General features: G+C 65.0%; 57 protein-coding genes and 1 pseudogene (2 of these 58 only partly in view). 37 read left to right on the top strand and 21 right to left on the bottom strand.

Annotated features, from left to right (window positions below):
- Positions 1–827: the 3' portion of an acyl-CoA dehydrogenase family protein gene (locus G6N43_RS22675; RefSeq protein ID WP_083150282.1), read on the top strand. The gene continues 424 nt to the left of window position 1, outside the view; 827 of the gene's 1,251 nt are visible here — the last part of the coding sequence; the start codon falls outside the window, past its left edge; it ends in the stop codon at positions 825–827.
- Here the strand turns inward: G6N43_RS22675 and G6N43_RS22670 are convergent.
- Complete coding sequence (locus tag G6N43_RS22670; protein WP_110810329.1) at positions 824–1,858, bottom strand: LLM class F420-dependent oxidoreductase; 1,035 nt, start codon at positions 1,856–1,858, stop codon at positions 824–826. The two genes, G6N43_RS22675 and G6N43_RS22670, sit on opposite strands and share 4 nt — an antisense overlap.
- A gap of 261 nt (positions 1,859–2,119) precedes the next feature.
- Here G6N43_RS22670 and G6N43_RS22665 point away from each other — a divergent pair, with 261 nt between their 5' ends.
- Positions 2,120–2,980 carry an SPRY domain-containing protein gene (locus tag G6N43_RS22665; RefSeq protein WP_083150283.1) on the top strand — a complete coding sequence of 287 codons (861 nt, stop codon included), beginning with the start codon at positions 2,120–2,122 and terminating at the stop codon, positions 2,978–2,980.
- A 53-nt stretch (positions 2,981–3,033) separates the two neighbouring features.
- On the opposite strand, the gene G6N43_RS22660 is transcribed toward G6N43_RS22665, so the two are convergent.
- Entirely contained in the window at positions 3,034–3,441 is a 408-nt protein-coding gene (locus G6N43_RS22660; RefSeq protein ID WP_234810045.1) for a TetR-type transcription factor C-terminal domain-containing protein, read from the bottom strand.
- Between the two features lie 792 nt (positions 3,442–4,233).
- Here G6N43_RS22660 and G6N43_RS22655 point away from each other — a divergent pair.
- Genes G6N43_RS22655 through G6N43_RS22620 form a run of 8 tightly spaced genes read left to right on the top strand, consistent with a single transcriptional unit; the run spans position 4,234 to position 13,511 of the window.
- A complete protein-coding gene (locus G6N43_RS22655) occupies positions 4,234–4,995 on the top strand; it encodes an MlaE family ABC transporter permease (protein ID WP_083150438.1) in 762 nt (253 codons plus the stop codon).
- A gap of 10 nt (positions 4,996–5,005) precedes the next feature.
- On the top strand, positions 5,006–5,860 hold the full coding sequence (locus tag G6N43_RS22650; RefSeq protein WP_083150439.1) for an ABC transporter permease: 855 nt from the start codon (positions 5,006–5,008) through the stop codon (positions 5,858–5,860).
- A gap of 2 nt (positions 5,861–5,862) precedes the next feature.
- Positions 5,863–7,230: an MCE family protein gene (locus G6N43_RS22645; protein ID WP_083150286.1), complete on the top strand. Its 1,368-nt coding sequence runs from the start codon at positions 5,863–5,865 to the stop codon at positions 7,228–7,230.
- Entirely contained in the window at positions 7,227–8,255 is a 1,029-nt protein-coding gene (locus G6N43_RS22640; RefSeq protein WP_083150287.1) for a virulence factor Mce family protein, read from the top strand. Before G6N43_RS22645 ends, G6N43_RS22640 begins: the two co-directional genes overlap by 4 nt.
- Positions 8,252–9,616 carry a virulence factor Mce family protein gene (locus G6N43_RS22635; protein ID WP_083150288.1) on the top strand — a complete coding sequence of 455 codons (1,365 nt, stop codon included), beginning with the start codon at positions 8,252–8,254 and terminating at the stop codon, positions 9,614–9,616. Before G6N43_RS22640 ends, G6N43_RS22635 begins: the two co-directional genes overlap by 4 nt.
- Complete coding sequence (locus tag G6N43_RS22630; protein ID WP_083150289.1) at positions 9,613–10,926, top strand: MCE family protein; 1,314 nt, start codon at positions 9,613–9,615, stop codon at positions 10,924–10,926. Before G6N43_RS22635 ends, G6N43_RS22630 begins: the two co-directional genes overlap by 4 nt.
- Positions 10,923–12,056: a virulence factor Mce family protein gene (locus G6N43_RS22625; protein ID WP_083150290.1), complete on the top strand. Its 1,134-nt coding sequence runs from the start codon at positions 10,923–10,925 to the stop codon at positions 12,054–12,056. The genes G6N43_RS22630 and G6N43_RS22625 overlap by 4 nt, the downstream gene beginning before the upstream one ends.
- The gene (locus G6N43_RS22620) at positions 12,057–13,511 is read left to right on the top strand and encodes an MCE family protein (RefSeq protein WP_083150291.1); all 1,455 of its coding nucleotides are present in this window, start codon (positions 12,057–12,059) and stop codon (positions 13,509–13,511) included.
- Positions 13,512–13,582: 71 nt separating this feature from the next.
- On the opposite strand, the gene G6N43_RS22615 is transcribed toward G6N43_RS22620, so the two are convergent.
- Both G6N43_RS22615 and G6N43_RS22610 read right to left on the bottom strand, forming a co-directional pair.
- Complete coding sequence (locus G6N43_RS22615) at positions 13,583–14,092, bottom strand: C40 family peptidase (protein WP_083150292.1); 510 nt, start codon at positions 14,090–14,092, stop codon at positions 13,583–13,585.
- A gap of 155 nt (positions 14,093–14,247) precedes the next feature.
- A complete protein-coding gene (locus G6N43_RS22610) occupies positions 14,248–14,508 on the bottom strand; it encodes a helix-turn-helix domain-containing protein (protein ID WP_083150293.1) in 261 nt (86 codons plus the stop codon).
- A 276-nt stretch (positions 14,509–14,784) separates the two neighbouring features.
- Here G6N43_RS22610 and G6N43_RS22605 point away from each other — a divergent pair, with 276 nt between their 5' ends.
- From G6N43_RS22605 to G6N43_RS22575, 7 genes are read left to right on the top strand one after another with little or no spacing between them, the layout of a single operon-like run.
- A complete protein-coding gene (locus G6N43_RS22605; protein ID WP_083150294.1) occupies positions 14,785–15,651 on the top strand; it encodes an SDR family NAD(P)-dependent oxidoreductase in 867 nt (288 codons plus the stop codon).
- A 47-nt stretch (positions 15,652–15,698) separates the two neighbouring features.
- Positions 15,699–16,928 (top strand): cytochrome P450, encoded by a 1,230-nt coding sequence (locus G6N43_RS22600; protein ID WP_083150295.1) that lies wholly within the window; start codon positions 15,699–15,701, stop codon positions 16,926–16,928.
- Positions 16,929–16,935: 7 nt separating this feature from the next.
- A complete protein-coding gene (locus G6N43_RS22595; RefSeq protein ID WP_083150296.1) occupies positions 16,936–18,111 on the top strand; it encodes an aromatic ring-hydroxylating oxygenase subunit alpha in 1,176 nt (391 codons plus the stop codon).
- A 4-nt stretch (positions 18,112–18,115) separates the two neighbouring features.
- Positions 18,116–18,997, top strand: coding sequence for a hypothetical protein (locus G6N43_RS22590; protein WP_083150297.1), 882 nt, complete (start codon positions 18,116–18,118; stop codon positions 18,995–18,997).
- Positions 18,994–19,752: a Zn-ribbon domain-containing OB-fold protein gene (locus G6N43_RS30960; protein ID WP_083150298.1), complete on the top strand. Its 759-nt coding sequence runs from the start codon at positions 18,994–18,996 to the stop codon at positions 19,750–19,752. The genes G6N43_RS22590 and G6N43_RS30960 overlap by 4 nt, the downstream gene beginning before the upstream one ends.
- Positions 19,749–20,918 (top strand): thiolase C-terminal domain-containing protein, encoded by a 1,170-nt coding sequence (locus G6N43_RS22580; RefSeq protein WP_083150299.1) that lies wholly within the window; start codon positions 19,749–19,751, stop codon positions 20,916–20,918. Before G6N43_RS30960 ends, G6N43_RS22580 begins: the two co-directional genes overlap by 4 nt.
- Positions 20,919–20,951: 33 nt before the next feature.
- Positions 20,952–22,478, top strand: a complete 1,527-nt coding sequence (locus G6N43_RS22575; RefSeq protein ID WP_083150300.1) for a class I adenylate-forming enzyme family protein — start codon at positions 20,952–20,954, stop codon at positions 22,476–22,478.
- A gap of 4 nt (positions 22,479–22,482) precedes the next feature.
- On the opposite strand, the gene G6N43_RS22570 is transcribed toward G6N43_RS22575, so the two are convergent.
- The 5 genes from G6N43_RS22570 to G6N43_RS22550 form a co-directional block, all read right to left on the bottom strand.
- Positions 22,483–23,931, bottom strand: coding sequence for an aldehyde dehydrogenase (locus G6N43_RS22570; RefSeq protein WP_083150301.1), 1,449 nt, complete (start codon positions 23,929–23,931; stop codon positions 22,483–22,485).
- Positions 23,932–23,990: 59 nt separating this feature from the next.
- Positions 23,991–24,638 (bottom strand): TetR/AcrR family transcriptional regulator, encoded by a 648-nt coding sequence (locus G6N43_RS22565; protein WP_083150302.1) that lies wholly within the window; start codon positions 24,636–24,638, stop codon positions 23,991–23,993.
- A 7-nt stretch (positions 24,639–24,645) separates the two neighbouring features.
- Positions 24,646–25,080: an SDR family oxidoreductase gene (locus G6N43_RS22560; RefSeq protein WP_234810046.1), complete on the bottom strand. Its 435-nt coding sequence runs from the start codon at positions 25,078–25,080 to the stop codon at positions 24,646–24,648.
- 203 nt (positions 25,081–25,283) lie between these two features.
- Positions 25,284–25,910 carry a TetR/AcrR family transcriptional regulator gene (locus G6N43_RS22555; protein ID WP_083150304.1) on the bottom strand — a complete coding sequence of 209 codons (627 nt, stop codon included), beginning with the start codon at positions 25,908–25,910 and terminating at the stop codon, positions 25,284–25,286.
- A gap of 59 nt (positions 25,911–25,969) precedes the next feature.
- Positions 25,970–26,164 (bottom strand): ferredoxin FdxE, encoded by a 195-nt coding sequence (locus G6N43_RS22550; protein ID WP_083150305.1) that lies wholly within the window; start codon positions 26,162–26,164, stop codon positions 25,970–25,972.
- A 404-nt stretch (positions 26,165–26,568) separates the two neighbouring features.
- Between G6N43_RS22550 and G6N43_RS22545 the strand changes: the two genes are divergently transcribed.
- The 10 genes from G6N43_RS22545 to G6N43_RS22500 all read left to right on the top strand — a co-directional run bounded on the left by G6N43_RS22545 (position 26,569) and on the right by G6N43_RS22500 (position 38,654).
- Positions 26,569–28,128 (top strand): aldehyde dehydrogenase family protein, encoded by a 1,560-nt coding sequence (locus tag G6N43_RS22545; RefSeq protein ID WP_083150306.1) that lies wholly within the window; start codon positions 26,569–26,571, stop codon positions 28,126–28,128.
- Between the two features lie 242 nt (positions 28,129–28,370).
- Positions 28,371–29,024 carry a TetR family transcriptional regulator gene (locus G6N43_RS22540; RefSeq protein ID WP_083150307.1) on the top strand — a complete coding sequence of 218 codons (654 nt, stop codon included), beginning with the start codon at positions 28,371–28,373 and terminating at the stop codon, positions 29,022–29,024.
- 459 nt (positions 29,025–29,483) lie between these two features.
- Complete coding sequence (locus tag G6N43_RS22535; RefSeq protein ID WP_407664921.1) at positions 29,484–30,176, top strand: MlaE family ABC transporter permease; 693 nt, start codon at positions 29,484–29,486, stop codon at positions 30,174–30,176.
- Between the two features lie 53 nt (positions 30,177–30,229).
- Positions 30,230–31,027 carry an ABC transporter permease gene (locus tag G6N43_RS22530; RefSeq protein ID WP_179968055.1) on the top strand — a complete coding sequence of 266 codons (798 nt, stop codon included), beginning with the start codon at positions 30,230–30,232 and terminating at the stop codon, positions 31,025–31,027.
- Positions 31,028–31,031: 4 nt separating this feature from the next.
- Complete coding sequence (locus G6N43_RS22525) at positions 31,032–32,396, top strand: MCE family protein (protein ID WP_083150309.1); 1,365 nt, start codon at positions 31,032–31,034, stop codon at positions 32,394–32,396.
- A gap of 29 nt (positions 32,397–32,425) precedes the next feature.
- Positions 32,426–33,454 (top strand): MCE family protein, encoded by a 1,029-nt coding sequence (locus G6N43_RS22520; protein ID WP_083150310.1) that lies wholly within the window; start codon positions 32,426–32,428, stop codon positions 33,452–33,454.
- Positions 33,451–34,743, top strand: coding sequence for an MCE family protein (locus tag G6N43_RS22515; protein WP_083150441.1), 1,293 nt, complete (start codon positions 33,451–33,453; stop codon positions 34,741–34,743). Before G6N43_RS22520 ends, G6N43_RS22515 begins: the two co-directional genes overlap by 4 nt.
- Positions 34,743–36,068, top strand: a complete 1,326-nt coding sequence (locus tag G6N43_RS22510; RefSeq protein WP_083150311.1) for a virulence factor Mce family protein — start codon at positions 34,743–34,745, stop codon at positions 36,066–36,068. The genes G6N43_RS22515 and G6N43_RS22510 overlap by 1 nt, the downstream gene beginning before the upstream one ends.
- The gene (locus tag G6N43_RS22505) at positions 36,065–37,204 is read left to right on the top strand and encodes a virulence factor Mce family protein (protein ID WP_083150312.1); all 1,140 of its coding nucleotides are present in this window, start codon (positions 36,065–36,067) and stop codon (positions 37,202–37,204) included. Before G6N43_RS22510 ends, G6N43_RS22505 begins: the two co-directional genes overlap by 4 nt.
- 1 nt (position 37,205) lies before the next feature.
- Positions 37,206–38,654, top strand: coding sequence for an MCE family protein (locus tag G6N43_RS22500; RefSeq protein ID WP_083150313.1), 1,449 nt, complete (start codon positions 37,206–37,208; stop codon positions 38,652–38,654).
- Positions 38,655–38,657: 3 nt separating this feature from the next.
- Here the strand turns inward: G6N43_RS22500 and G6N43_RS22495 are convergent, their stop codons facing one another.
- From G6N43_RS22495 to G6N43_RS22485, 3 genes are read right to left on the bottom strand one after another with little or no spacing between them, the layout of a single operon-like run.
- Positions 38,658–39,650, bottom strand: coding sequence for a glycoside hydrolase family 6 protein (locus G6N43_RS22495; protein ID WP_110810330.1), 993 nt, complete (start codon positions 39,648–39,650; stop codon positions 38,658–38,660).
- A 43-nt stretch (positions 39,651–39,693) separates the two neighbouring features.
- Complete coding sequence (gene rnhA / locus G6N43_RS22490) at positions 39,694–40,191, bottom strand: ribonuclease HI (protein WP_083150315.1); 498 nt, start codon at positions 40,189–40,191, stop codon at positions 39,694–39,696.
- Positions 40,192–40,242: 51 nt separating this feature from the next.
- Positions 40,243–41,157 (bottom strand): SPFH domain-containing protein, encoded by a 915-nt coding sequence (locus tag G6N43_RS22485; protein ID WP_083150316.1) that lies wholly within the window; start codon positions 41,155–41,157, stop codon positions 40,243–40,245.
- Between the two features lie 143 nt (positions 41,158–41,300).
- On the opposite strand from G6N43_RS22485, the gene G6N43_RS22480 reads away from it, so the two are divergent.
- On the top strand, positions 41,301–41,567 hold the full coding sequence (locus tag G6N43_RS22480; RefSeq protein WP_083150317.1) for a YdeI/OmpD-associated family protein: 267 nt from the start codon (positions 41,301–41,303) through the stop codon (positions 41,565–41,567).
- Positions 41,568–41,570: 3 nt separating this feature from the next.
- On the opposite strand, the gene G6N43_RS22475 is transcribed toward G6N43_RS22480, so the two are convergent.
- A complete protein-coding gene (locus G6N43_RS22475; protein ID WP_244960502.1) occupies positions 41,571–42,836 on the bottom strand; it encodes an NAD(P)/FAD-dependent oxidoreductase in 1,266 nt (421 codons plus the stop codon).
- 163 nt (positions 42,837–42,999) lie between these two features.
- Here G6N43_RS22475 and G6N43_RS22470 point away from each other — a divergent pair, with 163 nt between their 5' ends.
- Entirely contained in the window at positions 43,000–43,263 is a 264-nt protein-coding gene (locus G6N43_RS22470) for a hypothetical protein (protein ID WP_083150319.1), read from the top strand.
- Positions 43,264–43,348: 85 nt separating this feature from the next.
- On the opposite strand, the gene G6N43_RS22465 is transcribed toward G6N43_RS22470, so the two are convergent.
- Entirely contained in the window at positions 43,349–43,702 is a 354-nt protein-coding gene (locus G6N43_RS22465; protein WP_083150320.1) for a hypothetical protein, read from the bottom strand.
- Complete coding sequence (locus G6N43_RS22460; RefSeq protein WP_163658163.1) at positions 43,703–43,990, bottom strand: hypothetical protein; 288 nt, start codon at positions 43,988–43,990, stop codon at positions 43,703–43,705.
- Between G6N43_RS22460 and G6N43_RS22455 the strand changes: the two genes are divergently transcribed.
- Positions 43,983–44,762: a hypothetical protein gene (locus G6N43_RS22455; RefSeq protein WP_133056546.1), complete on the top strand. Its 780-nt coding sequence runs from the start codon at positions 43,983–43,985 to the stop codon at positions 44,760–44,762. The two genes, G6N43_RS22460 and G6N43_RS22455, sit on opposite strands and share 8 nt — an antisense overlap.
- Here the strand turns inward: G6N43_RS22455 and G6N43_RS22450 are convergent.
- The gene (locus tag G6N43_RS22450; protein WP_083150323.1) at positions 44,759–45,676 is read right to left on the bottom strand and encodes an NAD(P)H-dependent flavin oxidoreductase; all 918 of its coding nucleotides are present in this window, start codon (positions 45,674–45,676) and stop codon (positions 44,759–44,761) included. The two genes, G6N43_RS22455 and G6N43_RS22450, sit on opposite strands and share 4 nt — an antisense overlap.
- 73 nt (positions 45,677–45,749) lie before the next feature.
- Here G6N43_RS22450 and G6N43_RS22445 point away from each other — a divergent pair, with 73 nt between their 5' ends.
- Together G6N43_RS22445 and G6N43_RS22440 are read left to right on the top strand one after the other, a co-directional pair.
- A complete protein-coding gene (locus tag G6N43_RS22445; protein ID WP_083150324.1) occupies positions 45,750–46,781 on the top strand; it encodes an aromatic ring-hydroxylating dioxygenase subunit alpha in 1,032 nt (343 codons plus the stop codon).
- A complete protein-coding gene (locus G6N43_RS22440; RefSeq protein WP_083150325.1) occupies positions 46,778–47,866 on the top strand; it encodes an NAD(P)H-dependent amine dehydrogenase family protein in 1,089 nt (362 codons plus the stop codon). Before G6N43_RS22445 ends, G6N43_RS22440 begins: the two co-directional genes overlap by 4 nt.
- Here G6N43_RS22440 and G6N43_RS22435 read toward each other — a convergent pair.
- The gene (locus G6N43_RS22435; protein ID WP_083150326.1) at positions 47,856–49,082 is read right to left on the bottom strand and encodes a cytochrome P450; all 1,227 of its coding nucleotides are present in this window, start codon (positions 49,080–49,082) and stop codon (positions 47,856–47,858) included. The two genes, G6N43_RS22440 and G6N43_RS22435, sit on opposite strands and share 11 nt — an antisense overlap.
- 164 nt (positions 49,083–49,246) lie before the next feature.
- Between G6N43_RS22435 and G6N43_RS22430 the strand changes: the two genes are divergently transcribed.
- A complete protein-coding gene (locus tag G6N43_RS22430; protein WP_083150327.1) occupies positions 49,247–49,828 on the top strand; it encodes a TetR/AcrR family transcriptional regulator in 582 nt (193 codons plus the stop codon).
- Positions 49,825–50,451 carry a TetR/AcrR family transcriptional regulator gene (locus G6N43_RS22425; protein WP_083150328.1) on the top strand — a complete coding sequence of 209 codons (627 nt, stop codon included), beginning with the start codon at positions 49,825–49,827 and terminating at the stop codon, positions 50,449–50,451. The genes G6N43_RS22430 and G6N43_RS22425 overlap by 4 nt, the downstream gene beginning before the upstream one ends.
- Here the strand turns inward: G6N43_RS22425 and G6N43_RS22420 are convergent.
- The 3 genes from G6N43_RS22420 to G6N43_RS22410 all read right to left on the bottom strand — a co-directional run bounded on the left by G6N43_RS22420 (position 50,417) and on the right by G6N43_RS22410 (position 53,822).
- Positions 50,417–51,328, bottom strand: a complete 912-nt coding sequence (locus tag G6N43_RS22420; protein ID WP_083150329.1) for a DMT family transporter — start codon at positions 51,326–51,328, stop codon at positions 50,417–50,419. The genes G6N43_RS22425 and G6N43_RS22420 overlap by 35 nt on opposite strands.
- A gap of 124 nt (positions 51,329–51,452) precedes the next feature.
- Positions 51,453–52,577 (bottom strand): acyl-CoA dehydrogenase family protein, encoded by a 1,125-nt coding sequence (locus G6N43_RS22415; protein ID WP_083150330.1) that lies wholly within the window; start codon positions 52,575–52,577, stop codon positions 51,453–51,455.
- A 12-nt stretch (positions 52,578–52,589) separates the two neighbouring features.
- A complete protein-coding gene (locus G6N43_RS22410; protein ID WP_083150331.1) occupies positions 52,590–53,822 on the bottom strand; it encodes an acyl-CoA dehydrogenase family protein in 1,233 nt (410 codons plus the stop codon).
- A gap of 271 nt (positions 53,823–54,093) precedes the next feature.
- On the opposite strand from G6N43_RS22410, the gene G6N43_RS22405 reads away from it, so the two are divergent.
- The 3 genes and pseudogenes from G6N43_RS22405 (at position 54,094) to G6N43_RS22395 (ending at position 56,181) form a co-directional block, all read left to right on the top strand.
- Complete coding sequence (locus G6N43_RS22405) at positions 54,094–55,017, top strand: hypothetical protein (protein WP_083150332.1); 924 nt, start codon at positions 54,094–54,096, stop codon at positions 55,015–55,017.
- An 88-nt stretch (positions 55,018–55,105) separates the two neighbouring features.
- Positions 55,106–55,717: pseudogene (gene purU, locus G6N43_RS22400) on the top strand (formyltetrahydrofolate deformylase); the annotation flags it as partial.
- A gap of 11 nt (positions 55,718–55,728) precedes the next feature.
- Positions 55,729–56,181 (top strand): MaoC family dehydratase, encoded by a 453-nt coding sequence (locus G6N43_RS22395; RefSeq protein WP_083150333.1) that lies wholly within the window; start codon positions 55,729–55,731, stop codon positions 56,179–56,181.
- 86 nt (positions 56,182–56,267) lie between these two features.
- Here G6N43_RS22395 and G6N43_RS22390 read toward each other — a convergent pair whose 3' ends face one another.
- Positions 56,268–57,032 carry the 3' portion of a mycofactocin-coupled SDR family oxidoreductase gene (locus tag G6N43_RS22390; RefSeq protein ID WP_083150334.1) on the bottom strand. The gene runs 63 nt beyond the window's last position, so 765 of the gene's 828 nt are visible here — the last part of the coding sequence; its start codon lies off the right edge, out of view; its stop codon occupies positions 56,268–56,270.

Raw genomic sequence — 57,032 nt, 5'->3', positions numbered from 1 at the left:
AGAAGGGTGGGGGATGGCGGCTATACGGCAAGAAGACGTGGGGCACCCTCTGCGAAGCCGCCGACATCATCACCACCAACGCGACCGAAACCGATGCCGACGGCAACCTGCCGGACACCTTCGATGGGCGAGTGGCCGCCGAGAAGCTGTTCATCGCCGACTTCAAGGTCGACGAGAACGGTGTCGGCGACGGAATCAGGATCGAAAAGACATGGAACGCGCTCGGCATGCACGCGACCGGTACGCAGACCATCATCTTCGACGGCTTCTTCATACCCGAGGATGGGTTCATCTCACATTGGCGCACAGGGGCATTCGGCACCTTGGAATGGGCATCGCTGATGTTCGCGAGCATCTACCTGGGTATGCAGCAGCGCATCCTGGAAGAGTCGATCGCGACGCTGTCGAAGAAGCATCTCGGTGCCACGTTCGGCGCAATCGTCGCCGCCGATACCGAGGTGAAGAACGTCGGGCACATCATCGACGGCATCGGGGACATGGCATCGCGAGTGGAGTGCTCGCGCAGGGTGCTGTATCAGACGTGCCAGGACCTCATCGACGGCAAGGACAAGCTGTGGGCACCTGAGCTGCGGTTCCCGTACCTCGGGCTGGCGAAGACGTTCATCGCCGACAATGTCATGCACATGTCACGCCACGCCATGAGCATGGTCGGCGGATCATCGTTCCGCGGCGGAACCATTTTCGAGCGCCTCTATCGGGACTCGGCGGCCTCTCTGTTCCAGCCGCTCAACGCCGATCAGACGCGTACCTACATCGGGCAGTTCCTGCTCGACACGGCTGCCGCGCACGCGGCTCCCGCGAGCTAGGCTGCCGTCCGTACCCCCTCGACGATCACAGCGCGAGCGTGTGCGTCGAGGGAGTACGGCGTGTACAGGGTGAATCGGTCGACAAGGTCGCCGAACCGCTCCAGCAGCTGCTTCCCGATGGTCGAGGGCTCACCGGTGACGGCGAACGTCTCCAGCACGTGATCATCGATCAGGTCGGTCATCGTCGCCCAGTCGCCGGACTTGGACAATCGATGTAGCTCGGTGTGCAGCTCGCCCCACCCGTGCAGGTCGAGCACCGCACGGTATGCCGGTGTGGCCCCATAGAACGCGATCTGACGGCGCACCTGTTGCACCGCAGACTCGTACTCCTGTTCGGTGCCGCCGGTGACAACCAGACCCGGATAGACCATGGTGAAGTCGGCGCGGGTCCGCGCCGTCCGGGTCAGGCCCTGCTCCACGGCAGGCAACGTGACCTCACGCAGATAGCGCTGCGTGGTGAACCCGTGCAGCAGGAGGCCATCGGCGACCTCGGCCGCGACTGCGGTCATCATCGGCCCCACCGCCGCCAGCATGACCCGCGGCGCTCCGAACGAGGCCTCGGGGCTGAACATCGGCGTCATCAGTGTGTGTCGATAGTGCTCGCCCTCGAAGTCGAGCTTTTCACCGGTCTCCCAGCATCGCCAGATCGCCCGCAGTGCAAGCACATACTCCCGCATTCGTGGCGCCGGCGAAGACCACGGCATGCTGAAACGTCGTTCGATGTGGGCCCGGATCTGGGACCCCAGTCCGAGGACGAATCGGCCACGGCTGAACGTATTCAGATCGTTGGCCGTCGCGGCCATCGTCATCGGACTCCGTGCGAACGCCACCGCCACCGCAGTGCCGATCTGCAGTGCGCTCGACCTGTCAGCGGCCAACATCAGCGGCAGGAAGGGGTCGCGGCTCACCTCCGTCGACCACACTCCGTCGAAGCCGAGTCTCTCAGCGTCACTTACCTGCTCGGCAAGCGTGGCCAGATCACCTCCGCCGGTTCCATCGATCGAACCGCCGATATTCACGTCCATCTTCACGATGTCAGGATGACACCGCTCTTAGGGGATATCGGTTGCTTCACCCCTGCGGGGGGAGTCAAATCCTCCCAAGTAGACGGAGCGCGCCGACCAGAACCCGCAGTCTGTCGGTCGATCTGAATGACCATCCGCGAGTGGAAATACCCCCAACGGTGCATCGTTTTGCTCCCGAGTGACAATGTGCCGCCCCAATGGGCTGGCTAGCGTCCGAGAACCAGACAACTGCACCGGCGCAGGAGTCGGGGCCCTCAAGGAGGATTCGTGGGACGCACGCCGATTGACGTCAAGCAGCACGATCTCGATCTGTTGTGGCAGCTGATCTTCACGTGGACCAGTTGGGCAATCGTCGCCGTCATGCTCGTCATAGCCATTTGGATGGGCATCAAACAGCGCACACCGTTCTATGTGATCGCGTGCCTGGCGGCTGGGGTGGCAGCGTTCGCAGAGCCGATGTACGACGTTGCATTCGACCTCTGGTTCTACGACGCCCAGAACGGGCAACCGGGCGCGGGATTCATGCATTTCTCCGCCTTCGGTGTTCCGCAGCCCATCTGGACCCACAGCGGCTACGTCATCCTCTATGCCTCAGCCTGCCTCTACGCAGGCCGATGGATATACGAGGGCCGACTGAGGCGGCGCGGACTCTTCGCCGTCTGGGGCGCAGAGATATTGGCGTCGTGCGTATTCGAGGTGATCGGAACAGGCACCGATGTGTACACCTACTACGGCCCGTACGTTATGCGGATCTGGAATTACCCCCTCGTCATCGGCATCCTCGAAGGCACTCAAGTCGTCTTGTTCACGGTCGTGGCAGTGCTTGTCTGGCGTCAGGTGTCGACCGCATGGGGGTTGCTCAGCCTGTTCGTCGTGTTCCCGATGACGTTCTTCGCGGCGAACATCGGTATCGGTTGGCCGATGATCATCGCCATGCACCTCGACGACGGCCGCGCGACCGAGGGCATCATCTGGGCAGCAACGATTCTGTCGATCGGACTGTGCGCGTTCGTCGTGTACGGGGTGAGCCGATTCTTACCGACACAGCCCGTGGGGGATGCGGCCCCTGGTGGGACCGCCCGGACCGCGTCGGTCAGTGGCAACGATTACGTCGGCGCCACGCACTGACGCCATTGGGGGAGCGGAGTCGGGCGTTGACTCTTGTCGGCGCCCGACTCCGCTCACTCGCGGCCGATACCCAGAACCGCCCGGGCGGCATCTGTGAGGATGGCGCGAAGCCGATCCTCGGGTAGGCCAACGTTGTGGAACAGCGGGGACTGAATCGCCCCGATCACCGCATGCACGACGGTCCGCGCTTCCGTATCGGTGAGGTCGGCACGCATCTCGTTGACGAGGTGGACCCATTCCTCGAGGTAGAGCCGTTGCTTACGGCGCAGCCGCCGCCGGTCCTCGTCCGGCAGGTTGTTGATCTCGTTGTAGTAGACCTGGGCCAGTTCACGATCGCCGACGACGAACTCCACTTGACCGGCGATCAGCTGATCCAGGGCGGATCCAAGGTCGGTCACGGTGTCGAGGATCTGCTGTTCGTCGCGAAGCAAATCGTCGATCACTCGGTCGAAGAGCGCCACCAGGACGGCCGATTTGCTGTCGAAGTGGCGGTAGATACCGGACCCGGTGATGCCCGCCGCGGCTCCGATTTCCGCAATTGAGACGGCGTGGAAGCCTTTTCGGGCGACGAGGTCGGCCGCAGCCTCGAGGATTCTGTTCTTGCGTTCCGGGTCGCGTTTACGCGTTCCTGTGCCCGGTTCGGCTGATACTGCGCGGATGTCCTACCCCCAGTGAATCGATGTTCTGCGATTCTACCGGGTGACATGGCCGTTAACGGACACCGTGGTCAATTCGCAATTGCTAGCGCGGCGACCGTGAGATGGTGTCGCCTGTCCCGCAAGCTGAGCCATAACGCAGACCGGGCGGACCAGGCCGGTAGGCCATCCGCCACTCAAACCAGCTGTCGGAATGCGCCGCCTTCCCCTCGATGCGCATATCGTCGACGAATTTCCCGGCGTCGGCGGCAAAGTGTAGGACTCGGGCCCGGAGCTGGTTGCCCACCTGGTCGACAGGCATTGCGCAGGGAAGAAAGATGCTTATTGATTTCCATGGGTGTGACATACCGAATCTCCTGCAAGGCATAGTCTTCGATGCCGCGACGGTACGCCGGGCGGATGTGCTGATTGGCGATCGTCTTGACAGCCTTCTCCAAAGGAGGACCGATATCCCTCCGATTGGAGCAGCAACTCCCACTTCGGAGTCGATACGTTTCGGCGGTGTTGACGGACGGTGAGATCCGGGCGCCGGCGAATCCTCTAGGTCGACGACCCGCCGGATATCCGTTTTGGCGACGGGAGGGCTGACTCGTGGCGATGACGTTGGCCGCCAAGCCGTTCGGTGCGTTGGGCGGCTTCTTCGCCATGGCGGCTGACACGTTGATCGCCATGGTCAAGCCGCCCTTTGCCTGGCGCGAGTACGTCCTGCAAACCTGGTTCGTCGCGCGGGTGTCGGTACTTCCGGCGCTGATGCTTACACTGCCGTACTCGGTACTGCTGGTGTTCACGTTCAACATCCTGCTGACCGAGTTCGGCGCCGCAGATTTCGCCGGAACCGGGGCTGCCATCGGCACCGTCAACCAAATCGGTCCCATCGTGACGGTGCTCGTCGTGTCGGGCGCCGGCGCGACGGCGATGTGTGCCGACCTGGGGGCGCGCACCATACGAGAAGAACTCGACGCCATGAAAGTGATGGGCATCAACCCCATCCAAGTGTTGGTTGTGCCGCGGGTGCTGGCGGCAACGACTGTGGCGCTGGCCCTTTCCTCGACGGTCATCATCGCCGGTCTCGCCGGGGCGTTCTTCTTCTGCGTGTTCATTCAGCACGTCTCGGCCGGTGCCTTCATAGCCGGAATGACCCTGCTGACCGGTGTCGCCGACGTTCTGGTCTCGCTGACCAAGGCCACGTTGTTCGGGCTGGCCGCAGGGCTGATCGCCTGCTACAAGGGCATTTCCGTCGGCGGCGGGCCCGCCGGCGTGGGCAATGCGGTCAATGAGACGGTCGTCTTCACGTTCATGGTGCTGTTCGCCATCAACGTGATCGTCACCGCCGTCGGCATCCAGTTCACGGTGCAGTGACATGGCCGCGATGACTCAGGCCGTGCCCAGTCGAGTGCACCATCGGCTGCGCCAGGCAGCCGAGAGGGTGGCCGGTGGCTGGAATCAGCTGGGCGAACAATCCCGCTTCTACGCCACAACGTTGACCGCCATTCCCGAAGCCATCCGGCGATACCCTGCCGAACAGCTGCGCCTGATCGCTCAAATGGGTTTGGGCGTGGGAGCTCTGGCCGTGGTGGGCGGGACGGTGGCGATCGTCGCCTTCCTCACGATGACCACCGGCGCGCTGGTCGCCGTGCAGGGCTATAACCAGTTCGCTTCCATTGGCGTCGAGGCACTCACCGGATTCGCGTCGGCGTTCTTCAACGTGCGTCTGATCGTGCCCGGCACCACCGCGGTTGCGTTATCGGCCACGATCGGGGCCGGTGCCACCGCGCAGCTGGGCGCGATGCGCATCAACGAGGAGATCGACGCGCTCGAGGTCATCGGAATTCGAAGCATCACCTACCTGGCCGCCACGCGGGTGCTCGCAGGAGTGATCGTGGTCATCCCGCTGTTCTGCATCGCGACCATGATGGCCTTCTTGGCTGCGCGCACCGGAACCACCGCCATTTACGGCCAGGGTTCGGGTGTTTACGACCACTACTTCAACACCTTCCTCAACCCGACCGACCTGGTGTGGTCATTCCTGCAGTCGGTCGCCATCACCGTGGTGATCATGCTCGTCCACACCTATTACGGCTTCACGGCCCGCGGGGGTCCCGCCGGCGTCGGTGAGGCGGTGGGCCGGGCGGTGCGTACCTCGATGGTCGTGGCCGCCGTCGAGATCGTCCTGATCTCGCTGGCCGTTTACGGGCAGTCCGGCAACTTCAACCTGGCGGGTTGACGATGAAAGCCAGGGCCGGCGAGCACCGACTGCACAACGCCTGGTGGGCGTTGGCGCTGTTGATGGTACTGGCCATGTTCGTCGCTGCCACCGCCGTGGCGTTCAGCGGGACGTTCAGTTCGTATGTGCCCGTGACGTTGACCGCCGACCGCGCCGGGCTGGTGATGGAGACCGGCGCACGCGTCAAGATGCGCGGCGTACAAGTCGGCCGTGTTGGACACATCGAAGGCGGCAACGGGCCAGTCAGATTGCTGCTCGAGATCGAGCCCGATCAAATCTCGCGCATCCCCGCGAACGTCGAAGCCCAGATCTCGGCTACCACGGCCTTTGGCTCCAAATTCGTCGACCTCGTTCCGCCGGAAAATCCCAGCACGGAGAGGTTGGCCGCTGGCGCCGTGCTGATCTCGAAGAACGTCAGTACCGAGGTGAACACGATCTTCGAGAACATCGTCGATCTGCTGCGCATGGTGGATCCCGCGAAAATCAATGCCGTCCTGACGGCAGTCGCGGACGCGGTACGCGGCCAGGGGCCGCGAATGGGCGAGGCCGCCACCGCACTCAACCAGGTCCTGACCGCAGTCAACGAACGCAGCGACATCATGCGTGCCGACTGGCGATCGTTCAAGAACCTCAACGACACCTACGCCGCGGTCGCCGACGACATCATCTCGATTCTGGACGCCGCGAGCACCACCAGCGACACCGTGGTCGCGCACAGCGCCGCGCTGGACACGTTGCTGCTCAACGTGACCGGATTTGCACAGTCAGGAACCCAGCTGCTCACCACCAGCAAGGACAGTCTGGCCGACGCCGTCAACACACTCGCCCCGACGACGGCCCTGCTGCACAAGTACGACCCGATCTACACCTGCTGGCTGCAGGGGGCGACCTGGTTCCTGGAGAACGGCGGCTATGAGGTGTGGGGCGGTCGCGACGGCAGATCCATCCAACTCGACATCGCGCTCCTGGGCGGCAACGATCCGTACCAGTTCCCGCAGAACCTGCCGATCATCGCCGCCAAGGGCGGCCCCGGCGGGCAACCCGGGTGCGGATCGCTGCCCGATGCCTCCAAGAACTTCCCGGTTCGGCAGCTCGTGACAAACACCGGATGGGGCACCGGGGTGGACTTCCGACCCAACCCCGGTATCGGACACCCGTGTTGGGTCAACTTCTTCCCGGTCACCCGTGCGGTACCCGAACGGCCCAGCATCCGGCAATGCATTCCAGGGCCTGCGATCGGACCGGTGCCCTATCCCGGTGCGCCACCCTACGGTGCCCCGCTGTACGGACCTGGGGGAGTTCCGTTGTGGCCCGGTGTGCCACCGGCGACGCCGGAGCCGTTAGCTCAGGCGGGAGCGCCGACGCCATGAGAGGAAACTTCAGGGCGGCGGCCTGGCGGTTGGGCGTCTTCATGACGGTATGCGTACTCGGAACCTTTATTCTGCTAGCGGTTTTCGCGCAGTTCCGTTTCGGGGAGGGCAAGACCTACACGGCGGTATTCAGCAACGTGTCGGGCTTGCGCGACGGCGACATGGTGCGCATCGCCGGAGTCGAGGTTGGCAAGGTCGAATCCATCACTGTCGACGACGACGCCACCGTGCACGTCAGATTCGACACCGATGACACCGTCGTGCTCACCGAGGGCACCCGCGCGGTCATCCGGTACGACAACCTATTCGGGGGCCGCTTCGTCGCACTGGAAGAGGGGGCCGGTGGTCTGCGGTCGCTGGCGCCGGGTGCGACGATCCCGTTGGCGCGCACACAACCCGCGCTGGACTTGGATTCGCTCATCGGTGGCTTTCGGCCGCTCTTCCGGGCGCTTAGCCCCGAGCAGGTGAACGAGCTCAGCGGCCAACTCATCGGCGCACTCCAGGGCCAGGGCCCCACCATCGGATCGTTCCTCGACCAGGCAGCGGCAGTCACCAACACGCTTGCCGACCGAGATCAGCTCATCGGCGAGGTCGTCGACAACCTCAACGTGGTCCTTACTACGATTGGGGCACAAAGTGATCGGTTCGATTCGGCGGTCACCTCGCTCGCCGAACTCGTCCATGGGCTGGCCGAACGCAAGACCGACATCACCAACGCCGTCGCGCACATCAACGCCGGCACGGCATCGTTGGCTGATCTGCTCGCGGCGACCCGTCCACCTTTGCGTGAGGTCGTCCGCCAAACGGACCGGGCCGCGGGGATCGCGGTAGCCGACCACGACTACCTAGACAACCTGTTGAACACGCTTCCCGACAAGTACCAAGCGCTGGGTCGCCAGGGTCTGTACGGCGACTTCTTCAGCTTCTACCTGTGCGAGATCGTGCTCAAGCTCAACGGAAAAGGAGGCCAGCCGGTTTACGTCAAGGTCGCCGGCCAGGCCAGCGGGCGGTGTACACCTCGATGAAATCTCTCAGCGAACGCAACCCCGTGGTGATCGGCATCGTCGGCGCAGCGATCACCGCGGTCATCGTCACCGCGGCGCTGCAGTACCAAAAGCTGCCATTCCTCAATCAGGGCAAGGAATATCAGGCGTACTTCGCCGATGCCGGCGGGCTGTTCACCGGAGCCGGTGTCGAGGTGTCCGGGTATCCGGTCGGCAAGGTGTCCAGCATTCGGCTGGCCGGGCCGCGAGTCCTGGTGACCTTCAAGATCGCAGGCAACATTCGCCTGGGGGACCGCACCGAGGCCGCCATCAGAACCAAGAGCCTGCTGGGTTCGAAAGTGCTCAACGTGACCCCTCGCGGAAGCGGGCAACTGGATGGGCCGATCCCGATCGAGCGGACGTTCTCGCCGTACCAGCTGCCCGACGCGCTGGGGGATCTGGCGAACACCGTGAGCGGTATTGACACCAAACAACTTTCGAACTCACTCAGCACCATCGCACAGACATTTGCCGACACACCCCCACATCTGAAGACAGCGGTGGAGGGTGTCGCGCGTTTCGCCGCGACCATCAACAAGCACGACGAACAGATGCGGTCGTTACTCGCCAACGCCGCGAAAGTCACCGCGGTGCTGGCTAAACGCACCGATCAGGTGGTAACGCTCGTCCACGACACCAACGCCCTGCTGGAGGCGCTGCAGACGCAAAGTGCTGCCCTGGACCAGATCTGGACAAACATCTCGGCGATGTCGCGCGAACTCAGGGGATTCGTCGATGACAATCGCAGCGATCTCAAACCGGCGCTGGAAAAGCTCAATGGCGTCCTGACGATCATCGATAACCGTAAGGACCGGTTGGCCAAGGCGGTCAAGCTGCTCAACTCGTACGCGATGTCACTGGGGGAGTCAGTATCGTCGGGCCCGTTCTTCAAGGCCTACGTCGCCAATCTGTTGCCTGGCCAGTTCGTCCAACCCTTCGTCGACGCAGCATTTTCTGACCTCGGCGTCGATCCCAACGTGAAAGTGCCCAGCGAGTTGACCGATCCACAGGTCGGTCAGCCCGGCACACCGCCACTGCCGGTGCCCTATCCGCGGACCGGTCAGGGTGGAGAGCCCCGGCTCACCATCCCTGACGCGATCACCGGCAACCCTGGTGACGTGGGTTGCGGCCCGCCGGGCATACCGCTGCCAGGGCCAACGGGGTGCTACCCGTATCGCGAGCCCCCACCGCCGCCCGCCCCGGGCGGTCCGCCCCCGGGGCCGCCGGCCCTGGCCGGCCCACAAAACACGCCGTCGGCGACCCCACCGACGCCGGGAGACCTCCTCGTGCAGGCACCTGGCGAAGCGCCGCCTCTCGTCCCCGTGTCCGGAGGAGAGCCGTGAACCGGTTGTTACGCAGCCGATCTGCGCTTGCAGTAATTCTGGTGGCCACGTTGGTGTGCGGCGTGCTTGCCGTCGTCCGAATCAAGGACCGCATTGATCAGAACATCGTTGTCGCGTACTTCGAAAACAGCAACGGATTGTTTCCCGGTGACGATGTGAGGGTGCTCGGGGTACCGGTGGGCCGCGTCCTGTCGATCGAACCGCAACCCGATCGCGCCAAGGTGACTTTCGAATACGACAGCTCCGTTCAGGTACCCGCCGATGCCAAAGCCGCGATCATGTCGCCGCAACTGGTGACGGGGCGCGCGATCCAGCTGACTCCCGCATACACCGGAGGCCCCGTGATGGCTGACGGCGCAGTGATCGGACAGGACCGCACCGTGGTCCCGGTGGAATGGGACGATTTCCGCGACCAATTGCAGCGACTGACCGACCTGCTCAAACCGACTGAGCCCGGCGCCGTGAGCACACTGGGGGAGTTCGTCAACACCGGCGCCGACAACCTGCGCGGTCAGGGCGGGTCCATCCGCGACACGATAATGAAACTGTCGCAGACGCTTTCGATGTTGGGCGATCACAGCGACGACATCTTCAACACCTTCACCAATCTGTCGACAGTGGTGACGGCATTGGAGGACAGCGCAGGCGCCCTCGAGCGGCTCAACGGAAACCTCGCTACCGTCAGTTCGCTATTGGCGGACAACCCTGACAAAGTGGCGTTGGCCGTCGAGGAACTCAATGCGGCGGCCATTGCGGTAGAGAGCTTCGCCAAGGACAACCGTGAGGTCGTCGGTACCTCGTTCGACAAATTGACCTCGATCTCCAACACCCTGGTGGGCAGCCTTGACGACATCAAGCAGACGTTGCACATCGCTCCGACGACGATCGGCAACTTCGACAACATCTACGAACCGGCCAATGGCGCGCTGACGGGTGCCCTGGCGGTGAATAACTTCTCTAATCCGATTGAATTCCTGTGTGGTGCAATACAAGCTGCATCGCGACTCAATGCCGAGCAGTCCGCCAAGCTGTGCGCCCAGTACATGGCGCCGATAGTGAAGAACCGTCAGTACAACTTTCCGCCGCTGGGCTTCAATTTCTTCGTCGGGGCGCAGGCCCGTCCCAACGAGATCACCTACAGCGAGCCGTGGATGCGCCCCGACTTCGTGCCACCCGCACCCGCCGCTCCGCAACCCGGGCCGTTACCCGCTGAAGTGCCCGCGGTAGCTGCGGCCAATGAAGGAGCGGTGTCCACCGATCCCGCGGAGGGGTTGCCCGGTCTCATGATCCCCCACGGGGCAGGGTCATGACCGTCCGTCGCGTCACCGCGATATTGCTCGTCCTTGCCGGCGTGTTGACCGCCACCGGATGCGCGCAATGGCATGGGCTCAATTCGCTACCGATGCCGGGGACGCAGGGTCGCGGTGACGGTTCGTTCCGCATCCAGGTGCAGATGCCGGACGTGAACAATCTCGAACCCAACTCGCGGGTGCGCGTGGCCGACGTGTCGGTCGGAACCGTCACCAGGATCGACCGTCAGGACTGGCATGCGTTGTTGACGATCACCCTCGACGGTGATGTGAACCTGCCTGCCAACTCGACGGCCAAGCTCGGCCAAACCAGCCTGCTCGGCTCCCAACACGTCGAACTCGCCCCTCCCACTGACGAACCCCCGGCCGGCCGGCTGGTCGAAGGATCGCTGATCCCCTTGGCCAACAGCGGGTTCTATCCGACGACCGAGCAGACACTGGCCGCGGTGTCGGCGGTCCTCAACGGCGGTGGGCTCGGGCAGATCCAAGACATCACAGATGCGTTCAGCGCGGCGTTCCGCGGCCGCGAACAGGACCTTCGCAGCCTCGCCGGTCAGCTCGACACGTTCACCAGAGACCTGAATGAACAGACGCCCGACATCATCGCGGCGACGGAGAGCCTGAATCAGCTCGCCACGAAGTTCGCCACACGTCAGCCGGTGTTGGACCGTGCGCTGAAGAGCATCCCTGAGGCGATCGCCGAACTCAACAGGCAGAGAGACGATCTCGTCAATGCCGCCGACGAGTTCGCGAAGTTCTGCGCGTTGACCGTTGACACCATCAACAAGACGAGAGAGAACCTGGTCGCTCAGCTGCAACAGATCGGTCCGGTGCTGCGCAGCCTGGCCGCCGCGGGGCCGAGTCTCACTCGGTCGCTGAGCCTGATCCCCACGTTCCCTTTCCCGAACGAGACCATCGAGAACTGGCAGCGCGGCGATTATGCCAATCTGACTGCGATCGTCGACCTCACGCTGAGCCGAATCGATGCGGGCTTGTTCACCGGCACGCGCTGGGAGGGCGACCTCACCGAGCTCGAGATGCAATGGGGGAGAACCATTGGTCAGTTTCCCAGCCCTTACACCGCGGGCAATCCCCTTGTCGTGCCGTACCGTTGGGATCAGGGCCGGTAAATGCATTTGCACCGGCGCATCAAGATTCAGCTCGCGATCTTCCTCGTGATCGCGCTGACCGCGATCACGATCATGGTGTTCCACTTCATGAAGTTGCCCGCCCAACTGTTCGGGGTGGGGCGATACACCGTCACGGTGCAACTGCCCAGGGCCGGGGGACTGTACGCCACCGGCAACGTCACCTACCGCGGAACCGAGGTCGGGCGGATAGAAGATGTGCGGCTGACCGACACCGGGGTCGACGCGATGCTTTCGCTGAAGTCCGGCATCGACATCCCCTCGGACCTCGAGGCCGAGGTGCACAGCCAATCGGCGATCGGCGAACAGTACATCGCGCTGGTGCCCAGAGACGGAGCGTCGCGCCCGTTGCGCAATGGAGATGTCATTTCCGAGGTGAACACCTCGGTGCCCCCAGATATCAACACTCTGCTGTCGAACGCCAACACCGGGCTGCAGGCGATACCGAACGACAACCTCAAGACCCTTATCGATGAGTCATACACCGCGGTAGGCGGGCTCGGGCCCGAGCTGTCGCGCATCGTGCGGGGAACCACCGACCTGTCCCTGGCCGCGCGCAAGAACCTCGACCCTTTCCTGGCGCTCGTCGACTCCGCGCAGCCCGTGTTCGACTCGCAGACCAACACATCGTCTGAAATCCAAATGTGGGCAAGGCATATCGCCGATGTGACGGGGTCGCTGGAGACCCACGACGATTCGGTGGCCGGGTTCATCGACAACGGGGGACCGGCCGCTGAGGAAGCCCGTCAGCTGATCGACCGGGTGCAACCGACATTGCCCGTCCTGATGGCGAACCTGACCAGCGTGGGCAAGGTCGCCGTGACCTACCACGACAACATCGAGCAGCTTCTGGTCCTGCTGCCGCATGCGGTCGCCGCAGGACAGGCCGGCATCATGGCCAACCGAAACACCAAGCAGGCTTATCGCGGTCAGTATCTGAGCTTCAATCTGAACATCAATCTGCCGCCACCCTGCACGACGGGCTTCCTACCCGCGCAGCAACGGCGCGTGCCCAGCGAGGTGGACTACCCGGAGCGTGCTCCAGGTGACCTTTATTGCCGGACGCCGCAGGACTCACCGTTCAATGTCCGCGGTGTGCGCAACACCCCGTGCGCCGGCAATCCCGCCAAGCGAGCCCCGTCGGCCCGGCTCTGTGAGAGCGACGAACAGTTCGTCCCGCTCAACGACGGATACAACTGGAAGGGCGACCCGAACGCGACGACGACCGGGCAAGCGATCCCCGATACCGGTCCTGCGGCCGTACCCCCGCCGCCAACCGCTCCTGCCCAACAGCCCCCGCCGTTGGCGGTTGCCGAGTACGACCCCGCGACGGGGGAGTACACCGGACCCGACGGCCAGCAATATCGCCAAGCCGACCTCGCCCGTGTCGCACCGACCCAGCGGACGTGGCAGACGATGCTCTTGCCTCCAAACTGACTCATCCACGAAGTTCATGACGGCGGCACCGACAGAGACTTCAACGCCAGTCCGGAGGCGTTGACTCCGCGTCAGCTCTCGTCGGAGGCTTCCTTCGGAAAGCCCAGACTCCAGCCACGGTAGGTGTAGTTGGCGTCCCCCACACTAGGAGTGGGAAGGATTTGGATGTTGCTGCCGTCGCCGTATCCGGGCGAGAGCCCCTGAACGCCGCCGGATATGTAGGTCCCATCCCCGAGGGCGATGTCGATATGGGGACCGACGAATCCTCTGCTGAAGACAAGTGCTCCGCGTGGGGCGTTCATGTCTTTGTGGATCTCCCCCTGCGCGAGGAGTGTCTGGTACATCGTCTCAGAAGCGCCGTCCCAACCGTATTTCTCCTGCGGGACGTCGAATGCGTAGGCCACCAGGGCTTCGCACCCGTAGATACCGAATCGGTCTGTCCCGAGGAGGCTTTCGGCCCTGGCTATGGCGGCATCTGCTCCGGGGACTTTCGCCCGCGGCTCGGCGGGTGCAGTCGCGGCGAACAGGAGCATCGCGGCAAAGCCGGCGACTGAGAGAATCAGACTTTTCCGGACGTTCAACTCGTGGCTCCGATTCTGGGCCTGAATGGTGGTTTCTGGATGCAGCGTCAGGTTAACCGTTCGGGCGATCGGCTGCTCACCGTTGAGGCATGCCCCGTTCCTCCGCCGCCCAGACCCGCCGCGACCGCGTCCGGGCCACCGTGAGATCCCCCGTGCTAGAGAGTTCGGCGGCGATGATGGGTGGGCGGATGTCCGGTCCAGCGGATGTTGGCGCGCCGGAATTCCCGGGCGTCACTGAAGCCGACCTCGTGGGCGATGCCTTCGACGGTCATCTTCGATTCGCGGAGAAGAAACGTTGCGCAGCGTTCTCGAACTCGGTCCCGCGCCGTGCTGAAATGCTCTCCGGCGTTGGCCAGCTGGCGGCGCAGCATCCGCTCGGAGGCATGGAGCTGCTGCGCGGCGCTGGCCATCGTCATTGGGCGGTGCAGATTCTGCTTCGAAAGCTAACGATGCTTAGCGCCGCGGCGGCGAGCTAGCCATTATCCGACAGCTAATAATGCTTCTGAACTGTGCTTATGGTCGCGATCTCTGTCAGCTGACATTTCTTGATTGACGTCTTATACCTATTGCCGTAAGGTTTTTGACCGTCAGTGGTGCGGGTCACAGACACCAAACCGCAAGCATCATCGGATCGCGTTCAGGCGGGCCGCCAGCATTGCGTGGAGAGCCGCCACATCACCCAAGGGAGGGTCATGAGACTGCAAGGCAAGGTCGCGTTGATCACGGGGGCGGGCTCGGGCCTGGGACGCCACTGTTCGGTGTTGTTCACCGGCGAGGGCGCTCGAGTGGCCATCGTCGACATCGACGGCGACCGGGCTGAGCAGACCCTCAAGCTGGTGGAGCAGGCCGGCGGCGACGCCATCGCGATCACGGCGGATGTGTCCGACAAGAAACAGATCACCGACGCCGTCAACCAGACCGTCGAGCACTACGGCAAGCTCGACATCGCCTGGGCCAACGCGGGAATCGTGTCCCGCGGCGGGGCGGCGGCGCTCGGGTTGGAAGACGCCGTGGAGTTCGAGGACCTCACCGAGGACGACTGGCAGCACGTTCTCGGGACCAATCTGAGCGGCGTCATCTACACGGCACAGGCCGCGGTACCGCACCTGAAGGCCAACGGCGGCGGCGTCATCCTGGCGACATCGTCGGCCGCATCGTTGGTCGCCTATCCGAAGATCGCGCTCTACTGCGCGACGAAGGCGGGGGTCAACGGACTGGTCCGGGGTCTGAGCCTGGACCTGGGCCGGTACGGCATCCGCGTCAACGCGATCGCGCCCACGCACGGCATGTCGCCGAACTTCCTCATGCCTCCCGGCGCGCCGGTGGTCGGTCAGTCGTATGAGGAGTCGGCCGGCCCGTGGAACCCGACCGTGTCGCCCATTCCGCTCAAGCTGCCCCGGCCGCCGTCACTGGACGACAACGCCAAGGTTGCACTCTTCCTCGTCAGCGACGACTCCGGCTACATCTCCGGCGCCACCATCGGCGCCACCGACGGCGGCACGCTGGCGCGCGTCGGGATGTGGTTCCCCGAGGACTTGAATCCTGAACCCGTGCCCTGACCGGTACGGTAACCCAGCCCAACGACTTCCGAACGGAGACAACGGAAATGACGACAATCGAGAAGGTTCCAGCCAACCTTGTGGTCGATTTCGACGTCTACGACCAGGCCCTGGCCACGCCTGTCGATGTTATGCAGGAGCGGGTCGCTGAGCTCGCCGAGAAGGGGCCGGTCGTGTACTCGCCGCACCACGGCGGGCACTGGATCGTCACCCACTACAAGGAGATCCACGAGATCCTCACCGACGCGGAGACCTTCTCGAGCTACCCGAACAACTTGGTCACCCCGGCCGATTTCGGCAGGTTCATCCCGCTGGAGCTCGACCCGCCCGACCACACGGCGTACCGGCACGCCCTGCAGCCGCTGTTCAGCCCGCAGCGGATGAAGAAGCTCAGCGACGATATCCGGGTTCAGGTCAACGAGCTCATCGACGAGTTCGCACCGAAGGGCGAGGCCGAGTTCATCTCTCAGTTCGCCCACGAACTGCCCGCCCGTGTCTTCCTCTCGCTGATGGACTGGCCGATCTCGGATGCGCCGATGTTCACCGAGGCCACCGACGCGGTGCTGTTCGGCAAGCCCGGCGGCACCAAGGAGGAGTCCGACCAGGTCATGATGATGGCCGCGATGACGGTCGCCGGCTACTTCAACAACGTCATCGCCGAGCGTCGCGCCAACCCCGGTGACGACGCCACCTCCAAGCTGATCCACACGGAGGTGGAGCTCGCCGACGGCAAGCAGCTGCTCAACGACGAAGAGCTCTTCCGGATGTTCTTCCTGCTGCTGATGGGTGGTCTGCACACCGTGCAGGGGTCGCTGGCCTGGACCGTGGCGCACCTTTCGAAGAATCCCGAGCAGCGCGCCGCACTCGTTGCCGACCCGACGCTCGTCCCGAAGGCCGTCGAGGAGATCCTGCGCATCGAGGCCGCCGTCGTCCCGGGCCGCCGCGCCACACGCGACTTCGAGATCGGCGGCGTCCACATCTCCAAAGACGACCAGTTGATCCTGATGCTGTGTGCGGCCAACCGCGATCCCGAGCAGTTCACGGATCCGAACGCACTGGACATCACCCGCACCCCGAACCGGCACCTGTCCTTCGGAGCCGGCGTGCACCGTTGCCTCGGTTCGCACCTGGGCCGCATCGAGCTGACCATCGCGCTGGAAGAGCTGCACTGCCGCATTCCGGATTACGCACTGGTGGAGAACGATCCGCCGGTGTGGCACTCCACCCAGGTCCGCGGCTGTGCCCGGATGCCGATCACGTTCACCCCGGAGAAGTGAGCCTGAGATGACCACCTCATTGCCCCGTCAGGACCGGATCCGCCGCGCACTCGAGCTGTTACGCAACGAGACCACCGACAAGTTCGACGACGTGGTCGGCTTCTCCGCCGACGAGTTCACCGATCCGGTACTCGCGCAGCAGGAACGCGACCTGATCTTCGGTAAGGTGCCCTCGATCGTGGCGCACGGCTCGGAGATCGCCAAGCCGTACGACTTCCTGACCGTCGCGATGCCGCGCAACAACATCATCGTGGCGCGTCAGAAGGACGGCGGTGTCAAGGCTTTCGTCAACCTGTGCCGTCACCGCGGCGCGCTGCTCGAGGAGAACGAGAAGGGTCGCTGCCGATTCTTCTCCTGCCCGTATCACCGGTGGTCCTACGATCCCGACGGTTCACTGCGCATGGTGACCCGTGACAACACCTTCGGTGAGATCGACCGCAAAGAGCATGGCCTCATCGAGATTCCGTGCGAGGAGCGGCACGGGTTCATCTGGGTCGTCGACAATGCGCACGCCGAGATCGATGTCGCTGCGTGGCTGGGCCCGGAGATGGATGCGATCCTCGCCGGCTACCAGTTGGACAAACTCGTATGCGCCAAGTCCGCCGGCTTCGAGGAGCCGACCAATTGGAAGATCATGCAGGACGCCTTCCTCGACGGCTACCACATCCAATACGCCCACCCCAATACCGCGGGCAAGATCATCCACACCAACGTGATGGCGTTCGAGGACTTCGGAAGGCACTGCCGTTTCATCGCGCCGCGCAAGTCGATCGACAGGTGGCTCGAGGAGGATCCCGGCGACACGCCGCTGGACAAGTACGTTACCGAGACGCATTTCCTCCTGCCCAACAGCACGTTGTTGCGCCAGCCCGATCATTTCCAGTTGCTCACGTTCCGTCCGGATCAGAAGGACCCGGCGAAGTCGCGCATGGAGCAGCGGCTGATGGTGCCCTCGATCGAGGACTCCGGCATGGAGGAGGAGCACTGGAACAAGTTGTGGGAGAAGAACTGGCAGATCCTGCTCGCCGTTCTGCACAGCGAGGACTTCCCCTTGCTGCGTAACTCGCAACGCGGGATGGCCAGCGCCGATGCCGGTGACATGCTGCTGGGGCGCAACGAAACGGCGAACCAGGTGTTCCGCCGCGAGACCAAGAAGCTGCTCGCCGAAGGGGCAGCGTCGTAGCCCGATGATCAAGTATGAGTGGCGTACTCAGCTTGACGCCGACGAGGCCGCGCAATTGGAGGACATGCTCAGTCGCGCGGCTGTCTACGATGCCGAACCCGAGTACTGCACCATCGATTTCGCCGATGTCCAGCGCTCGATGGCGGCATCCGACAGTCGGGTCAAGCATCTGGTCATCTGGATGCTGCCCTACAGCAGCGCATTTGGTGAGGCGGATCATCCCGAGCGGATCGCCGGCCTGATGCGACTAGATGTCGATGACGATGGCGTCGCCGATGCCGCCATCGTCGTCGATCCGCGGCTGCGGTCGATCGGCATCACCACCTTGCTCCTCGAACGTGTCGGCCTGGATACGGGAGCGCCCGACGGCTGGTTGGGCACCGGTGCGCACACCATCACGGCCTGGGCGCAAGGCAATCATCCCGCCGCCGGGCGGCTGAGCAACCGTTTCCTCATCCCGCGCACCCGACGAGTGTGGAAGCTCATCCGTTCGACAGATTCGTTCGAAGACGCCACGGCCGCACCGGTTCTGGAAGAACTATCCGCCTCGACGCTCGACTGGATCGACTCCACATCGGGCGAGTTGCTCGGACTGCGCGAGGCCGGGCGCGTCGTCGGCGCAGTCGAACTCGATTACGATCCCGTCGTTTCCGAGGAGTTCGCCCGCTGCGCGACGATCGCCGCGGCGAGCGCCCCGCCCACCGCGCAGGTGCAGGAGCGCCGCCGGTTGCTGTGCGGTGCGGCAGCGACCGCCCACGAGGCAGGGTTCAGCGGCGTCATCATGTACGTGGACTCCGACGACACGGAGTGGGTCAACGCCTGCCGTTTGGCGGGCTTCCAGCACGACAGAACCGACGTCCGCTTCCAACTCGGTGGTCAACGGTGAGCACCCACCTCGACGCCACCGTTCCCAATGACTTGGCCAGCATCGTGGAGGCTCACGGCAAATCGGTTGCCGCTGGGGATAATCCCGCGGTGCTGGCCGATTTCCTTCCAGACCGCATCGGTCAGCTGATCGCATCCGCCGACGTGCCTACCCGGCTCAAGGCTGCCGAGGTGCAGCGCATCACCGACGTCGGAGACGAGCGCTTCGACGCGGTGATCCGCTACACCAAACCCGATGACACCTGGTTGGAATTGCGCAGCCGATGGGTGCGGTACCGCGACGGCAGTTGGCGGGTGTTCAGCGTCCGCAACATCCCCGAGACCGCGCCGTGGATCGACCTCACCGGCCCCGCCTGGGACGGCGTGGACGCGCCGCACTGGGACGGCCTGCGGGAGGGCCGGCTGCTCATGCAGCGGTGCCCACACTGTGCGACCTGGATCTGGTCTCCGCGACCGATCTGCCCCACCTGCCACAGCTTCGAAACCGCCTGGGAGCCTGTTGAACCCGTCGGCACCATCTACTCGTGGACGCGCACGTGGCAGGCGTTCACCCCGGAGGCCACCGGCCACCTGCCGTATGTGGTGGTGCTCGTTGAACTGCCGCATGCCGGCGGACGCCGACTGCTCGGCGTGCTCGAAAACGCCGACGGGATCACCCCGAGGATCGGAACCGCGGTGCGCGGAACGATCGAACAACCCCCCGACGACGAGCACTGGCCGCTGATCCGGTGGCATCTGGAGGGAGACCAGCAGTGAGTAGCGGTTTCCGGGGTGCGACCGCGGTCGTCGGCGTCGGGACGACCGACTATCTGCGTCGCGGCACCAGCGAGCTCACCTCATCGCAACTGGTGCTGCAGGCGATCCTCGCCGCCTGCGCGGACGCGGGCTGCGACCCCCGCACCATCGACGGGTTCGTGTCCTACTCCGAGGACTCGTCGGAAGGGTTGGCGATCGGCGCAGCCCTGGGCGTCCACGAGGTCCGGTGGTCGACGCAGATCTGGGGCGGCGGGGGCGGAGCGCTCGCAGCGGCCGTCAACTGCGCGGCCGCAGCCGTTTACAGCGGCCAGGCCCGCTGCGTCGCCGTGTACCGTGGCCTGTCCGAAGCCGTGGACGGGCGTCGCGCGTTCGCCAAGGGACACCTGGGCACGCTCTACACCGCGCACGGCGTCATGGCGCCGCCGCAGATCTGCGCGCTGCGCACCCAGCGGATGCTCGAGGTCGACGGGGTACCGCCGTCGGCGCTGGAGGCCGTCGCGATGGCCAGCTACCACCACGCTCAGAACAATCCGCGGGCGGTGGCATTCGGGAAACCGCTCGACCACGACCTTTATGAGAACAGCAGGTTCATCACCGAGCCGCTGCACCTCTACGACTGCTCTCGCGAAAATGACGGTGCAGCAGCGATTCTCGTCGCCGCAACAGACCGGCATGGCGAGTTCGCAGGCACGCCCGCCGTGATCCTGTCAGGTGTGCAGGGCGCGGCGGCGGGGTGGACCGAGTCGACGGAGAACGAGGAGCGCTACACGTCAGCGGGTTTTCATCCGGAGATGGTGCGGCGACTGTGGGACGGCGCGGGCATCGGCGCCGCCGACGTCGACGTCGCCCAGGTGTACGAGAACTTCACCGGCCCTGCGGTCGCCGCGATGATCGACCACGGGCTGTGCCCGCCGGGCCCCGAAGCCGGCGAGTTCATGACGGTCGACAACCTGACCGTCGAGCGGGGCAGGCTGCCGATCAACACGTCGGGCGGCAACATGGCCGAAGGATTTGTTCACGGCATCGGCCTCGCCGTAGAGGCCGTGCGCCAAATTCGCGGTGGCTCACCGAATCCCGTCGCAGGAGCGGATATCTCACTGCTGATCGGTGGGCCCATGGCGCCGCTCGTCAGCTCGACGGTGTTCGGTAGCCTGCAAACAGTCTGAGTCCGGTCCAGCCGGATGGCATGAAGGAGGATCATGGCCGCCACAGTGGGGTCCGCGTTGAACTGGTGGGCCAAGAACAAGGGCGATCACGTGGCCATCCGCGTCGGCGAGGATCAGCTGACCTACCGTGAGATCCAGCATTGGTCCAGCAGGCTGGCGCGTCAGCTGGTCGACAGCGGCGTCAAACCCGGCGATCGCGTCGGACTGCTTTCGCCCAACATGCTCCAGTGGCCCGTCGCGGCGCTGGCCATCCTCAAGACCGGGGCTCTCCTGGTGCCGTTCAACGCGCGGCTCAAGCCCGCCGAAGTACGCAAGGTCGCCGATGACTCCGGCCTGAGCGCGCTGGTGGCCGCGCCCGGGCAGCTGGCCACGGCCCACGAAGCCAAGGAGAGTGGTCGGGAATTCGCAGTCCTGGGTTTCGACACCGTTGACGCGGTACGCGACGGTGAGCCGGATGACTTCTGCATTGACCGCGATCTCGACGATCCGGTGGCGGTCATCTTCACCAGCGGATCGACCGGACTGTCCAAGGGCGTCATTCTGACCAACCAGACACTGCTGAACATCGTGCTGGAGAACACGCTCACGGAGGAGGGTTTCCGGCCCGGCACCGTGACGCTGCTGGTGCTGCCGCTGGCCTTCACACCCGGGTTGGTCTACGGGCTGCTCGTGACGACCATCTTGGGTGGCACACTGATCATCGAGCCCGAACTGAACGCGTCGCGGGCGGTGAACCTCATCGAGCAGCGCCAGGTGCGTGCCCTGTTCGGCGTGCCGGTGATTTTCGAGACCATCTCTCGGGCACCGGAATTCGAGAATGCTGACCTCAGCAGCCTGCAGACAGCGATCGTGGGTGGCGCTGCGGTGCCTCCCGATCTGCTGCGCCGGTGGGCGGACAAGGGCGTGATGCTCCGGCAGATCTACGGCATGACGGAGGCCGGTGGGGTCGCGACGGCCACCTTGAAGGACGAGGCCCTGCAGCACCCGGATTCCTGTGGCAGCGGTTCGATTTTCACCGATGTTCGGGTGATGCGAGACGACGGCGCCCTGGCTGAAGCCGGTGAGCAAGGCGAACTCGTGGTGCGGGGTCCTGGCGTCACCCCCGGCTACTGGGAGGACTCGGAGTCGACGGCGGCGGCCATGCGCGACGGCTGGCTACACAGCGGCGACGTCGGTGTGGCGGACGCCGAAGGGCGGATCACGTTCGTCGACCGGATCAAGGACCTGATCATCTCCGGCGGCATCAACATCTCTCCGGTGGAGCTCGAGGCGGCTATCGCGACCCTCGATGGTGTCGAGGAGGTGGCGGTGATCGCCGCGCCTGATCCACGGTGGGGTGAGACGCCGGCGGCGATCATTTCCGTGGCGGCGGGTCATGAGGGTTTGGACGCAGCCGCCGTGATCGCACACTGCGAGAAGATCCTTTCCGATTACAAGGTTCCTCGCTACGTGGTGCTGCGTTCGGAGCCGTTGCCCCGGCTGCCCAGCGGCAAGCTCGCCAAACTGGCGATCCGCGAGGAATACCGCGACATCGCCGAGCGCTACAGCAAGGCGCGTTGAGCGGCTAGTTGTCAGCAGGCCCCACACGATAGATCGACTTGGCCACGCGGTACGCCGCAAGGCCTTCGGGGCCGAGTTCGCGTCCCAGTCCGCTGGCTTTGACTCCGCCGAAGGGTGCTTGGATGTCGAGCTGGTAGTCGTTCACGCCTACCGTGCCCGTGTGCATTTCGCGGGCGATGTTCGTCGCGCGTTCGACGTCCTGAGACCAGACCGTGCCCGCCAACCCGAATTCGGTGGTATTCGCGATGCGTACCGCCTCACGGTCGTCGGTGTAGGGGATGACGACCACGACGGGCCCGAAGATCTCCTCCTGGGCGATACGGTACGAATTGTCGACATCGGCGAACACCGTGGGCTCGACGAACCAGCCCCGCGGTTGATCTTGTGGAATACCCCCGCCGGCAAGCAGTTTGGCACCCTCGCGTTTCCCCACCTCGATGTAGTCGAGAACCCGATCCCGCTGCCGGCCGCTGACGAGAGGGCCGATCTCGGTGTCGTCCGCCAGTGGATCGCCAACGACCATCTCCTTGGCGAGTGTTGCGATCGCGTCGACGAATTCGCCGTACCGTGAGCGGGGAACCAGGATCCGTGAACTGAGGTGGCAGGTCTGGCCGTTGTTGACGAACGATGCCGAGCGCAATCCCGCGATGGTGGCGTCCAGATCGGCGTCGTCGAGGATCACCGCGGCCGACTTGCCGCCGAGTTCCAAGGTGACGGGACGGATCAGCCTGCCGCATTCGGCACCGATGGCCCGCCCCGCGGCGGTCGACCCCGTGAAGGCGACTTTGTCGACGTCGGGATGGCTGACGAGGTGTGTGCCTGCCGCCGCGTCGCCCGGAACGACGTTGAGGACGCCGGCAGGCAGCCCCGCCTCCGCGGCGGCCTCCGCGAACACCATCGCGTCCAGCGACGTCTCCGGGGCCGCCTTGAGGACGACACTGCACCCGGCGGCCAGCGCCGGCGCGATCTTCATGACCGCGAGTGGCTGAGGGTAGTTCCATGGCGTGATCGCCCCGACCACACCGATCGGCTCATGTCGAACAATGGTGTGCCCGATCAGGGCGGGGCGAATCTCCTCGGGCTCCCAAGCCGCGATGAGTTTGGCGTAATAGTTGACGAGAGCTGCGGGGAAGGCGCCGTTCGCCATGCGGGACAACGTGATCGGCATGCCATTCTCCCGACTCACGAGCGTCGCGGTGTCCGCTGCCCGTGACCGCAGCGCCGCCGCGAATCCCTTCAACAATTCCACGCGGTCGCTCGGGGTCGCGGTGGACCATGCCTTCGCGTCGGGCCCGTTGGCGGCTGAGACGGCGTCGTCGATATCAGCTTCGGTGGCGCACGGCCCATCGGCGAGATGTTCGCCGGTTGCGGCCTCCCATACCGGAATCACCTTTGAGGCTTCGCGGAATTCGCCGCCGATGAACAGTCGTGGCGTGTCGGTGGATGAGGTCATTCGAGGTGTTCCTCCGGAATCGGACGTCGGTTTGGGCAAGGACGGCACGTTCGGATCGGTCATGGGGCATTGATGGAGCATGCATTCGGGATCTGGCGTACCACACCCCTCAGGAAGCCGCGCACCTTGGCCTCGAATAGCTCGTCGGGCCCGAGCCGGCATGCCTCGACGGCGTCGGCCAGCATCGGCGCGCGCGCTGGATCCACGCCGCGGAAGCTTCTCGATCTGTTTTGGGCGGCGTCGATCGCCTCGATGAGCACGGCGCCCACCGCCAACGTTTCCATGCCGTCGATGATCCTGATGTGCAGTTCGTCCGGAACTCCCGAATCGCGCAGGAAGTTGATCGCGCCTTCGTACCCGCCAAGGACCAAATCGCGTGGCGGGTAATGCAACAGGAGCGGTGCCGCCTTCGGATATCTCAGAATGGATTTCCGAAAGTTGGACGCGAGCACCACGAAGTGTTCAGGCCAGTCCGGTCCCGGCGACAGACCGGATGTTGCGACGGCGGGGCCTGCGATGTGGCGCGCGACCCCGAGCATGATTTCGTCCCTACTGCGGAAGTGGTGGTACAGCGACGGTGCGCGTACACCCATGTGCGCTGCCAGTCGCGGAAGACTGAACGCGCCAAGGCCGTCGGCATCGATGACTTCGAGCGCGGCGTGAATGGCAGCCGTTCTGCTGATGAGCGGCTTGGCCGGACGTGCCATCTGATGCTCAGGAACCTGATGTGCCGCCGTCAACGGCGGTGGTGGAGCCCGTGGTGTAGCTGGACGCCGCAGTCGCGACAAGCATTGCGGCGGTATCCATTGCGCGCCGGGTGGCAATGCGGCCGAGCGAGCGGCCGCTACGCATCAGCCTTCCGCACGCTCGCTTGGCCGAGTTTGCACTGAATAGGTTGACCTCGATCACCCAGCGGAAGTCGACCTGGCTTTCGGTCGAGATCGGCGCGACGCGGGAGACAGGGGTGATGGTGGACATGATGCGGTGCGAGCGGTTGATGTCCCGTACCGCTGCGGCGGTTTTTTGCCGCCGCCGGCCTGCGACGACGACTTGAGGGCCGGACCGTGCTGCGGCGAATCCGGCTCCCGACCCGCTGTCCGCGCCCGTGATGTACGTCGCGGATCCGTTGTGCCTGAACGGATCGAGCACCGAATTCACCCCCGTGGACATGCATCACTCCTTGGTCGTACCTGCTCAGCGTGCGCGACTGAACCTAATGAGAATAGGTTTGTATTCCGAAATTGTCCATTCCCTTGAGGGCGCGACGTGGGGCCAGCGGCTTATCCGTCGGCATGGCGGACGCAGAAGAGGCGCCGGCCGACGGGGCTGTTACGGGTGTAAGAGGTTGCCGATCAGGCGGTCACCCGTTCGCCGGACAGCGAGAAGGCAGGCAGCACAAACGTTCTCAACATCTCACGGTGGTTGGGATCCTCGGGGCTGGCGAAGTCGAGCCTGCCCACGAGGATGAATTGAACCAGCGCAAGCCATTCGGCGACAGCGGCGATGTCGAGGTCGCGGCGTACCTCACCCCGCTCCATCGCCCGGCGGAAGATCGGCTCCCACATCTCGGCAGTGAGATTGGTCGCCAGATTCGAACCGCCGACGATCGGCCTAGTCATGCCCATGTGTTCGGGGCTGACGAGAATGCGAACGATGGGATCCTTGCGACCGTGATCGACCAGGTAGACCAGCCCTTCGATCAGCTGCTCGGCGAATGTCTCGTGACTCAGAATGAACGTGCGCGCACGCTCGAACAGCATCCGCGAACGGCGTTCGATGAGCGCACCCACCAGCGCCTCGCGATCGCCGAAGTAGCGGTACACCGTCGGGCGGGAAACCCCGGCTTCCCTGCCGATGTCATCCATCGTGGTCTTGGGGATCCCATAACGCAGGATCACGACCTCGGCGGCAGCGAGTATCTGTTCGCGTGCTTCATCGACGTCTCTGCTCAGGCCGGAGCCGTCCTTGCGCCGCGGCATAAGTTCTCCTGTCGATCACCCGCGACGCTACGTTACAGCATTACGTGATTTGTCAGCTGTCAGTTCTCGTCGATGATGAGTGCCAATTCGGGGCAGGACGCGACACCGTCGCGAATCAATTGCTCGTCGCCGGGGGCCACCTCGTGATTCTCGAGAATCGAGTAGCCCTCGTCGTCGATGGGGAAGAGGTCGGGGTCGACCGCATAGCACTGGGCGTGTCCCGCGCACTTGGAGCGTTCCAGGCGGACTTTCATTGCCGATTCTCCTTTGAATTACCGACGATTGGGCTGAGGCGCCGGGCCTCGGCGGCAGCGCGCCACCGTGTGAATTAAAACTATAGGCTTTAGGTGTTTGAGCGTCCAGGGCGGTGCAGTGGCGCGGGCTGGGTGCCTTGTCGTCGCCGGGAAGCCGACCCGGATCAACGGCGTCCGAGACTGCCGGCATTTCCGTATCGGATAGTCCATCGTCGCCATACCATCTCGTTGAACTGCTGATTTGCCGAGCGATCGGACCGCAGTGCCGACTCGATTCCGTCTGGATTCCCGGTGGACGAGGCGATCGGGCGGTGCCACGACCCGCCGTTGCCAAGTCTCGACTCAAAACCTTACGATATTAGGTAAGTCACAGTCGACGTTACGACCTCTAGGGGGCGCAAAGTATGTCAGGCCCAGCTGCAGTCGAGGGGCGACCGAGTGAGACGGCGGAGCGCCCACCGATCACCGTCCGGTGTCCCGCCGACGGTCGTGACGTCGGGACGGTGCCCGACCTGGGTAGCGACGACATCGCCGCGATCTGCGCGGACCTGCGCCGGGCTCAGCCGGAATGGGAGGCCCTCGGGCCCCGCGGTCGCAGTGCGCACCTGTTGCGGTGGTTGGACTGGTTGCTCGACAACGAGCGGCGGCTCTTGACCCTCGTCCAGCAGGAAACGGGGAAGTCGTGGGCCGACGCATCGTTGGAGATGTCCGTCGCGGTCGACGTCATCAACTACTTCACCGCCAACGCCGAACGCTTCCTCGCCGACCGCAAGGTCAAGCCTGCGGGCGTCGCAAACGCCGTGCGCAAGCTGCGCGTGCAGGTGCGCCCCCATCAGCTGGTCGGCCTGATCACCCCGTGGAACGGGCCGTTGGGCGGACCGATGATGGACGTCGTCGGTGCGTTGGTCGCCGGCGCCGCTGTGGTGTCTAAACCCTCGGAGGTCACGCCCCTGACGTGGTCCGAGGTGGTCCGCGGCTGGCGCGACGAGATCGGCGCCCCGCCCGTGTTGGCGGTGGCGACCGGCGGACGAGAAGCCGGCGCGGCGGTCGTCGACGAAGTCGACATGGTGATGTTCACCGGATCGGTTCGCACGGGACGGTCGATCGCGGTGCGGTGCGCCGAACGCCTGATTCCCTGCAGTCTCGAGCTCGGCGGCAAAGATGCGCTGATTGTGTTGGCGGACGCCGACATCGAGCGCGCCGCCAAAGCGGCGGTGTGGGGCGGGATGACCAACTCGGGACAGGCGTGCGTCGGTGTGGAACGGGTCTACGTGGAGGCTCCTGTGTACGACGAATTCGTTGCGCGGGTGACGGAAAAGGTCAAGGCCCTGCGACAGGGGATGGACGCGCCGGGAAGCTTCGCGTCTGACATCGGCGTGATGGTGACGCCGAGTCAGGTGGACATCGTCGCCGAGCATGTCGCCGATGCTGTCGCGAAGGGCGCGCGAGTCCTCACAGGTGGTGAACGCATACCAGGCAATGGCTTTGCGCCGACGGTGTTGGTCGATGTCGACCACAGCATGCGGTGTATGCGCGAGGAGACGTTCGGTCCGACGCTGGCGATCATGCGGGTTGCCGACGGCGACGAGGCCGTCAGGCTCGCCAACGACTCCGAGTACGGCCTGAGTTCCAGCCTCTGGACCCGTGACCGCCGCAAGGCCGACCGGATCTCCCGGCGCATCGAAGCTGGATCGGTGTCGATCAACAACGCTCTCGTCGCGACGTTCCAGCTGCCAATTCCGATGGGAGGGTGGAAGAACTCCGGACTCGGCACGCGGTTCGGCGGACCGCAAGGCGTACTCAAATACTGCCGTCAGCAGTCGGTGGTGGAGGAGCGCCTGTCGCTCAAGTCCGAACCGCTGTGGTATCCGGTGGTGCCTGCTCGGTCCCGGTTGATTGCGCGCGCCGTCAGGCTGCTAGGTGCCCACGACTGGCGACGCCGGTTAGGTAGACGCGGGCGATAAGAATGAGTCAACGGGGTAGCGGAATCCATTCAGCGGTAGGGAAAGCCGGAATGGCTTCGGCGGTGAGCCGCACTCTCGTCGACGGCCCGAAGATGCTCCCTCACAGGCGCATAGTTGACGCGTGCGGCGTCGAAGTTGGGCGAACCCCCGCGTCGGCAACACCTTTGGCGACTGCTCGTTGCCTATACTCGCTAGGTGAACGTCATCCATATCTGAGCCCGACGGTTTAGGAGCCCACTGACATGGTTCGGCCCTCCAAGCCGCTGATCAGCCGATCGGCCGCCGTCGAAGCCTCGATCGAGATCATCGATAAAGAGGGTCTCTCCGGCTTGACCTTGCCGGCGCTCGCCGCCCATCTCGGCGTGCGGGCCCCATCGCTTTATCACCACTTCAGCAGCAAGGACGAGATTCTGATCGCGGTGGCGCGCCACATCGCGGGTAAGTCCGTCATTCGGCCGCGACGCCCACCAGGGCCGGACTGGCCCGAGTACTTCGTCAGCCTGGGGCTGAACTTCCGCCAGTCGGTGCTGCGGCATCGAAACGCGGCGACAATTCTCATCGAGCACCTGCCACGGGAAACGCTCATCCCCGGCTTCGAAGACGCCGCGCGCTTCCTGCACGATTCGGGTGTGCCGGTGCATCTGCACGTGCAGATCCTCGACGGCGTCGAAACGCTCTGCGTCGGCGCCGTGCTGGCCGAAGCGGCTCGCCGTCCACGTACCCGGCAAGCCCTCTTTCCCTCGGTGAATGCCGAGGATCATCCGAACCTCACCGCGGCGCTGGAAGCGAACGAACTCACTGTCAAGGAGTTGTTCGCCGAGCGGATCCGCAGCTTCCTCTATGGCGTGATGGTCAACGACACCTACGAGCGCGCCACCGAGGAAACGTCGGCCTGACTCACCCGTCGGCTCATCAGCCGTCCCGGCGAGCAGTGTTTGCCGCCATATTCACCGAGCCTGCGTGAACCGCCTCGCATCAGGGGACTTGGCAACTAAACCTATTGGTAGTAGATTAACCCCTCGGCATGGGTAAACCGCATCGCGTTAGGTTTGAGTCAACATTCCTGCACTTCATGAGGGGTCAAGCATGAGTTTGGGCATGGCGAAGCGAAGCGCGCGCCTGGCGGGTGAGGCCGGTGCTAATGACGACCCTGGGAGCCGGGACTTCGGTCCCAGCGCCTCATTCGGGCAGCTGGTCCAGGAGCGCCGGTGACGCAACTCGATGACGGGCCGGGCGCAATCCGCGTCGCCGGAAGGGGTCGCATCAGGACCGGGCTCGACAAGATAGCCGCGGCGAAGGCAGCCAAGCCGATCGGAGCAGTGGGCGGCTTCTTCGCTTTGGCCCTCGACGTGTTCATGCTGATTCCCCGGCGGCCGTTTGCTTGGCGGGAGTTCTTGCTGCAGGCGTGGTTCGTGGCTCGTGTGTCGTTGGTGCCGACTTTGATGCTGGCGATCCCATTCACCGTCCTTTTGATCTTCACCTTCAACATCCTGTTGGTGGAATTCGGTGCCGCGGACTACTCGGGTACCGGCGCCGCATACGGGACGGTGACCCAGATCGGTCCGGTGGTGACGGTGCTCGTCGTATCCGGAGCCGGCGCGACGGCCATGTGCGCCGATCTGGGTGCCCGCACGATCCGCGAAGAGCTGGATGCGCTGCGAGTGATGGGCGTCAATCCGATTCAGGCGCTGGTGGTCCCACGCGTGCTCGCGGCGACCGTGGTGGCGACACTGCTGTCGTCGGTGGTGATTCTGGTCGGCCTTGTTGGAAGCTTTGCCTTTTCGGTGTTCGTGCAACACGTGACACCGGGCTCCTTTGTCGGCGGCCTCACTGTCATCACCTCGGCTGCGGACGTTGTTGTCGCGCTGATCAAGTCGACTCTGTTCGGCCTGGCAGCCGGATTGATTGCGTGTTACAAGGGCGTGTCTGTCGGCGGCGGCCCCGCCGGTGTCGGCAACGCAGTCAACGAAACCGTCGTATTCACCTTCGTGGCGTTGTTCGCGATCAACATCGTCGCCACGGCCGTCGGTGTTAAGGCAACGCTGTGAGCGCGACGCTGCCCAGTAAGCAGCATCCGCGGGTCCGCCGTGCCGTCAGCAGCATGACGGTAGGGCTCGAACGTATCGGGAAGCAGGCACAGTTCTACTTCCAGACGCTGGTGTCAATCCGCGACGGGATCGCCCATTACAACGGTGAGATGGTGCGACTGATCGCCCAAATGAGTTTGGGAACAGGTGCATTGGCGATCATCGGTGGCACCGTGGTCATCGTCGGATTTCTGACGCTGTCGACCGGAGCGCTGGTGGCCGTGCAAGGGTACAACCAGTTCGCCAACGTAGGTGTCGAGGCCCTCACGGGATTCGCATCCGCGTTCTTCAACGTCCGGCTGATTGCGCCGGTGATCGCCGGAATCGCATTGGCGGCAACGATCGGAGCCGGTGCCACCGCCCAGCTGGGCGCGATGCGGATCAATGAGGAGATCGACGCGTTGGAGGTCATGGGGGTGCGCTCGGTGGCGTACCTCGCCTCCAACCGGGTGGTCGCCGGGGTGATCGTCGTGATGCCGTTGTACTGCGTCGCGATGATCACGGCCTTTCTCGCCGCCCGCTTCGGCACGACCGTCGTCTACGGCCAGTCCAGCGGCGTCTACGACCACTACTTCAATACGTTTCTGCAGCCGACCGACATCATCTGGTCGTTCTTCCAGGCGGTGGTGATGGCCATCGTGATCATGTTGGTGCACACCTATTACGGCTACACCGCATCCGGTGGACCGGCCGGAGTCGGTGAAGCAGTCGGACGGGCCGTCCGCACGTCCATGATCGCCGCGGTGTTCGTTGTCCTGTTCGTATCGTTGGCCATCTACGGTCAGTCCGGCAATTTCCACCTCAGCGGATAGTGGGATGACCCTCGCGCAGCGTGCAGAGCGTATCCACCCGCTGTGGTGGGCCGCAGGCATGTTCGGGACCATCGCCGCGGTGGTCGCGGTGTGTTCGGCGTTGTTCGCAGGCACCTTCAAGAGCTACCTGCCGGTCACATTGGTCTCGGAGCGCACCGGTTTGGTGATGGAGTCCGGCGCCAAGGTGAAGATGCGGGGAGTCGAAGTGGGCCGCGTCGCCGGTGTCAACGGCGGCCGCCAACCGACGAGCCTGAAGCTGGAGATCTTTCCGGACCAGGCCGAGCGGATTCCGGCCAACGTCGAGGCAGAGATCAAGGCCACGACCGCCTTTGGCGCCAAGTACGTCGACCTCATCTATCCCGAGAATCCGAGCCCGAAGCGATTGACCGCCGGTGAAGTGCTGCACTCGCGCAACGTCACCACCGAGGTCAACACCGTGTTCGACAACCTGGTGGGGCTGCTCGACCAGATCGACGTGTCGAAAATCAACGCGGTGCTGACCGCCCTCGCGGACGGGGTGCGCGGTAAGGGCGAACGCATCGGTCAAGCGACGACGGATGCCAATCAGGTGTTGCTCGCACTGAATCCGCGGATGGACACCGTCGCGGCGGATTGGCGCTCGCTCAAGGGTTTCAGCGATGCCTACGGTGCCGCGGCGGGGGACATTCTTTCCACACTCGACGCCGCAACCACCACCAGCGCCACCATCAGCGATCGCTCCAACGACCTCGATGCGTTGTTGATGAGCACGATCGGGTTCGCCAACAGCGGGATCGGCCTTCTCGGGCCGAACAAGGACACCATCGTCAACGGTGTGAACGTGCTCGAACCGACGACGAGTCTGCTGCTGAAGTACAACCCCGAATACACCTGCACGATTCAGGGCGCGAAGGTCTTTTTGGACAAGGCCGGCAACGAGTGGTTCGGTGGCGACGGTCGCACCGTGTTCCTGGACGCCGGAATCTCGTTCGGCGACGACCTGTACCGCTACCCGGAGAACCTTCCGATCGTGGCGGCGAAGGGCGGGCCCGGCGGCAAGCCGGGCTGCGGTTCATTGCCCGACGTGGCGAAGAACTTCCCTGTTCGCCAATTGATTACGAACACGGGCTTCGGCAGAGGGCTGGACTGGCGTCCGAACCCCGGTATCGGACGGACGTGTTCGGCCGACTACTTCCCGGTCACCCGTGCGATTCCGGAACCGCCGCACGTGGGGGAGTGCCTGCCAGGTCCTGCGCCGGGACCGCCGCCCCCGTATCCGGGAGGGCCGCCCTACGGGGCACCCTGGTACGCCGCCGACGGCACCCCGCTCTGGCCGGGCCTGCCGCAGGCGCCTCCACCGCCCGCACAGGCGTCACCGCCGTCACCGTGAGCCCCCATTGATCCGAGGAATGTAAACCCGTGAACAGCAACCTGAGGCGCGCCGCCATCAGCTTCACCGTCTTCGTGGCGGTGTGCCTGGTGGGGACGGCGGGACTGCTGGCGATCTTCTCGCAGTTCCGCTTCTCCGACGAGCAGGTGTACCGCGCCGAGTTCACCGACGTGAGCGGGTTGGCCGCCGGCGACTTCGTCCGCATCGCCGGTGTGGAGGTCGGCAAGGTCAAGAACATCTCCATCGACCAGAATTCCCAGGCCGTCGTCGAGTTCACCGCAGACCCGACCGTCGCTCTCACCGACGCGACCAAGGCCGCGATCCGCTGGGAGAACCCCATCGGTGATCGATACCTCGCACTGTTGGAGGGATCGGGTGGTGGCAAGCGCCTCAATCCCGGCGGCACGATCGCGGTGAACCGGACCGAGCCGGCGCTGGATCTCGACACCCTGCTCGGCGGCTTCCGTCCGCTGTTCAAGGCGCTGGACCCAGAACAGGTCAATGCGCTGTCGGGGCAGCTGATCTCGGCATTTCAAGGTGAGGGAGCCACCATCGGCTCATTCCTTCAACAGGCAGCCGTAGTCACCAACACCCTCGCCGACCGTGATGAGCTCATCGGCCAGGTGATCAACAACCTCAATGCGGTCGTGGGTTCCTTCGGCGGTCAAAGTGCGCAGTTCGCCAAGGCGGTCGACTCACTGTCGCAACTCACGGAGGGGTTGGCGGCCCGCCGAACCGACATCGCCAACGCCGTGGCCTACACGAACGCTGCGTCGGCGACGATCGCCGACCTGCTGGTGCAGGCCCGGCCAGCGGCCAAAGACACGGTGGCACAGACCGATCGGGTGGCCGCCATCATCGCCGCCGATCACGAGTGGTTCGACCATTACCTCGAGACGCTGCCGCAGTCCTACAAGGTCCTCAGCCGGCTGGGCATCATGGGCGACTTCTTCACCTTCTATCTGTGCGACCTGGTGCTGAAGGTCAACGGCAAGGGTGGTCAGCCGGTCTACGTCAAACTGGCGGGGCAGAGCACGGGACGGTGCGCGCCGAAGTGAAGTCATTCCAGGAACGCAATCTGTTCGTCATTGGCGCGGTGGGGCTTTCGGTGACCGCCGCCCTCGTGACGATCGCGCTGCAGTACGACAAGTTGCCCTTCATCAACAGCACCGAGAGCTACTCGGCGTACTTCGCCGAGGCAGGAGGCCTGCGGCCCGGTGCCGCTGTGCAAGTCGCCGGCTATCGCGTGGGTGAGGTGTCGTCAGTAGATCTGGAGGGGGCGCGGGTACTGGTCACCTTCGATGTCAAGAGCGACGTGCGGCTCGGCGAGCAGAGCGAAGCGAACATCAGGACCAAGAGTCTGCTCGGCGCCAAGGTGCTCGAAATCACGCCCCGCGGCGGAGGACATCTCGAAGGCGCCATCCCCCTCGAGCGGACCGAGTCGCCCTACCAACTGCCCGATGCACTCGGAGACCTGTCGGCGACGATCGACGAGCTGAACACCGATGCGGTCTCCGACGCGCTGGCCACGCTGGCGGACACGTTCCGCAACACTCCGCCGAATGTGCAGGCCGCGGTCCAGGGCGTCGGGCGCTTTGCTCAAACGCTGGACGCGCGCGATTCGGCAATTCGCAACCTCCTCGCCAACGTCAACAAGGCCACCTCGGTGTTGTCGGAGCGCGCCGACCAGGTGGCCAATGTGGTCGCCAACAGCAACGCGTTGTTGGGCGAGCTGCGCACACAAAGCGCTGCACTGGAACAGATTTCGGGTAACCTCTCGGCACTCGCCGAGCAGTTGTCGGGCTTCATCGCCGACAACCAGGCGCAACTGCGTCCCGCGTTGGACAAGCTGAACGTCGTCCTGGCGATGGTCGACAACCGCAAAGCCGGACTCCAGCAAGCCATCAAGTTCTTGAATCAGTACGCCATGTCGCTGGGTGAATCCGTCGCGTCAGGTCCCTTTTTCAAGGCGTATATCGCCAACTTGATTCCGGGACAGTTCATCCAGCCGTTCGTCGATGCCGCATTCTCAGACCTCGGCCTGGATCCCAACGTGTTGTTGCCGTCTCAGCGCACCGACCCGCAGGTTGGCCAACAGGCCACGCCCGCCCTGCCGATGCCGTATCCGCGGACGGGTCAGGGCGGAGAGCCGCGGCTCACCGTGCCCGACGCGATCACCGGCAACCCAGGCGATCAGGGCTGCGGTCCGCCGGGTCTGCCCCTGCCCGGCCCCACCGGGTGCTATCCGTACCGGGAGCCGCTGCCGGCGCCCCCGCCAGGGGGTCCGCCGCCGGGGCCGCCCGCGCCTGCCCCGGCGTCATTGTCACCGAGTGAGGGAGGGCAGTGATGAAGTCACGCGGTTTACGCGGTGGCGTGGCGATCGCGCTCGTCCTGACGCTGATCGGCGGCGTCATCGTGGTTGTGCGGGCGATCGACGCCCTGAACCGGTTCCATGTCGTGGCCTACTTCGAGAACAGCAACGGCTTGTTCACCAACGACGAGGTGCGCATTCTCGGAGTGCCCGTCGGGCGCGTCGAGCGCATCGAACCGCAGCCCGAGCAAGTGAAGATCACGTTCTGGATCGAAGACAAGTACGCGGTGCCTGCCGACGCGAAGGCCGCGATCGTGTCACCGCAGCTGGTGACGTCGCGTGCGATCCAGCTGACCCCGGCCTACACCGGCGGGCCCAAAATGAGCGATGGCGCGGTCATCCCGCAGAGCCGCACGGCAGTGCCGCTGGAGTGGGACGACCTTCGCCTTCAGCTCGAAAAGCTCACCGACGCACTCCAACCCACCGAGCCCGGCGGGGTGAGCACCCTCGGGGCGCTCATCGACACCGCCGCGAACAATCTCCGCGGGCAGGGCGTGAACATCCGCGACACGATCACCAAGCTGTCCCAGGCGCTGTCGATACTCGGGGATCACAGCAACGACATGTTCTCGACGGTCAAGAACCTGTCGGTGGTGGTGTCCGCGCTACACGACAGCGCGGCACTGCTGCGTCAACTCAACGACAATCTCGCCTCGGTGACGGGTTCGCTGGCCAGTTCCCCGGATTCCGTCGGCACTGCGGTCAAGGACCTCAACGACGTCGTCGCCGCGACAACCCAGTTCATCTCCGAGAACCGCGAAGCGTTGGGAACGACCACCGACCAACTTGCGTCGATCACCACCGCCGTCCACGACAGCATCGACGACGTCGAACAGTCGCTGCACCTGTTTCCGAACACTCTGCAGAACTTCATCAACATCTATCAGCCGACCCAGCAGGGCATCACCGGTGCGCTGACACTGCAGAACTTCGCGAACCCGATCTCGTTCCTGTGCGGGGGGATCCAGGCGGCGTCGCGACTGAACAACGAACAGTCGGCGAAGTTGTGCGTTCAATACCTGGCGCCGATCATCAAGAACCGCCAGTACAACTTCCTGCCGTTGGGCGCGAACTACGTCGTCGGCCAATCGGCGCGCCCGAATGAGCTCACCTACTCCGAGGACTGGTTGCGACCCGACTATCGGCCGTCCCCGCCTGCGGCACAACCCAATACGGCACCGCCGTTGGCAGCCGAGGCTCAACCGCCCGCTGCGCCGGCTCCTGCTGCGGCGCCCGCTGTCGCCACCGACCCCGCCGCGGGTCTGCCGGGCATGATGGTTCCCCCAGGGGGTGGCTCATGAGGTGGGATCGGCTGACGCGCTGCATCGTCAGCGTGATCTCGGTGATTGTCGCCGCCGCGCTGGCAGGCTGTGAGTGGCACGGTCTGAACTCCCTGCCGCTGCCCGGCACCGAGGGCGGCGGACCGGGCTCCTATGTGGTCCAGGCGCAACTGCCCGATGTCGGCTACATCCAACAGAACTCCAGGGTTCGCGTGGGCGACGCGAACGTGGGCACGATCACCAAGATCGAACGCCAGGGATGGCACGCGTTGGTCACGATGACCCTCAACGGCGATGTCGACCTGCCGGCCAACGCAACTGCGACAGTCGGCCAGACCAGCCTGCTCGGTTCGTTGCATATCGAGCTGGCTCCTCCCGCCGATGCGCCACCACAAGGAAAGCTGCACAATGGCTCACTGATCCCGCTGGCGAACGCCGGTGCCTATCCGGGCACCGATCAGACCCTGGCGGCGCTATCGCTCTTACTGAACGGTGGCGGCGTCGGCCAGGTACAGGACATCACCGCGGCATTCGCCACGGCGTTCCGAGACCGCGAGGCCGACCTGCGCAGTCTGATCGAACAAATCGATCAGTTCACCGCCCGCCTGAATTCCCAAACGGGTGACATCATCGCGGCTACCGAGAGCTTCAACGGGCTGGTCAGCCAGTTGGCTGAGCAGAAGCCGGTGTTGGACAAAGCGTTACACACCATTCCCGATGCCCTGGCCGTCCTCGCCGAGCAGCGTGAGCGCCTCACGGAAGCCGTCGATGCGCTCGGCAAGTTCAGTGCGCTGGCCGCAGACACCGTGAACCAGAGCAAAGAGAATCTGGTCAAGGAACTCAAAGCGGTAGCACCCGTGCTGCGATCGCTCGCCGACGCGGGGCCGGATCTGACCCGCTCCTTGGACTTCATCGGCACCTTCCCGTGGCCAAAGGGACCGCTGGACAACTGGATTCGCGGTGACTACGCCAACATCACCGCGATTGTCGACCTGACGCTGAGTCGCATCGACAACAATCTGTTCACCGGCACGAGGTGGGAAGGCGACCTCACCGAGCTGGAGTTGCAGTGGGGCCGCACCATCGGCCAGCTACCGAGCCCCTACACGGCGTCGAATCCGCTGGTGGCTCCCTACCGCCTAGATCAGGGGCCGTGACATGCGAATGACCAAGCGGGTCAAGGTCCAACTGTCGATCTTCGCCACTGTCGCGGTGACCGCCGGTTCGGTGATGATCTTCGGCTACATCAAGGCGCCCGCCATGTTCGGGGTGGGGCGCTACACCGTCACCATGCAGCTGACGCAGGCCGCCGGGTTGTACGAGAGCGCGAACGTGACGTACCGAGGCACCGAGGTCGGCCGGGTTACCGCGGTGACTCTCACCGACACCGGCGTCGACGCGACCCTTTCGCTGCGTTCCGATGTGAAGATCCCCTCCGACCTCACCGCAGAAGTGCACAGCACCTCCGCGATCGGCGAACAGTACGTGGCGCTGCTTCCCCGTAGCGGCAATGCACCTCCGCTGAAGAACGGCGACGTCATCCCGGTGGGCGATACGTCGATACCGCCGGACATCGGCGCCCTGCTCGACGCTGCCAACCGCCAGCTGCTGGCGATACCCCGGGACAACGTTAAGACGGTCATCGACGAAAGCTATGTCGCGGTCGGCGGGCAGGGACCCGAGATCTCCCGCATCGTCAACGGTTCCACGCAGTTGGCCATCGATGCGCGCAAGAATCTCGACCCGATGGTCTCGCTGATCGACCAGTCGCAACCTGTGCTCGATTCACAGGCCGAGACCGCCGACTCGATTAAAGCCTGGGCGTCGCACCTTGCCGATCTCACCGGCCAACTCAAGACGAACGACAGTGCTTTCGCGGGCCTGATCGAACGCGGCGGACACGCCGCCGATGAGGCGCGCCAGCTGATCGACCGACTCCAGCCCAGCGTGCCGGTGCTGATGAACAACCTGCTCGGCGTCGGTCAACTCGCGCTCACCTACAACCCGGCCATCGAGCAGCTGCTGGTGCTCGTACCGATGGGCGTCGCGGTCATGCAAGCGGGCACCGTGGCCAACCAGAACACCAAGCATCCCGGGCTCGTGCTGTCCTTCAATCTCAACCTCAACCTGCCGCCACCGTGCACCACCGGTTACCTGCCCGCCCAGCAGCAGCGGATACCGACCATGGTGGACACGCCCGACCGGCCCGTGGACGACCTCTACTGCCGCATACCGCAGAACTCGTGGAACGCTGTACGCGGCGCACGCAACCTGCCCTGCCTGATGAAGCCGGGGAAACGCGCGCCGAGCGCAAAGATGTGCAAGAGCGACGAGGAATACGTGCCGCTCAACGACGGTTTCAACTGGAAGGGCGATCCGAACGCCACGCTGTCCGGGCAGGACATCCCGCAGCGGCCGCCCGAACCGTCACCGCCGCAAGCTGTTCCGGCTGCGCCACCGGAGGCGACGCCGCCGATCGCGGCCGCCTACTACGACCCCGCGACCGGCAGTTACGAAGGACCGGACGGACGTATCTACACGCAGTCGAACCTGGCGCCCAACAACGGCGGAAAGACCTGGCAGGACCTGCTGACGCCGCCCAGCTGAGGCTTACCGGCCCGCGTTGCTCGCCAACTCGATGACGTACTGGTTGACGAAGGTGCCCGCGGGCGGGTCGCCCTTGTCGCACGTTCCGTCGGACTCACCGGGACGCTTGATCCACAGATAGGCGTCCGCGTGCGGGCCCGCGGTTTGCGTGGTGGGCGGAACGCCGAGTGCCCGGCCGCTCGGGTTGCACCAGTGCAGCGGCGAATCGGGTGCGGCCCCATTGCCGTTGCGCGAGGTGTCGATCACGTAATTCTTCCCGTTGGTGAGCCCGGAAATCGCTTCGCCGTAACCGATTTCCTCTTCGGTGGTGAAGAAGTTCGCGACGTTGAGGCTGAACCCCCGCGCGCGTTCGACACCGGCCTGCTGCAGGCGGGACGCCATCTCCTCGGCGGGGTGCCAACGCAGGTGCCCGGCGTCGACGTACACTGCCGCCGCCGGATTTCGCGTGAGCGCGTCGACGGCGTAGCGGATCAGGTCGAACCGCTCCTGGCGCTGGTCGCCTGAAAGACAGTCGGCCATGGCCAGCGCGTCGGGCTCGAGGACGATCGCCGCCCGCGAACCGCCGATCTGGGCGGCGATGCCGTCGATCCATTCGCGATACGCGGCGCCCGAGCCCATGCCACCCGCCGCGAAGCTGCCGCAGTCGCGGTGCGGGATGCCGTAGATCGAAAAGACCGGGATGGCGCCGGCGGCGGCGGCGTCGGCCGTGTACTTCGCGACCGTCGATGCCGACGAGCCCGGGACCAGCCAGTACGCCTGCGGCGTCTCGGCGACAGCGGTCAGCTGGGGGCTCGGCGGATCCGCGCTGCGTGCCGCGCGCATGGCTGCCGAGTTGGGATTGACGTAGAACGGCGCTCCGACCAGCGGGTTCGCGTCGCTGGCAAGACGCACCGTCGTGGTCCGGTCGACCGGGTCGGCGAGAAGACCGATACCGGCGGCGGCCGCGACCGTCATGACGAACAACCGCGCGACTGCTCTGGCAGCTGAGGAGATCACGCGAGGAAGTTAGCGCCTCTCAGCAGCGGGCGCCAATCCCGGGTCAGAGAGCGAGGGCTGCGCCGGCCGAATGGCTGAGGTGGCTGTTGGCGATGGCTTCCTCCATGCCGCGGGTCGCGAGGACATCGGCGAGTTCGTTGTCGGCGACGCCTGCGTGCCCCTTCACCCAGAACCACTCGACCTGGTGGCGGCCGCACGCCGCCCGCAGCCGCTGCCACAGGTCGACGTTCTTCACCGGCTGCTTCGCGGCGGTCATCCAACCGTTGCGCTCCCAGCCCAGCACCCACTTGGTGATGCCGTTCCGGACGTAGGTGCTGTCGGTATAGAGGTGCGCCACCACCGGTCGCGTCAGCGCCTCGAGCGCCATGATCGGCGCCATCAGTTCCATCCGGTTGTTGCTCGTCACGCCGGACTCGCCACCGCACATCTCGCGGACGTGCTCGCGGTGGCGCAGCACCGCGCCCCAGCCGCCCGGGCCGGGGTTGGGCCTGCAGCCGCCGTCGGTGTGGATGACGACGATGTCTTGGGCGAACTCGAGCATGCGCCGAGGATAGGCACTCGGCCCGATGATCGGGTCGCGACGCGCCAGCCGTCAGCCTCCCTGCGGGACCACGTAGGTCGGCTGGTACGGGTTGAGCCCCTGCTTGATCGCCTCGGCGCGCAGGTAATCCTCAACCGACGGGTAGCCCTTGACCTCCGCGGCGCGTTTCAGCGCCTCCTGCTCGGCCACCTTCGTCTCGGCGACGGCGGCGGCCAGATCCGCTTCCGCCTTCGCCTTTTTCGCGTTGGCCTCGGCGACGCCCTGCGCCTGCGTGGCTTGGGCGTTCTGTATCGCGGCCTGCTCACGCTCGATCGCGGCCTTCAGCTCGGGATTGACCGGCGTCGGCTTGAGCACCGTCACCTGAAAGTTGGTGAAGAAGTCCACTCCGTCGGTGCGCGCCCTGCTGGCGCTCGGCAGCGATTCGAGAAGTGCATTGCGAAACTCGATGCGCGCCTCCTCGTCGTTCCAGATCTGCTGCCACGTGTACTTCTGCGCCACGCCGTTGAGCGTGTCCTGCAGCGGTTGTCCGATCACGTAGTTGAGGAGCTCGACCCAACCGTCGCTGACCGTTCCGTCGTCGTTCAACCAGCCGTTGTACTTCGTGCCGAAGTCGCGGTGGAACTGTTTGAGCTTCTCGCAGTCCGTCGTCAGGTCGAACGTCACAACCACGGGGACGTTCATGTCCGCGGGCGCCTTGGCGTTGGACACCACGACGTACGGTCCCCGCTCGGAGCCGGGGTCGCCGGTCGCATCCCAGGAGATCTGGCGAGCCGGATACCGGTACACGTGGTTGGTGATCTCGTTCTGCGAGTTCTCCGGGGCGATGCATCCCTTGACGACCGGGTCGGTCGGGATCATCCAATAGCCGTCGACGACGACGGCCTGCTCCCCGGCCCCGACGCTGGCGTACGAGCAACCGGTCAGCAATGCCAGGGAAAGCCCAAGGGCGACAGCGGATCTCTTCATCGTCGTTACCTTTCGTTCAGGGCCTAGGTTGTTCAGGACTGAGGCGGTGCGTCCTGGCGCACGCAGCACTAGCGGAGAAGACCTGTTCGCGAACTGTACTGTCGCGATCCCGGTCTCAGACTCGATTTCGATATGGTGGCGGCATGACTAGTCAGCGGGTGCCTGGCGGGGTGGTGCACAAGCTTCCCACAGACCTGCGCAAGGCGTTGATCTCGAACGACACCGCGCTGGCCGCGTGGAAGGACATCACGCCGCTGGCGCGTAACGAGTTCATCTGCTGGGTCGAGGATGCCAAGCAGCCGGCGACCCGCGATCGTCGCATTCGTCGCACCCAGGAGGAGCTCGAAGAGGGCATGCGCAGACCATGCTGCTGGCCCGGGTGCAAGCACCGCGAGCGCAACGGGCGGTAGTCGTCAGTCTTCGTAGACGGGGGCGGACTGTAGTTCCGGGGCGGCGGCGGCGAGCAGTGCGGTGCGGTCGCGGGTGAGTGGGGGATAGATGCGCTCACCGTTGATCGTCCGCTTGGTGGCCTTCGCCCGTGCACCGGTGGCGACGACGCGGCGGTCCCAGCCCTCGGTGTACACCGCACCGGCCGGCCCCAGATCGAGAACCGTGACGTACCAAGGGATTCGCAGCGAGAGCATGGGCTCGCCCAGCAGGTCGCTGATCACGTTGTAGCCGGCGTAGCGGCCCATCGGCCTGCCGTGCTGACAGGACATCACCGACATGTGCTCGTCGTCCATGCGCGCCGCGGCCACATCGCCCGCGGCGAACACCCCGGAGACGCCCTCGACCCGTAGGTAGTCATCGACCGGCAGCCGGCCCAAGCGATCGCGTGACACGCCGAACTGCGCGGTCAGCGGATTCGCCCGCATGCCTGCGCACCATACGACCGTCGCCGCCGGGATGACCTCGCCGGACGACAGGGTCACGCTTCGTTCGTCGATGGCGGTGACGCCGACGCCGGTACGCGTGTCCACGTGGTTGTCGGCCAACGCCTGCTCGATGACCGGACGGGCAGACTCGCCCATGTCCGATCCGAGATGCGGATTGTGATCGACGAGGATCACCCGCGGGGCGATGTCTGAGCCGAGGACGTCGGCGAACATTCCCGGCAGCTCACTGGCGGTCTCGATGCCGGTGAGCCCCGCGCCCACCACCACAGCGGTGGCGCTCGCAGGGTCCGCGGCGCGTTCGGCCAGCCCGCGGATGTGCGCCTGCAGCGCCGTCGCGTGGTCGTAGGTGTCGACATCGAAGCCGAACTCCGACAGGCCGGGAAGGTCGGGCTTGGCGACCGTGCTGCCCACCGCCATCACGAGGCGGTCGTAGTTCAGGGTGGCGCCGAAGGCGGTGCTGACGGTGGCCCGCGCCGGGTCGATTCCGGTTACGTCCGCGGTGATGTGCCCGACGCCGACGGGATCGAGCAAGTCCTGCAACGGGATCCGGCACGGACCGAGGTCCGGCTCGTAGTTGCGGACCCGGATGTCGTGGAACGGTTGCGAACTGACCACGGTGACGTCGACCGTTCCGGGCTGCGCGCCGAGTTCGTCGAGCCGCCTCGCCGCGCCCAGCGCCGCCCACAGCCCGGCAAACCCTGACCCCAGGACGAGCACGCGTGAGGACGCCGACACCGCACCATCGTCACCAACCCACGGTGGACTGACAAGATTTGTGTGCATCGAGGAGCGGTGAGCGCTCCGAAACGCACACAAATCGCTGGGGTTTGCTGGCGAGGTCGTCGGACACCGTCGATGACCTTGATTCTCGGTCCGGCGGTGGCGGTATCCGTTTCCGGCGATTCGTTGCCGAGCGGAGCCCTGCGCACATAACTGCGGCGCGTGGGTGAAGGCCCTTTCGGCGACCTTTGCGCGACTTTTTCCCTTCGAAATCAAGATCGCTAGTTCGTTGCTCAATGAAGCGGCGATTCTGCCGCCGAAACGGCTTTTGGCACTCGCGTCTCGTTCGGCATCGGAGCGACACGATCGGCGCACACCCGCCGGACTGGGAAAAGCGCTGGCAGCGACGCTGATCTTGTTGAGCGTCCGGTTCGCATTGCCGACAGTGATCATGATGCTCGTGCCGAACGGAGGCACGGCGCCGAAATGACCACGCGATCGGTCAGATTTGCCATGGTTTCTTCAACTCAGTTTCTAGTGAGTACTGCCAGGTCTATGCGACAATATTTATGTATCTACCGGCAGGATCGTTGCTGGACGGAGAGGATCATCGACACGACGCATTTGCGCGCCGCGGCGGGTGCCTGCGCGCTCTCGATAGGGCTCCTCGTCTGCAGTAGCAGCGGGGCGATCGCCCTTGCTGACGAGACCGGCACCGGCACCGACAGCACGTCCGTAGACACGACGAATTCCTCGTCGCCCGGTGACGATACGAGTAAGCCTTCGTCCACCAATCCGACCAGCGTTATCGGAAACCAGCGGGTCGATGAGGACGCAGAGACCACCACCACCAACACAAGCGGCACGGTCACGAAGGTGTCCACCAACGGCCCGACCTCGGTGGTATCGGCCCAGACCAACACGGGCACTCAGAAACTCACCACCGCCGTCCAAGACATCACGAACGCGGTCTCGACCGCGATAGCATCGGCCACGTCGGCGGCGAATACCGCTGTCTCGCAGGCGATTTCGATCCCCGAGGCCACGCAGACGAATACTCCGACCACGAACCAGAGCGCGCCGGAGGCGACGAACGCCCCCGCGGCGGGTCTAGGAAACGGGTCGTCGGGGAGTTCGTCCACGCCAGGCGGATCGTCGCCCACCGGGTCCAGCGCGGTGGCCCCGAAGCCGAAGACCTTCGAAGGGGCAGTGGTCACACCCTTCTCGAACGCCTTGAACACCATTGCGCAGGCACTCGGGACGTCCGTCACCACGCTCGCTGGGCTGCCGACGTCCCAGACGCCGATCACTGACGTCATTACGGCGATCCAGATCATGATCACCGCCGTGGTGAACGCCGTCGGCGAGGTGGCCAAGGTGCCGGACAACCTGCTCGACCTGCTCGGCTTCGGTGTTGTCGACGGCCCCAACGCACCGGTCTTCGGTGCCGCTGGCTCCGTGAACGGTCCGTCGGTCGCACCCGTCCACGCGCCGCTCATCGGTACCGAGCCGATGCAGCTGCCGCAGCTCGCCGCCGATGCGCCGCTGTTCGGCACGGTGGTCGAGGCGTCGGATCTCGGGGGCATCACCACCGCCAGCCTGAACCACAAGGTGGCGCTGTCCGGACTGGCGCCCGCCCCCGCAAAAGTCAGCGCGGGAACGACCTCGTTCCTCGATCACGTCGTCAAGTCAGTCCTGGCTCCGGCGTCGTTGACGGCGCTTGCCGCCATCGCGGTGCCGGGTATCGGCGGCCTGCTGATCGTGTGCGCCGCCGGCGTCCGGATCGGTTACCGCCAGGCCAAGGCAATGTTGGCGCTGCGGATGTCCGGCATCGCCCGCTTCGCCGGTCCCGGCCCGATGGGCGTCGTTCGATCCGGGTCGTTGATCGCGCTGTATCCGCGTGGCAAGCGGGTCGACAAGCCACGTGCCGCCCACGCGGTACGGGCAAGCACGGCGCGTTCGACAACCGTGCTCGAGCAGGTCGCCTAACCTGCGCGGCTGCGCGCCGCATCCAACACCGTTTCGATCTCGTCCCACGTCCGGCGGACGATGTCGGCCACCGGAAGAAGCTCGGCGATCCGCGAGGAGACCTGACCGGTGTTCGCGACACTGGCCTCCATATCGCCGCCGAAGTAGAGCTCCGTGACCTTGCCGAGCAGTTTCGCGTTCGGATCGTGCTCGGCCACGCGTGCCGCGAGCCCCGTCCGAAGCACACGCATGGTCGGATTGCCCGGAATGTCAAGGAGCACGGTGCCCGCATCGTTGGCGGCAACGATCGCCTCTTTGAAGTTGGTGTGCACCAGCGACTCTCGGCTCGCGAGCATGCGCGTGCCCATCTGAACGCCTTCCGCACCCAGCACCAGCGATGCCGCGGCGGACTGCGCGTCGCACATGCCACCCGCGGCGATGATCGGCAGATCGACATGGGCAGCGACGAGCGGAAGCAAGACCATCGTGGATGCCCCCAGCGCAGACTTGAACCCGCCGCCCTCGACGCCCTCGACCACCAACGCGTCGACTCCCGCGGCGACCGCCTTCTGAGCCGCGCGCAACGACCCGACGACATGCACCACCGTCATCCCCGCGTCGTGTAGCCGCGCAGTGAACAGCGCGGGATCGCCCGCGGAGGTGAACACGTGCCGCACACCCGCCTCGACCAGCGTGTCGACGATTGACGGATCGCTCTTCCAGCCCTGGATCATCAGGTTCGCGGCGACGGGACGATCGGTGAGGTCGCGCACTCGCTTCAGGTCCGCTCGGCCCTCATCGGTCAGCGTCTCGATCATTCCCAGGCCGCCGGCCTCCGAGACTGCCGCAGCCAGCTCAGCACGGGCGATGTAGGTCATCGGTGCCTGGACCACGGGATAGTCGACGCCGAGCAGTGTCTGAATTCGATTGGGCACGGCCCATTAAAACCGTTCCACGCCCGGAATTAGGGCTGTCGCATTTTTACATTGAGTACTTTATGATTTCTGCATGGCGAAGCCGCCCCTGTCGATGAAGCCGACCGGCTGGTTCCAGGTCGCGTGGTCTGACGAGATCAAGACCGGCGATGTGCATCGGATGAAGTACTTCGGCACTGAGATGATCGCGTGGCGAGCCGAGTCCGGGCAGCTCACCGTCATGGATGCGTACTGCGAACATCTCGGCGCACACCTCGGGTACGGCGGTCACGTCGAGGGCGAGGTCATCCAGTGCCCCTTCCACGGCTGGCAGTGGAATCACGAGGGTCGCAACGTGTGCATCCCCTACGAGGACCGGCCGAACCGGGGACGCCGCATTCGTACCTATCCGACCGTGGAGCGCAACGAGGCGATCTACATCTGGCACGACGTGCACCGGCGCGATCCGTACTTCGAGGCACCCGACGTGTTCGCGAGCTTCAACGACGGCAGCAGCGCCGACGACTACTACCCGCAGCAACGGTTGTATCGCGAAGCGCTGGAGATGCATCCGCAGTACGTCCTCGAAAACGGCGTCGACTTCGCGCATTTCAAGTTCGTGCACCAGACGCCGATCGTGCCCGTCTTCACCCGGCACGACTTCGACGATGCCGTCTCCTATGTCGATTTCACGATCACGTTCGAAGGCGACGACCAGCAGAGCATCGACGACATCGACAGCAGGGTCGAGGCGATCAACGGCGGCCTCGGCATCGCGGTGACGAAAAGCTTTGGGATGGTGGATAACCGGACGATCTCCGCCGTCACACCGGTCGACGACAGCACGTCCGATGTCCGCTTCATGGTGTACATCGGCCGCACACCGACGCGCAATCCGGAGCGCGCGGAGATGAAGGCCCGCGAATTCGGGCAGGAAGTCATCCGGCAGTTCGCCCAGGACATCGAGATCTGGCAACACCAACGCTATTCCGATCCGCCGGCGCTGGCCGGTTCGGAGCAGCAGGGCTTCACCGCGATCCGCAACTGGGCCAAGCAGTTCTATCCCGACGGTATCGGTGGCAGCGCCGCCGAGGTCTATGCAGCACAGAAAGGTCGAACCGAATGAGCGCAAAGCGCAAGCCGATCCGCGTGTTCCAGGTCGCTACGGGCAACGTCGGCAGCGAGATGATCAAGCGGATCGCCGACCGCCCTGAGCTCGAACTGATCGGAGTGCACTGCTACTCACCGGAGAAGGTCGGCCGCGACGTCGGCGAGTTGGCCGGGTTGGCGCCCAACGGCGTGACGGCCACCGGCACGGTCGAGGAGATCATCGCGGCCAAGCCCGACGTGTTGACGTTCCACGGCGTATTCCCCGACGAGGACCTCTACGTGAAGGTTCTCGAGGCCGGCATCAACATCGTCACCACCGCGGACTGGATCACCGGCTGGCACCGTGACACGAACCATCCCCATCCGTCGGGCAAGCCGGTCACCCAACTCCTTGCCGAGGCATGCGAGAAGGGCGGATCCACCTTCTACGGCACCGGAATGAATCCCGGCCTGAACCAGATCCTGGGCGTTGTGTGTTCGGCTGACGTCGCCGAGATCGAGAACGTCACCACCATCGAATCCGTCGACGTCTCGTGTCATCACTCGAAGGACACATGGATCGAGGTCGGCTACGGCCTTCCGGTCGACGACCCGAGCATTCCGGGCAAGCTGGAGAAGTACACCCGCGTGTTCGCCGACAGCGTGCTCATGATGGCCGACTGCTTCGACCTGAAACTCGACGAGGTCAAGTTCAGCTATGAACTCGGGGCGTGCACCAAGGACGTCGACCTCGGTTGGTACGTGTTGCCGAAGGGGTCCCTCGGCGGCAACTACATCAAGTATCAGGGCATGGTCGACGGAGTGCCGAGGGTCGAGACGCACCTGGAATGGCAGATGACCCCGCACACGGATCCGAGCTGGGATATCAAGGGCTGTTACATCACTCAGATCAAGGGCGACCCGTGCGTATACAACAAGCACATGATCTTCCCGAAGCCCGGTGTCGACCTGTCGAATCCCGCCAACTTCGCCTCGATCGGTATGACGGTTACCGGTATGCCTGCGCTGAGCGCGATTTCGTCGGTAGTGGACGCGCCTCCGGGACTGCTGACGAGCGCCGACGTGCCGCTGCGCGGCTTCGCCGGCCGCTTCAAGCTGTAGCGAGCGACAGCTCGAGCCGCTCGAGCCGTCGCACCAACAGGCTTGGTAGCCAGCGGCCGACCTCGACCGCGTCGATCCACGCCGTGCGATCGAGTAAGCGCTGCAAGACGATTCGGGCCTCCAGACGGGCCAACGCGGCGCCGACGCAGAAGTGCGCGCCCTTGCCGAACGAGATATGCCCCTTGCCGCCGGGCCGGTCCAGTCGGAAGTCGTTGGGATCGTCGAAATGCGCGGGATCACGGTTCGCCGCGCCCCACAACAGCACCAGCCGGGACCCCGCGGGCAGGTCGGTGCCGCACAGCGTCGCGTCTCGAACCACGTGCCGATAGTGTCCGCGGAACGGCGGCTCGAAGCGCAGCACCTCTTCGAGGAATGCGCCGAGCGCATCAGGGTTGTCCCGAAGTTCTCGTTGAATCTCGGGAAGCCGGGTCAGCACGTGCGCGGCGGATCCGATGAGGGATGCCGTGGACTCGCCGCCCGCGCTGAACAAGGTCGCCATCATACCCAGCGCCGTGAGGTCGCTCAATTCGCCTGCGGCACGGGCGGTTGCGAGATCGCCGAGAAGATTGTTCGGGGGATTCTCGGCCGCCCGCTGGAAGTGCTCGTTGATGTACACGGAGAGTTCCATGACGGCCATACCCGCTGCGGCGAGCTCGTCTCGGCTGACAAGTCCCTCCACCATCTGGGTGCCCGCGTAACCCCATCGCATCAGTTGGTCGACGTCCACATCCGGAACCCCGATCAGGCGGGTGACAATCATCATCGGCAGCCGGTTCGCCATCGCCGACATCCATTCGATTTGACCGTCGTGGACGCCGTTATCCCAGAGCCGAACCTCGGTTTCGGCGATGTACGCCTCCAACGAGTTGATCTTTCGGGCGGCCAGTTGGGGCAGCAGGAGCTTGCGATGAAATGCGTGGGCGGGGTCGTCCGCGGTCGCCAGCGCCTGCATCTCGCCGCCGAGTTCGCCCATCACGAACTCTCCGACCTTGCCGTCTTCGTAGGTCATCGTCGCGGTGAGGTTCGAGGAGAAGTCCTCGGGCCGGGCGATGACGTCGTTGACGGCATCCCAACCGGAGACGGCGTAGAACCCCGAATCGCCGATGCGGTGCACCGGGCCGCTGTCGTGCATGCGGCGGTAGAGCGGATACGGATCCTGGATGAACTCGTCGTCGAACAACGCGATCCCCAGTTGTTCTGTGTTCCGCACTGTCATGCGTCCAGGCTGACCGGGCGACGCGTGCGGCGTCAACGGGTGCGGGTGAAGTTGACAATCGCAGGTGGGAGGGTGTCTGCGGGCTCGTCTCACGGGGCGGCTTCTGCCAGTGCAAATGGTGAGATGACTCTACATATTTGTCTCAAGATGAGAAGATCGATCCCATGGCTCGCAGCGACTGGCTGATCGGTGGTGATCGCCGTACTGCGGCGACCGAGCGCATCTACGACGCGGCGATGGATCTGATCGCGCGCAACGGGATGGACGCCTTCGATGTCGACGCACTGGCCGCCCGCGTGCACTGCTCGCGCGCGACGGTCTACCGGCACGCCGGCGGCAAGGCGGAGATCCGCGACGCCGTCTTGATGCGTTCTGCGGCACGAATCGTGGCAACCGTGCGCGACGCCGTCGACGGACTCTCCGGAGCCGAACGGATCGGGAGGGCGATCACCGTGGCGCTCAAGGAGATCCGGTCGCATCCGCTGCGCCAGTCGCTGGTCAATTCGCTGCGTAGCGGACAGGCGATGACGTGGATCACCGAATCTCCGGTCGTGGCCGGTTTCGCGACCGACCTGAACGGGCTCACCGAGGACGACACCGAAGCGGCGCAATGGATCGTCCGCGTCGTCATGTCGATGCTGTACTGGCCCGTCGACGATGCGGACGCCGAGCGTCGCGTGGTGGAGCGTTTCGTTTTGCCCGCTTTCGCAGAGCTTGGTGGGGATAGGATTTCGTCTCAACCATGACCTCGAATATCGCGCCGCGTCGTCCCGCGAATGGCAAGCAGGTTCGCGCGGATCGCACGCGGGCGACCGTCATCGACGAGACCGTGCGCTGTGTCATCGAGGAGGGGTTCGGCGCCGCGAGCGCCAAGCACATCACCGAGCGTGCGGGTGTCACCTGGGGAGTGATTCAGTACCACTTCGGTGACCGCGACGGCCTGTTGATGGCCGTCGTCGACCGCGGATTCAGCGAACTGCTCGCGAAACTGCGCGAGGTCGAACCGAAACTTGGTTCATACGAGGGACGTGCCAGGACCGAACTTCTCGTCAACACCGTCGCCGAGGCGTTCTTGAGCCCGACATCCATTGCGGCACTGGAGATTCTGATCGCCACCCGAGCCAGCCGAGCGGACGTCGACCAGCGGCATCTGCTGGATCTCTTCACGACTCTCACCGATCTCGGGCGCTACGTCGCCGAGGGGCTCGAGCCTGAGCGCGCCGATGCCGTCGGCAATCTGGTGTGGACCACCTTGATGGGCGCCATGGTTGCCACGATGGCGGTGCCGGGCCCGGTCGATGTCAGCCGTGAGTTGCGCGCGCTGACCGACACGATCACCGCCTACGTGGACCAGGCGCGACAGGGTTAGGGTCCGACGTCGTCTCCTCGGTTGAGACAGCGGCCTGGCGACGGGTGGCGAGCACACACCCGACGAGGATGAGTACGAGCGCGGCGACGTTCCACGCCGTCAACGGCTCGTTGAGCACGATCACCCCGGCCGCCAACGCCACCACGGGGTTGACGTAGGTGAACACCAACGCCCGCGCGGCGCCGACCTCGCGGATGAGGGCGAAGAACACCAGAAACGCCACCGCCGTACAGATAACGGCGAGGCCACCGAGCGCCAAAAGCACTCGAGTGGCAGGCATTTCATCCGGCCACGTCGCCGCGGCGGGCGCTGCATACACCAGTGCGGCGAATCCCAGACACACGGCCGTCATCGGCAGCGCGGGCACGTCGTTCAGGTGTCGTGCGGCGATCAGCGGCGCGATCGCGTAACACGTCGCGACCAATAACACCTCGATGATCGGCCAGGTGCTGCCGCCGATGTGCGGACCCGCGAGAACCGCGACGCCGGAGATACCGATGGCGAGACCGAGGATGCGCTTGACGCCGAGGCGCTCACCGCCGGTGAGGCGATCGAGCAGCGCGGCGAAGATCGGCGCGGCGGCGATCAGCAGACCGGTCATCGAACTGGTCAGATGACGTTCGGCGTCTGACAGCAGCCACCAGGCGGCGATGATCTCGAAGAACGCGAAACCCGCCAGCGCCCTCCAGTGGTCGCGCACGATCGTCACCGTCCGACGCGACAGGGCGAGCGGAAGCAGCACCGCCGCACCGACGGCGACCCGCGTAAAGACCAGTACCGGAACCGAGACACCCTCGACGGCGATCTTGATCAGCAAGTAGGGGATGCCCCAGATGATGCTCATCGCGAGGAACAGGATCCATCCGCGCGAACTCACGCACGCCACCCTACGAGTCGGAACCCGCGGCCGTCGAAGGGTTTTTCGGGCGCGCCATCACATCGAAAGCGACAGGATGCAGACGCCTACTCGAACTTTTCCTGCATTACGTCGATAGCGATGGTCAGGCCCTGGACAGCTCCGCGTACCGGCTGACGTGGTAGTCCGTCGACCCGAACTCGAACTGGACCGCCGTCAGCCGCTTGAAGTAATGGCCGATCGCGAGTTCCTCCGTCATCCCCATACCGCCGTGCAATTGCACGGACTGCTGGCCGATGAAGCGTGCTGCGCGCCCGATCGTGGCCTTGGCCGCCGACACCGCCTGTGCGCGCACCGCGGGTTCAGCCTCGAGGTTGAGGACGGCGAGGTAAACGGCGGCGACGGACTGCTCGAGCTCCATGTACATGTCGACCATCCGGTGCTGCAGAGCCTGGAAGCTGCCGATCGGCTGCCCGAACTGGTGGCGTTGCTTGGCGTACTCGACGGTGTCGGCCAACACCTTTCGCATGCAGCCGACGGCTTCGGAGCAGACGGCGGCGGCGCCTTCGTCGCGTGCTGTGGCGATCGAGGGCCAGGCCTGCCCCTCCTCGCCGAGCAGTGCGTCGCCCGGAATCCGCAGTCCGTCGAAGGTGACGTCGGCGGCGCGACGGTCGTCGACCGTTCGATAGCTGTGCATCTCGATGCCAGGGCCGGTTGCGTCCAGGTCGACAAGGAAGAGGGAGATGCCGTTGGCGGTGCGCGCGGTCACCAGCAGATGGCTGGCCAGCGGTGCACTCATCGCGACGATCTTCGACCCGCGCAGCGTCCATCCGTCGCCGTCGCGCTCGGCAGTCGTCGACACTTCCTGCCAGTGGTCGCCCGAGCCGGCCTCGGCTGCGGCCAGTGCGACGATCGCGTTGCCCTCGACGATCTTATCCAGCAGGGCGGTTGCGACGGGGCCGCCCGCGCGGTGCAGCAGGCCACCCGCGACGACGACGGTGTCGACGTAGGGCTCCACCACCAGCGCGTGCCCGAGTGCCTCGGCGATGACCATGATCTCGACGGGGCCGCCGCCGATACCGCCGACATCCTCGGGCAGTGCGGCACCGAGGATTCCGAGCTCGTTGGCGAAGCCGCGCCAGATGTCGGGTTGCCAACCCGGCCCCGTCTTGGCCGCGGCGCGGCTCTTCTCGAGGTCGTATCGCGTCGACAGGAACTTGCCCAGGCCGTCGCGCAGCAGTTCCTGTTCGTCGCTCAGATTGAAGTCCATGTCATACCCCGATCAGAGTCCGAGGGCCGCTTTGGCCAGGATATTGCGCTGAATCTCGTTGCTGCCCGCGTAGATCGAGCCGGCGCGGTCGTTGAAGTAGCGCAACGGCGCCACCGCCTGCCACTCCTCACCGCTGACGTAGCCGTCCGGCGGCGGTTCGTACTCGGTCACCGGCCCGCCGGGACAGGTTGCGTGTGGTTGGTAGACCCGGCCGCGCGGCCCGGCGGCCTCCATCGCGAGCTCGGTCAGCGTCTGGCTCAACTCGGTGGCGATCACCTTGAGCATCGACGACGCCACCCCGGGATTCTTGCCCTCGGCGACGGCGGCGAGCACGCGGTACTCGAGGATCTCCAGCACCTGGGTGCGGATGCGAGCGTCGGCCAGCTTGCGGGTGAACGCGGGGTCGTCGAGTAACCAGCCACCGCCCGGGGCCGGCTGATCGGCGGCGACGGTGGCGATCTCGTCGGCCATCACCTGCAGTGCGGGCGACGATGCGCCGCCGCCACGCTCGAACTCGAGCAGGTACTTGGCGACGGTCCAGCCCTCGTCGATCTTGCCCAGAACATTGGCCTTGGGCACCCGGACCTCGTCGAAGAAGACCTGGTTCTGCACCTCCTCACCGGAGGTCATGACCAACGGCCGGATCTGGATGCCCGGCGAGGTCATGTCGATGAGCACGAACGTGATGCCCTGCTGCTTCTTCGGTGTCTTCGACGTGCGGACCAACGCGAACATCCAGTTCGCCTCGCGGGCATGCGTTGTCCAGATCTTGCTTCCCGTGCACACCAGGTCGTCGCCGTCGTCGACGGCCTGCATCGACAGCGCGGCCAGGTCGGAGCCGGCTTCCGGTTCGGAGTAGCCCTGGCAGAAGAACACCTCGCCGGTCAGGATGCGGGGGAGGAAGAAGTCCTTCTGCTCGTCGGTGCCGAACTTGACGAGTGCGTGAGCCACCATGCGGATCCCCATCGGGGACAAGGAGGGCGCGCCCGCCAGCTGGGACTCGCGGCTGAAGATGTAGTGCTGGGTCAGGCTCCAGTCGCAGCCGCCGTATTCGACGGGCCATGCCGGCGCCGCCCAGCCGCGTTCGTGCAGGATCCGCTGCCACTCCATGCTGGCCTCGTGATCGGCGTAAACGCTCGTCATGAGGCGACCGGCCCGTCGCAGTTCAGGTGTCAGCTTCTCGTCCAGAAACTCGCGTACCTCGTCGCGAAATGCCACGTCGGCCGCCGACCACGTGAGGTCCATGCTTGTTCCCCTGTCTGCAGAGCGCTATCCAGAGAGTAAACCTAGTTAGTTAGGTGAAGCGCGCGCGGGTGCCGAAGCGGGGAGACTGTTCCTCTGGCAGCCTTCAGCGAAATCCATTACATTGGCCGAGGCTTTTGTCAATCCGGATGCTTCATGTGAAGTCCGCACCTCCCTTAAGGGGCCCCGACGTGACTCCGACTGTCTGGTTCGGTTCAGTCATCGAGGGCCCGATGCTGCCTTGTGGCCACCAGCAGTAATTAGGTAGCTGATCGTGAACTGGGACCTGGACGTCGACGTGGTGTGCACCGGTTTCGGTGTCGCTGGGCTGGCAAGCGCGGTCGCTGTCTTCGATCTCGGCGCCACCGTCTTCGCCACCGCATCGTTGGGTATCGGCACCACCGCCGACGCGTCCGCCATCCCCGCCGAGAGGCTGAATCTCTGGGACCCCGCCGATTTCGCGGACACCGCGACGAGCGCGTATCTCGCCGCGTTGTCCTCCGATGTCGGGCTGGTCCGTCAACACGCGCGCTCGGCCGACGTGCCGATCAGCGTCGTGCGGGACGTTCCCGCCGAGGCGGGTCACACGATCGCGCCGTTCGTCGGCGCACGGCTTCGCGATTGGGCGGCGCGATGCCTGGCGTCGCCGTACGGATTTCTGCACACGCGGCTGTCCGACTTCGGGACGACGACGCAGCGGATCGCCGACGGGGAGCGGATCGAGGTCGCCGAGATCGGCTCGATGTCACCTGACGACTGTGCCGGCGGCTCGGTTTTCGACTGGGTCGCGGTACAGGCGCACGACCGGGGCATCCAGTTGCAGCCCGACTGCACGCTGCAACGCCTGGTGATCGAGGACGGCGATGCTGTCGGCGCGGTGTTCGACACACCCCTCGGCGAACTGGCCGTGCACGCCCGATACGGCATCACGATCGCCACCAGCAACCCGCGCCTCGACACGATCGCGCCGCAGCGGGTGCGCGCCGGCGGCGCGGACGTGAAGGTATGCCTCGTCGGGCGGCAGGCGAGCCGGTTCGGCCGGCTGGAGTTGATCACGTCGGAGCCACTGGCATCCCGACCCATGTCACCGTGCCGTCCCGACATTCGGCAGGTGCACGCCGGTCTGCGCCAGACGCGCGGCCAGACCCCCGTGGCGCGTTGTGCCTGGGGAGACGGATATCCGAGCGTCGGCCGGTAGCGATTCGATCGGGCACCTTCGGTGCCGCCTTGTGACACCCTGATGTAGGTGGCCAGGGAATACCCGGACACGGGGCGGGGCTCATTGCCGGCTCACCGAGGCGTCGAAGCCCAAGCGCGTCGCGATCATGGCCTCCAAGGCGGACCACTGCCTCCTGGACCTGCTGTGGCGCAACCGCCGTGGCGAGATTCAGATGTCGGTGGCGATGGTGATCTCGAACCACCCGGATCTCGCCGACCAGGTGCGGGCGTTCTCGGTGCCGTTCATGCACGTGCCGGCGACGAAGGACATCCGGGAGGAGGCCGAGCGCCGCCAGCTTGAGTTGTTGCGCGGCAACGTCGATCTGGTGGTGCTGGCTCGCTACATGCAGATCCTCACCCCGCGGTTTTTGGCCGAGGTGGGCTGCCCGATCATCAACATCCACCACTCGTTCTTGCCTGCCTTCCTCGGCGCGGCGCCGTACCGGCGGGCAAAGGAACGCGGCGTCAAGCTCGTCGGTGCGACGGCGCACTACGTCACCGAAGACCTCGACGAGGGGCCGATCATCGAGCAGGACGTGGTCCGGGTGGATCACCGTCAGGATGTCCAGGATCTGGTCCGGCTAGGCGCCGATGTGGAACGCCTCGTATTGTCGCGTGCGGTGTTGTGGCACTGTGAGGACCGGATCATCCGGTATGAGAATCAGACAGTGGTCTTCTAGGAGGAGCAGCAGTGAAAACGTTTAACGGGCTCGACGAGTTGGCCGCGGCGGAAGGCACCCAGCTCGGACCGTCGGACTGGCTCGAGGTCACGCAGGAACGCGTCAATCTGTTCGCCGACGCGACCGACGACCATCAGTGGATCCACGTCGACCCTGAGAAGGCGGCGAGCGGACCGTTCGGTGGGACGATCGCTCACGGCCTGCTGACGCTGTCGCTGCTGCCTCACTTCACGCATCAGCTGTACACGGTCAACAACGTCGCGATGGCGATCAACTACGGCTACAACAAGGTTCGCTTCATCACCCCCGTGAAGGTGGGCGCGAAGATCCGTGCCCGTGCCGAGATCAGCAAGGTGGACAAGCTCGACGGCGGCGTGCAGGCGACCATGACGCTGACCGTTGAGATCGAGGGCTCGGAGAAGCCCGCCGCGGTGGCGGAGTCGATCGTCCGCTTCCTGGGTTAACTTTCTCTGCCCACCAGACGCAAAAGTCCCCGACACGCCGCGTGTTCGGGGACTTTTGCGTCTGGTCGCGGGGGAGTGGCGCCGGTTCAGTACTGCGTCGAACCCTGGTCGACTGATATCGCCTGGGCCGTAATCAGTTTCGATTCGTCGCTGGCGAGCCAGCAGACGGCGTCGGCGATGTCCTCCGGTTGTGCGACCCAGGTCGGTAGGAACGGCGTCATGACATTGAGGAGGGCGTGGTTGCCGTCGGCGTCGGCCGCCTTGGCGATCTTCTCGGCCATCTCGACCGTGCCCATCGGGGTGATGACCGGGCCGGGGTGCACGCTGTTGACACGGATGGAGTGCTTGCCGAGTTCGGCCGCGAATGCGCGAGCCATGCCGGTGACCGCGTGCTTGCTGGCGGTGTAGTGAATCATGAACGGCTGGAACTTCACTCCGGCGGCTGAACTGATCAGGATGATCGACCCGCCGCGACCGCCGTCGATGATCTTTTGTGCGCCGGCCATGACGGTGTTCCACGTGCCGGTGACGTTGATGTCCATGACATCTCGGAAGTCCTCGGGCGTGATCTCGTTCCACGGGGCCGGTGCCGAGATGCCGGCGTTTGCCACGATGACGTCGAGTCGGCCCAGTGCGGCAACACCGTCGTCGACCGCGGTGCACAGCCCGTCGAGGTCGCGCGTGTCGATCGCGGAGGCGAGGATGCGCTGGCCGGTAGCTTCGACGAGCCGGACGGTCTCGTCCAGATCTTCCTGCGTCGCAGGCGGATACGGCGCGCAGTCCGGCAGTTTGTCCGCGATGTCGATGGCGATGATGTCGGCGCCCTCGCTGGCCATCCGGACGGCGTGCGC

It is taken from the genome of Mycolicibacterium moriokaense (assembly GCF_010726085.1).
GTDB classification, from domain to species: domain Bacteria; phylum Actinomycetota; class Actinomycetes; order Mycobacteriales; family Mycobacteriaceae; genus Mycobacterium; species Mycobacterium moriokaense.
The sequence above is the reverse complement of the archived record's forward strand: the minus strand, read 5'-3'. Positions and strand labels throughout refer to the sequence as shown.

Excerpts from the sequence above, each read along its gene's own strand:
- G6N43_RS22425 (WP_083150328.1), top strand. The coding sequence starts at position 49,825 with ATGACCTCGAATATCGCGCCGCGTCGTCCCGCGAATGGCAAGCAGGTT.
- G6N43_RS22410 (WP_083150331.1), bottom strand. The coding sequence starts at position 53,822 with ATGGACCTCACGTGGTCGGCGGCCGACGTGGCATTTCGCGACGAGGTA.
- G6N43_RS22510 (WP_083150311.1), top strand. The coding sequence starts at position 34,743 with ATGAAGTCACGCGGTTTACGCGGTGGCGTGGCGATCGCGCTCGTCCTG.
- G6N43_RS22610 (WP_083150293.1), bottom strand. The coding sequence starts at position 14,508 with ATGACGATGGCCAGCGCCGCGCAGCAGCTCCATGCCTCCGAGCGGATG.
- G6N43_RS22535 (WP_407664921.1), top strand. The coding sequence starts at position 29,484 with ATGCTGATTCCCCGGCGGCCGTTTGCTTGGCGGGAGTTCTTGCTGCAG.
- G6N43_RS22530 (WP_179968055.1), top strand. The coding sequence starts at position 30,230 with ATGACGGTAGGGCTCGAACGTATCGGGAAGCAGGCACAGTTCTACTTC.
- G6N43_RS22640 (WP_083150287.1), top strand. The coding sequence starts at position 7,227 with ATGAGAGGAAACTTCAGGGCGGCGGCCTGGCGGTTGGGCGTCTTCATG.
- G6N43_RS22605 (WP_083150294.1), top strand. The coding sequence starts at position 14,785 with ATGAGACTGCAAGGCAAGGTCGCGTTGATCACGGGGGCGGGCTCGGGC.
- G6N43_RS22545 (WP_083150306.1), top strand. The coding sequence starts at position 26,569 with ATGTCAGGCCCAGCTGCAGTCGAGGGGCGACCGAGTGAGACGGCGGAG.
- G6N43_RS22550 (WP_083150305.1), bottom strand. The coding sequence starts at position 26,164 with ATGAAAGTCCGCCTGGAACGCTCCAAGTGCGCGGGACACGCCCAGTGC.
- G6N43_RS22540 (WP_083150307.1), top strand. The coding sequence starts at position 28,371 with ATGGTTCGGCCCTCCAAGCCGCTGATCAGCCGATCGGCCGCCGTCGAA.
- G6N43_RS22620 (WP_083150291.1), top strand. The coding sequence starts at position 12,057 with ATGCATTTGCACCGGCGCATCAAGATTCAGCTCGCGATCTTCCTCGTG.
- G6N43_RS22415 (WP_083150330.1), bottom strand. The coding sequence starts at position 52,577 with ATGGACTTCAATCTGAGCGACGAACAGGAACTGCTGCGCGACGGCCTG.
- G6N43_RS22555 (WP_083150304.1), bottom strand. The coding sequence starts at position 25,910 with ATGCCGCGGCGCAAGGACGGCTCCGGCCTGAGCAGAGACGTCGATGAA.
- G6N43_RS22430 (WP_083150327.1), top strand. The coding sequence starts at position 49,247 with ATGGCTCGCAGCGACTGGCTGATCGGTGGTGATCGCCGTACTGCGGCG.
- G6N43_RS22525 (WP_083150309.1), top strand. The coding sequence starts at position 31,032 with ATGACCCTCGCGCAGCGTGCAGAGCGTATCCACCCGCTGTGGTGGGCC.
- G6N43_RS22645 (WP_083150286.1), top strand. The coding sequence starts at position 5,863 with ATGAAAGCCAGGGCCGGCGAGCACCGACTGCACAACGCCTGGTGGGCG.
- G6N43_RS22445 (WP_083150324.1), top strand. The coding sequence starts at position 45,750 with ATGGCGAAGCCGCCCCTGTCGATGAAGCCGACCGGCTGGTTCCAGGTC.
- G6N43_RS22565 (WP_083150302.1), bottom strand. The coding sequence starts at position 24,638 with ATGGCACGTCCGGCCAAGCCGCTCATCAGCAGAACGGCTGCCATTCAC.
- G6N43_RS22600 (WP_083150295.1), top strand. The coding sequence starts at position 15,699 with ATGACGACAATCGAGAAGGTTCCAGCCAACCTTGTGGTCGATTTCGAC.
- rnhA (WP_083150315.1), bottom strand. The coding sequence starts at position 40,191 with ATGCTCGAGTTCGCCCAAGACATCGTCGTCATCCACACCGACGGCGGC.
- G6N43_RS22440 (WP_083150325.1), top strand. The coding sequence starts at position 46,778 with ATGAGCGCAAAGCGCAAGCCGATCCGCGTGTTCCAGGTCGCTACGGGC.
- G6N43_RS22655 (WP_083150438.1), top strand. The coding sequence starts at position 4,234 with ATGACGTTGGCCGCCAAGCCGTTCGGTGCGTTGGGCGGCTTCTTCGCC.
- G6N43_RS22485 (WP_083150316.1), bottom strand. The coding sequence starts at position 41,157 with ATGAAGAGATCCGCTGTCGCCCTTGGGCTTTCCCTGGCATTGCTGACC.
- G6N43_RS22575 (WP_083150300.1), top strand. The coding sequence starts at position 20,952 with ATGGCCGCCACAGTGGGGTCCGCGTTGAACTGGTGGGCCAAGAACAAG.
- G6N43_RS22475 (WP_244960502.1), bottom strand. The coding sequence starts at position 42,836 with ATGCACACAAATCTTGTCAGTCCACCGTGGGTTGGTGACGATGGTGCG.
- G6N43_RS22595 (WP_083150296.1), top strand. The coding sequence starts at position 16,936 with ATGACCACCTCATTGCCCCGTCAGGACCGGATCCGCCGCGCACTCGAG.
- G6N43_RS22635 (WP_083150288.1), top strand. The coding sequence starts at position 8,252 with ATGAAATCTCTCAGCGAACGCAACCCCGTGGTGATCGGCATCGTCGGC.
- G6N43_RS22435 (WP_083150326.1), bottom strand. The coding sequence starts at position 49,082 with ATGACAGTGCGGAACACAGAACAACTGGGGATCGCGTTGTTCGACGAC.
- G6N43_RS22480 (WP_083150317.1), top strand. The coding sequence starts at position 41,301 with ATGACTAGTCAGCGGGTGCCTGGCGGGGTGGTGCACAAGCTTCCCACA.
- G6N43_RS22650 (WP_083150439.1), top strand. The coding sequence starts at position 5,006 with ATGACTCAGGCCGTGCCCAGTCGAGTGCACCATCGGCTGCGCCAGGCA.
- G6N43_RS22625 (WP_083150290.1), top strand. The coding sequence starts at position 10,923 with ATGACCGTCCGTCGCGTCACCGCGATATTGCTCGTCCTTGCCGGCGTG.
- G6N43_RS22505 (WP_083150312.1), top strand. The coding sequence starts at position 36,065 with ATGAGGTGGGATCGGCTGACGCGCTGCATCGTCAGCGTGATCTCGGTG.
- G6N43_RS22570 (WP_083150301.1), bottom strand. The coding sequence starts at position 23,931 with ATGACCTCATCCACCGACACGCCACGACTGTTCATCGGCGGCGAATTC.
- G6N43_RS22590 (WP_083150297.1), top strand. The coding sequence starts at position 18,116 with ATGATCAAGTATGAGTGGCGTACTCAGCTTGACGCCGACGAGGCCGCG.
- G6N43_RS22500 (WP_083150313.1), top strand. The coding sequence starts at position 37,206 with ATGCGAATGACCAAGCGGGTCAAGGTCCAACTGTCGATCTTCGCCACT.